We start from the raw sequence: 57,671 nt of genomic DNA, 5'->3' as shown, positions 1-57,671 counted from the left end.
TACGGAGTGCTTAGAGATTTTGAAAATGAGATAGTTCGCATCACAGGTGGGCATAAAGTAGTGATGCCAAAGCGAAAATTTCCAAGATTTATTGATAAACGTATTGGACATGGCACTCGATATGGTAAGTTGCGAGAGTTTATTCCCAGAGTGGAACATAACCTAGAAGCTGACGTACTTTGGGTTATACTCATGGGGCCAGAGAACTTTCTGCTTGATCTCTTCAAAAATTGGGATCAAAATGTAGGAGTTAAAATTCTTTATATATTCGATACTTTTGAAAGACAACTTCCTTCTATTCGTCGGGTTTTAGCATCTACAAATTGGGATCTTGCTATTACTTCATTTCATGGAGCAGTACCATTTTTAGAGGAGAAAACGCAGAGAAAGTGGCACGCTGTAGCTCAAGGTGTAAAGCTTGATAGATTTCAACCAGTTACTAAGGAAGAAAAATTAATTAGTTTTTCTGCTTATGGTCGTCGTTTAGAGAAAGTTCATCACAGTGTTAAAGAGTATTGTTTGCAAACAGGCAATTATTACGAATATACAACAGCTACAAGTATGCAGCCGCAGTTAGATTCTCAGGATGTCTACAGACAATACGCATGGCATCTTGCCCACAGTTTTTTTACCTTCTCCTGGCCTGTAGAATTAACTAATCCCAAAAGGGTTCTAACATTTAGTCCCATGACTTGTAGATGGTTTGAAGCTGCTGCTAGTGGCACAGTTATTCTTGGTCAACCTCCTAAAGACCCTATCTTTGAAAAGATATTTGGTTCTGATTTTGTTATTCCTATTGACCATACAATTAGTCAAGATGATTTGAAAACAATTTGGGATAATCTTTGGGAAAACCGATACTCATATTTTCAATCTGCTTTAATAGCTAGAGAAAAATTAATCCCTCAATTGAGTTGGGAAAGTCGAGTCAAGGAAATTTTAAAGTTAATCAACTTGAGTTGAACCAGAAACAATAAAACTGGCAGTATAAAACTTTAAAAATACTTTCTAATATTCTTTTTTAAAATTCCAAATTAGCCTGTTCAATCATCTTAAAATCATATCTTCACAGATGCTAAGTTTAGCCTACTTTGTCTCTCACCCAATTCAGTATCAGGCTCCTTTATTGCGACTCATTGCTGCCGATCCAGAAATTGACCTAAAAGTTTTTTTCTACAGTGATTTTTCTCTGAAGGCTTATAAGGATGCAGGATTTGGACGATTAATTGAATGGGATGTACCACTAACGGAAGGTTACAATTACCATTTTTTAGACTGTTGGGGTAGTAAGCAGCGACAAAGTTGGTTACGACAACCAATTGCAAAAGATATTGTTAACCAATTACAAAAAGAGAAGTTTGATGCTGTTTGGGTGCACGGATGGTCTTGGTTTTGTAGTATTCAAGCTATCTTAGCAGCAAATCAGTTGGGCATTCCAGTTTTGCTGAGGGGAGAGTCTAACGGCATCAGTGAAGCAACTGATTTTGTGAAGAAAAGGGCAAAAAATGTTTTTATTGATTGGCTTTTTGAAAAAATTACTGGTTTTTTGTACATAGGTACTTACAACCGTCAATTTTACAAAAGCTATGGAGTTGAAGAAAAACGCCTATTTTGTGTCCCCTATGCCGTTGACAATGATTACTTCCAAAAGCAAGCATTAATAGCTCACGCTAATCGTGAGGAACTACGGCGATCGCTCGGTTTAGATCCGACTAGGCCGATAATTCTCTATGCTGCCAAGCTAATTGAGGTCAAACGTCCTCAGGATTTGCTCTCAGCTTACAGGTTACTTTCAGGTGATGGTGTCCAAGAACCAGAGCCTTACCTACTATTTGTGGGAGATGGAGTGTTGCGCCCAACTCTAGAAGCTCAAGCCCAGGAAACAGGCTGGCAGTCGATTCGCTTTTTAGGTTTTCGGAATCAGTCCGAAATGCCTGCTATGTATGATTTGTGTGATGTATTTGTCTTACCCTCTAGTTTTGAACCTTGGGGGTTGGCTATTAATGAAGTAATGAATGCTGGTAAAGCAGTAGTTGTTACTGATCGGGTGGGTTGCGCCCCTGACTTGGTGATCAAGGGGCAAAATGGGCAGATTTATCCTGTAGGAGATGTTGCAGCTTTAGCAGCAGCAATTCGTTGGGCGATCGCCAATAGTGCTTCAGCAGGAGATATAAGCCTTAAACAGATTCAAAAGTGGAGCTATCAGGAAGATTTACAAGGACTCAAACAAGCTTTAAATTATTGCAGGTGAGAGTAGCTTAAATGAACAAAGTTTTGATTGTTGGACAAGCCTTAGAATTAGGGCGTACCGAAGAAGTTTACGGACGAGGATTTTCGGCATTGGGCTGTAAGGTGCAACATTTTACCTGGAAAGAAGCTGCACCCAGTTTAGTTTCACGTTCATTGCCCGATAGAGTAGCTTGGCGGTTAGCGTGGAAACTGCTGGCAAAGTCAGCAAATCAGAAGTTAGTGGAGATAGCAAATCAGTTTAAGCCTGATTTGACTTTGGTGATTTCTCCTCTTTTGTTTCATCCTGACAGCATTTTGGCTCTGAAACAACATGGTCTAGTCTTTGTCTTTTTTACTGATAATCCTGTAGATGCTCATCATACCCATAGCAATTCCTGGGTTCAACGAGGATTTCCCTTGTGGGATGCAGCTTTTATTTGGAGCCAAGAATTAGTTGAACGTCTTGTGGAAAATGGTGTCAAAAGAGCTTTCTTTCATCCCTTTTGTAGTGATGTTGAATATCATTTTCCCAAACGACAAGCTAACCCAATATACGATGTAGCATTTATCGGCAACTGGGATGCTAGCCGCAAACGAGAGCAGTATTTGAAGGCGATCGCTGATTATCGATTAGGACTTTGGGGATCAAGTTACTGGAATACTCATTGCAAAGAGCCGACATTAAAAAATTTGTGTCAAGGAATGTGCAGTTATCAAGAAATTCCTGAAATTTTAGGCTCTGCCAAAATGGGACTCAATATTCTGCGTCCTCAAAACGAAGAAGGACATAACATTAGAACGTATGAAATTCCTGCAACAGGGACACTCATGCTCAGTGAGCGGAGTAGAGAGTTAATGAATTTATTTGCAGAAGACAAAGAAGCTGTGTATTTTTCTAGTCCCAATGAATTAAGACAAAAAGTAGAGTACCTATTACAAAATCATGCATTAATTGAATCTATTGCTCAGGCAGGTTACAAAAAAGCTTTAGAGGACACAATTATTAATAGAGTCAAAGAGATTTTGACTATTCATGAAACAATTAATCAGTCTCATTCCAACCAATATATTAATGTTGGTTAATATTGTTGTCTGCAAAATAACATAAATAACCTTTTGTATTGCAAGTCGAGATTCATAACTAAAATCATGATTTAGTCAGGAACAAATAAAATCGCGATTTACAAGCTTATATAGGTCAAGTAATTAGACTTGTACTACATAGCTTCTGACAGTATACTTAGTAGTTGATCTGCTTATTTGGGAAAATGCACTACCATATGACATCCAGCACATTTCCATGCAACTGTTTTTCTTAAAAACTTACAGCCATTTTCAGATGAATAGACCACACAATACTGTAAGGGCTGGTTTTGTTTCAATCTCTAGCTCCAACCGAAATGATGTCTGCTAAACCCGCCCCTACCCCTACAAAAAATTGTGGTTCAAATAAATGAAATTTACTGTAAGTAAGAGCATATTTGAAGGTGGCTTTGATCCTGAATATATGCAAATGCCAGAATTGCTAACTCATTATATCAAATTAGCTTTCGAGGGTTCATATGTTTGATACACCACTTGTCACCACAGCTCGCTCTATTAAAGCTTTTTTGCAAAGATTAGGCGCTGATAGTTTAATTAAGTTTGGTCGTAATTTTTACTACTCTGTATTTTTAAAGGATACAGGCCATAATTTTATCCGTAAGCGTATCAATGGAGGAATTTATAAATTAGTTCCAAGTTTAGCCTTATCTGCGGATGAATACGAGCCTCATCTCATGGCTTGGTTGAAAGAATACTTGAGTTCAGGGGATACTTTTTGGGATATTGGAGCTAATTGGGGTTTTATTTCACTACCAGCAGCTCGAATAGTTGGCACAACTGGGCGAGTAGTTGCAGTTGAACCAAGTCCAGCAAATCTTGCTTGGTTAAAACGACATATTGTTTTGAACCAGTGTGAAAATATTGTGACTGTAATTAAGGCAGCTGTCTGCGAAGTCAATGGCGGCTTAGTAAGTTTGAACCTACTTAATGATGGCAACTCTCCTAGCAACTCTCTAATGTTTTCTGGTTCTACGAATGAGCAATCTCCTTCAGTAAGTCAGCAAATTGAGGTACCAGCGATTAGTTTAGACAGTCTGTTAACTAAACAAGAGCGATCGCCTAAGTTAGTCAAAATAGATGTTGAAGGAGCTGAACTCAAGGTACTCAAAGGAGCAACTCGGCTCCTCAGCAGTGACAAACCTCCTATTATAATTTTGGCTGTCCATCCTTTTTGGCAGGCTACGCCGGAAGATAGTCAAGAAATTGTCCGCATTTTAAAGAATGCGGGTTATAAAATTCTTAACCGTCAAAGCTGTTGTGTAGAAACATTAGAGTATGACGAATATGTTTGCTTACCTCCTTGCTTATAAATGCAATTACTAGCCTAATTTTGAAAAGGTACAGAAATGAGTAAAAAAAGTATCGGGATGCTTATTTATGCAAACCCTGATTACTATCCTCCAACAGTCAATGCGATTCATTTATTATCAAAACATTTTGATATTATTTTAATTGGTCGCAATCAAGATCCTTGCACTCATGAATATCCTCCTAATGTCAAAGTATATAGACTAGGAAAATACACTACGCTAAGAGAACGAGCGCAACTATCTGCTAGAGCAAAGCTTTGGGAGTATATAAACTTTATTATTAAAGCATCTCAACTTTTAAAAGATGTGTCTCTCATTTATGCATATGATACCTTTGGCTACACAGTGGCTTATGTTTGCCGAGCATTTTTACCTCAAGCAGTCCCTATAATTTACCACAGTCATGAAATTAGCGAGCAGCTAGCTTCTCTATCTTCTTTATCAGGATGGGTTGACAGAGCAGAGCGAAAGTGGATAGATAAAGCTGTACTTAACGTATTTCCTGATAAAGATAGAGCCGAGTTTGTTCAGAAAAGAACAAATTTACAAAAAAAGCCATTAATAGTTCCTAATTTTCCTTTAAAATCTTTTTTTGAACCGCCAAAAGACTGGTCTTCATTAATAAAAAAACGTTGGGAAGACATTACATTTTTTTACAGAGGTTCAATTTCCGATACCAGCGCTATGCAAGAAATTGTAACTGCGGCTTCCCTTTTAAATAAGAGTATCAATATTAAATTTGTAGGATTTCTGACTACATCTAATGCTGAAAAGCTGAGAAAGTGGGTAGAACATCTTAAGATGTCAACCCATTTTTCCTATTTAGGAACCCTACCTTATAAAGATTTACAAGCTCCCACATTATTAGCAACTGTAGGCTTTGGTCTCTATAAAAACACCAGCTTTGATCGAGTAGCTTGTGCAAGTGCTTGTAATAAGATATATGAATATGCTGCTTGTGGTGTACCTACAATTGTTAGTGATTTTCCAACTTATCGGGAATATCTTGCTAACGAGACTTGGGTGCGTTTTGCCGATCCTGACAATCCTCAGTCGATTGTCTGTGCTGTGGATGATATTTTAAGTGATTTTGAAAAATACCAGGCTATGTGTTTAGCAGCTAGAAAAGCTTTTGAAGAAAAGTATAATTATGAGTCTGCCTTTTCACCTTTGCTTTCAACTATAAAAGAACTTGTTCAAGATCCAAGATAAATTATACAAGTGGCTAAGATAATAGTTAATAATAATGTATAAGTTGAACGGAACTCAAGATTACTGGAATCAAATACAAAAATATTTCAAAATTAAACAAGCAAAAGAACATTACATAAAAAGATTAGCCTGGTTTTTAATATTTGGGCTAGCAGTATATAGCATTTACTTATTACATACAAGAGCAGAAGCAGTCTCGCTGGACAAAGCATTTTTAGCTTTGGGTGTGATATGGCTAGGATTTCTGCCTACTATACAGTTTCTATTAGACCGTAATAGACCTCCCATGCCTTTTTTCCCTCTATTAGGGATTTTTTATGCTACAAGCTTTGGATTACCTATTTTTGCTGCTAAAGAAGAATTTTCAAGTTTAGCTAGTGTCAGTAATGAAGCGCTAATACTAACCTTCATCGGATTAGCTGGGATGAATATTGCTTTCTTCGCCTCTAAATCTACTTTGTTGAAGAAAGTTTTACCCTTTCGTTTAACTCAAAAATATCCAATCAATAGATTATTAATTGCAATATGGATATTACTTTTGTCTAACACCGTAATAAGATACGCTTTTCCAGATGCTCCATCTGTAAGTATGTTTACTAGTAAAAGTTTATATATTGCTTATGGAATGTTTTATATTCTCTGGAATCGTCGTAAACTGCCAAAAATTCAAACTTGGCTGCTAGTACTTATATTTATCCCACTTGAGATAGTCCCACGCCTAGCTAGTGGTCTTTTAGCTGAATTTATGCTTTTGTGTTTATTTATGTTTCATATGGTTTGGTATGAACGTAAAAAGATACCAATAGTTTTAATAGCTATATTAATAGTATTATATCTTGCTTTCAATCCAGTTAAGTCAGACTATAGGTCTTTAACTTGGGGTGACAATAGACCTCAAGGGCAACTCAATTTGATAGAAAGATTAGAATTATTTATTAATCTTGCAGTTGAATATCATCAGCAATATACCTTTAACGACTCACCTGTGCAGAGTGCTCCCAAAATCTCCGCTACGGATAAAGTAATTGAAAGATCTGCGCAAATTGTTTTGTTATCAGATGTGATGGAAAGTAGTCCAGAAATAGTACCTTACTGGAATGGTGAAACCTACTTTCCGTTACTTACAAGTTATATTCCGCGTGCAGTTTGGCCAGAGAAACCAGTCCTAAACACAGGTAATGAATTTGGTCGTCGTTATAAAATTATAGATGTAAATGATTTTGTTACCTCTGTTAACCTTCCTATGCTTGTGGAGATGTATGTGAATTTTGGGAGTTGGGGTGTAATTATAGGAATGCCATTATTAGGTTTTTTACTTGCTTTGATTGATCAGAAATTGAATCACCCAGCTATGAATGAATTAGAATTTGTAATCGGTGCTTCAACTATATTTCAATTATCTTACCAAGAAAGCAGCGCTTCCCTATTATTAGGAAATGTTATTCCTTTTGTTGTAGCCAACTATATATTTTTTAAACTTATTTTAGGTAGGCAAAGATTTGAGAGTATAAGAAAATAAGAACTAACCGTAACGCACCATAATCCTGCGGTGCGTTAAAGCAGCGCATAACACACTCTACAATTTAAGATGTACTTTAAAATTTCTAAATTTAGATAACTAATCTAATTTAGCTATGATTATTTATTATTTTATATATACAAAATAAAGCTTTTAATAAAAGTTATAGGCAAACTTAATTACCTAGCTAGAATATTGATTTTTGAGAGTAATAATTTAACTATAATGAATGATTACAAACCAAATATAATTAATGAATAAATATTTCATATGCTCATCCAAAAAATTGATGTAAGTAATTTTTTAAATATAAAAAATAAACAAAAACATAAAAATTTGAAGCGTTTCCACGTATGGTTCCCTAATATTTTTGAGTTTAAGGGTGGGATACAAGTTTACTCAGCTTTTTTATTGCAAGCATTACAAAGCTTGTATCCTAATTTTGAATATGATGTTTTTTTAAAACACGATACTCGCTGCTTGTCAAACGTTTTTTTTCTAAAGAAAACACGATTTCACTTTGCAGGGAAGTGGGATATAAAGTTAAGGACACTTGCCTTTGCTACTCAACTTTTCAAATTTGGTCTTTGGCAATCCCCAAATCTGATTATTAGTACCCATCTAAATTTTACGGTGATTGCATATTTGTTAAAGTACTTAAAAGGTATACCTTACTGGACTGTAGCTCACGGCATAGAAGCTTGGAACATCACAAACCCTGCCCTACAAAATGCCCTTCACCATGCCGATCGCATCTTTGCAGTGAGTAGTTACACACGCGATCGCCTCCTCGAAGAACAAAGTCTCAATCCCGACAAAATTTCACTGTTACCTGTCACCTTCGATGCGAATCGATTTGAAATTGCTCCTAAACCAAAAAACTTACTAGAACGGTACAAATTAGCTCCAGAGCAGCCAGTAATCTTGACTGTAGCTCGACTCGCTTGTAGCGATCGCTATAAAGGCTACGATCAAGTGATTCGGGCATTACCGCAAATTCGACAACAAATCCCCAATATTCATTATCTTTTAGTTGGTAAAGGTGAAGACCGTCCTCGGATTGAGCAACTGGTGCAAAGTCTTAATTTGCAAGAACACGTAACGCTTGCAGGATTTATTCCAGATGAAGAACTCGTTGCTCACTATAACTTGTGTGACGTGTTTGCTATGCCCAGTAAACGAGAAGGTTTTGGAATTGTCTATCTTGAAGCCTTAGCCTGCGGTAAACCCGCCCTTGGTGGAAATCAAGATGGGGCAATTGATGCGCTTTGCCAGGGTGAATTAGGAGCATTGGTAGATCCTGATGATGTAAATGCGATCGCCCAAACCTTGATTCATATACTACAGGGTACTTATCCAAATCCTTTAATCTATCAACCAGAGGTGCTGCGACAGAAAGTGATTGAGCAATTTGGATTTGAACACTTTCGACAAACTATAGGTAATTATTTAGAAGAGTACTTCAATTCTATTTAATTAAAATTAAATGTGTGGGATCGCAGGAATTTTAACAACAGCGCCTTACCAAGATCGCTTGGATTCCTCAATCAAATTAATGCAAACTGCTTTGCAGCATAGAGGCCCAGATGATAAAGGAGTTTATATTGCTCCCAATCGTCAAGCTTCTTTTGCTCATACTCGTTTGTCCATCTTAGACTTAACTCCTGCTGGACATCAACCTATGTCTACGCAGGATAATAGATACTGGATTACCTTCAATGGGGAAATTTACAACTTTCAGTACTTGCGATCGCAACTAGAGACTCAAGGTGAACAATTTAATTCTCGCAGTGATACTGAAGTTATTCTCAAGCTCTATCAGCGTATGGGAGCAGATTGTGTCAAAAAATTGCGAGGGATGTTTGCCTTTGCGATTTGGGACAATCAAAAAAATACCTGCTTTATTGCTCGCGATCCTTTGGGAATCAAACCACTATATTATTGGCGCTCTGGCTCAACTTTAGTATTTGCCTCAGAAATTAGAGCTGTTGTTGCTTTTGGACTACCTAGCATTTGCTTAAGTCCAGAAGGTTTATACGGCTATCTTACAACTGGAAGTGTGCCAGAGCCTTATACTTTGATAGAAGGAATTAACTGCTTAGAAGCTGGTCATTATATATATTGGCAAGCAGGCAAAATCTCCAAACACCAGTATTGGCAGATTAAATTTGCTGCGGAAACAATTTCTTTGCCAGAAGCAACAGAAAAAGTCGTTCAGGCTCTCACTGACTCAATCGAACATCACTTTGTCAGTGATGTACCTGTAGGTATATTTCTCAGTGGTGGTATTGATTCTGCTTCCATAGTTGCCTTATCACGTCAAACTCAAAAAGGTAAGTTACGAACTTATTCAATAGCTTTTGAAGAAAACGAATGGAGTGAAGGAGAAGTTGCCCAAAAAGTTGCTGATTTATTTAATACAGAACATACAGAATACAAAATTACAGCATCTTTGGGACGAAATTTATTACCTCAATTTTTATTAAGTATTGATCAACCCAGTATTGACGGTTTCAATACTTTTTGTGTCTCTCATCTAGCGCACCAAGATGAGACAAAAGTAGTCTTATCTGGATTAGGAGGAGATGAACTATTCGGTGGCTATAAAACATTCCAACAAGTACCAAAAATGGTTAGTTGGGGTCAGAAATTCCAGAAAATTAAATTTATTACTAGCATCTTAGGTAAGGAATTAGCATTTTGGGGAGGCTCGCCACAATTAAAACGTTTAGGAGACTTTTTACAACAAAAACCAACAACGGCAGCAGCTTATAGTAGTTATAGAGGAATTTTCTCTCATAGCGAAGCTATTAAAATTCTTCAATATTACTTAAAAGATTCTTTAGCTTACTCCTCAATTCCTCCTGTAGATCATAAAAGCAATGTTTTCCAGAATATAGGCCTACCGACAAATCTTCCTTCTTTAGAAGATGAAGTAAGCTGGTTAGAACTCAGCTGTTATATGCGTAACCAGTTATTGCGAGATAGTGATGTTATGAGTATGGCGTGGGGATTAGAATTAAGAGTTCCTTTTGTTGATCAAGTTTTGTTAGAAACAATCGCTGCTATTCCTAGCAATATACGCCTAGCACCAAAGAAACAGTTGTTAATTCAATCAATTCCTGAGTTACCAAATTGGTTAGTAAATCTTCCCAAGCGAGGATTCCTTTTTCCTTTTCAAAAATGGATAGACAAAGAATGGAAAGCTTATTTTCCGATTCATAAATTAGATAAAAAAATTAATCTTCAACTCTGGTACCGTCATTGGAGTTTGGCAATTCTAGATCACTGGTGGGAGCAAATTAATCAATAAAAATTTAAGATTTAATAACTTACAGCCATTTCCATAATTTTTCCTTTTCTTACCCAATCCCCAATACCTAATCACCAGTCCTCAGTTCTTTTTCCGAGTATGAATGGATACAAATAACAACATGAAAATTCTTCATGTGATACCATCAGTTGCCTCTGTACGGGGTGGGCCTAGTCAAGCAATACTGCAAACTGTTAAAGCACTGCGAAGTTTAGGTGTTGATGCCGAAATTATCACAACAAATGATAATGGTGATGATGTATTAGATGTGCCTCTATCCAAGCTTGTAGAGTACAAACAAGTCCCGATTCAGTTTTTTCCTCGCTTTTCCCCTAAAATTAACTCTATCCGAGAATTCGCCTTTTCTAGCCAACTCACTGCATGGCTGTGGCAAAACGCTCACAGATATGACTTGTTGCACGTCCACGCTATTTTTTCCTATGCTTCTACAGCAGCAATGGCGATCGCTCGTCTGCACAACATTCCCTATATTGTTCGTCCCTTAGGTCAACTCTGTGAATGGTCACTCCAGCAAAGCGCCCGTAAAAAACAAATTTACCTCAACTTGATTGAAAGGGCTAACCTTAACCACAGTCGGGTGCTTCACCTCACCTCTAGACAAGAACAGCAAGAAGTTTCTCGCTTAGGTCTTCGGGTTCCTAGCTTTGTCCTACCTCATGGACTCTCCATTCCTCCTATTATCCCTGATGCTCGTTATCGTCTCCGGCAACAACTCAAAGTTCCTCCAGATGAACCTGTAATCCTATTTTTATCCCGCTTGCATCCCAAAAAAGGGTTAGAGTATCTAATTCCAGCGTTGGGCAAACTTAAGCACCATCGTTTTACCTTCGTTTTAGCAGGTAATGGCTCTCCAGAGTATACAAATGAACTTCAGTCTTTAGTGGCTTCAATTGGTATTTGCGATCGCACCCATTTTGCTGGATTTGTTGAAGGCGAGAGCAAAAATTTGTTGATGCAAGGCTCAGATTTATTTGCTCTGACATCTCACTCTGAAAACTTTGGCCTGGCAGTTTTAGAAGCCTTAGCAGCAGGTCTTCCTGTGATCATTACTCCTGGTGTTGCACTAGCTTCTGTGGTTGAACAACACAAACTTGGCTACGTCATCCCACAAAATATATCAGCGATCGCGAATGCCCTTGATGATTGCCTGAACTCTCCTCAATTAACTAAACAAATGGGCGATCGTGCTCGTCAAATAATTCATGATAAATACACTTGGAACCATATTGCCTCAAATCTTATAGAAATATATACAGCAATTATCGAAAAAAAAAATCTTCCTCACCTTGATTAATTTTATTTCAAAAATTAAAAAAATCATAATTAATATCTTGGTTAAATATTAGTTTATCTATATAAATCCGATTTGATTCTTGAAAGAATCTAAAGTATTTGTAGGGTGTGTTAGGACGAAGTCCGTAACGCACTATCTCCAGGTCTTAGTGCGTTATGCTACGCTAACATACCCTACGTATGTATTCAAAAATCAAATACTAGTCCTATATAAAAGTTTAGTTGGCAATAATAAATTATTTATCCAACTACTCAAAAAGGTTTACAAATCTCACCTTTAAATTTCCTAAAAAAACTCCTAATCTTTATAAATCACTGTTTTTTACGGATTTTCTGAATTGATTATGAAAATAGATTTACTATCGGTAATCATCTTAACTAAGAATGAAGAACTCAATCTCCCAACGTGTTTAGGTAGTTTGCAAAAGCTAAATGCAAAAATTTTTATTGTCGATTCTGGTAGTACGGATCGAACAGTAGAAATAGCTCAAAAAGCAGGTTGTCAAGTGTTTAATCATCCTTTTGAGAACCAAGCAAAACAACTTAACTGGGCTATTGAGAACTTACCAATCACTACAAACTGGATTATGCGCCTTGATGCTGATGAACGGCTTACTCCTGAATTGGTTGAAGAGTTAGAATCAATCTTACCTAAGACATCAAACGATATTACAGGATATCAAGTTAAACGCCGCGTGTTTTTTATGGGACGTTGGATGCGTCATGGTGGCTACTATCCTACCTGGCTATTACGAATTTGGCGTAATGGAACGGGTACTTGCGAACAGAGGTGGATGGATGAGCATATGATTCTTTCTAAAGGCAAAATTGCTAATCTTCAGCACGATATTATAGATGAAAATCAAAAAGGTTTAAGTTTCTGGACTGATAAACATAATCGCTATGCGGAACGAGAGGTGAAAGACATACTTAATATTGGTGTCGAACAAGATGATTTTCTTTTAAAAAAAGGTCAGTTTTCTCAAGCTAGTCAGCGAAGATGGGTGAAAAAAAATCTTTATGCACGCTCACCTCTTTTTCTACGTGCTTTCCTCTACTTTCTTTTACGATATATTGTCGGTTTAGGTTTTTTAGATGGTAAGGAAGGGTTAATTTTTCATGTTTTACAAGGTTTTTGGTATAGATTCCTAATAGATGCTAAAATATATGAATTACGAAAAAATTAAATTACTTATTTGTTTAAATTATACTGATTTTATACTTTTTGTACATCGTTATATTAAATTTAAACTTTCAAGAGTAATCAAAAGATTAAGAGGAAAATCTGTGTTTTACAAAAACTTATTTTCATAAATTCAGATATTTTGTTTTTTATATGAATAAATTAATTTTAATAGAAACAAGAATATTTGCGGGAGTAGGTAATACCCTGTATTGGAAACAGATTTATAAATTTTTCTATGTGATTCTAAGATATAGAATTGTTTTTAATCTGTAAAATAGGGCTGAAAATGCTATTGTTTATTCAAAGCATATTAATTAAGTTAAATAAATTTATCATATACGTACATAAGCTATTGAATTCTTCATACATATACGAGATTTTATATGAGAATATTAGAGGTTTACTCAAAAATCCTAGATGGTTGTTGATGCGTAAACTAGCTAGGTTTAATTTGGTAAGAAATATCAATAATTATTTTTCAAAACGCAAATTTAAAAATTCTAAAGAGCCAGCAAGTGATAAAAGTGATTCTTTATTTAAAGAGCTTGATATAGATGAAATAGTTAAACAGCTAAAAGAAAATGGTTTTTACTTGGGTATAAACTTGCCTCAAGATATAGTCACAGAAATAATTGAATTTGCCTATTCTCATCCTTGTTATGGTAATAGAAAGCCGTGGCTTGGATTCTATTATCATCAAAGGGAACAAATAAAAAGTAAGCTAGGAAAAAGATTTGTACTAGCTAGTTATTTTAATACAGCATTGTATTGCCCTGCAATTCAAAAATTAAGAAATGATCCTAGTTTGTTAGCAATATCTACAAAATATTTGGATACACAGCCAGTGATTCAAGGAAATGAGCTTTGGTGGAGCTTTGCTGGTGAGACAAGCAGTAGCGAAAAAAAGAGAGCATTTCAAATGTTTCACTACGATATAGATGATTATAAATTTTTAAAATTTTTCTTTTATCTGACTGATGTAGATGAAACTAGTGGGGCTCATGTCTGTATTCGTGGAAGTCACAATAAAAAGAAATTTACACATCTGTTATTTCATAAAAAAGAAACAGATCAAGATATTATAGACTACTATGGCAGAGAAACATTAGTGACAATTTGCGGTCAAGCCGGACTGGGTTTTGTTGAAGATACATTCTGTTTTCATAAAGGTACTACTCCCACTGCTCAAGACCGTTTAATACTGCAAATAGAATTTGCTACAACTGACTACAATATGCAAAACGATTTAAAATCGCCTTCTATTTGCAAACTTCTCAGATTTTAAATAATAAAAATTTTTAATTTTTTTAGTACGGGAACAAATTCAAAAATTATTCTGCTTGCCATACTATGCATTTAGACAATTATACTCTTGGTACATATACACCTGGTGCGCCCTACTGGAAACAACTTCTTTGGTACTTTATAGGATCATCTTTACTACAAAGCCATATACTTGTATTTTCCGCCTTCAAGGTTTGGCTACTTCGTATCTTCGGAGCGCAAATTGGTAAAAATGTCCGTATTAAACCAGGAGTACGGGTAAAGTTTCCCTGGCGGTTGACAGTTGGCGATCACGTATGGATTGGAGAAGATGTTTGGATTGATAACCTTGCTTCTGTGATTATCGAAAGTCACGTTTGCCTATCTCAGGGCGTTTATCTGTGTACTGGCAATCACGACTGGAGCCATGCCGATTTTAAACTGATTACTGCCCCAATCCACATTCAACAGAGTAGTTGGATTGCTAGCAAAGGTGTAATTGGGCCTGGAGTCACCGTTGGACACGGAGCCGTGCTAACTCTAGGTGGAGTAACTGGGCGTTCCTTAGAACCAATGACAATTTATGCAGGTAATCCAGCTCAACCTATTAAGCAAAGAAAACTGTAAATTTTTAGGAAAGTGTCGAGGTTAATAATATATTTTGTCAATATTTTGTTAAGTTTGCGATCGCGTTGACATTAATTAAACATCAAGCTCTTAACAATCTAATATGCATCTAAGCTTTAGGAATAGGCTACATAATCTATTCAAAAAATTAAAAACTCTATTTTTTATGATTATAATAATTAAACTTTGTCTCTAGGTTATCTGTCAGATTATAAGTACCAGAATCCTACTACTATCAGTCTTCAATAAACTATAGGATTAGTTAATATTACACGCGTTTAGTGTACTAAGTAAAAAAATAAAGCTTAATAAAACTAACTTTTAATCATTGCTTGTCTTTACTTTCAAAAAAATTAAAGATAGTGTAAACTCTTAAACAAGGAGATGTAAAGTTAGCTTTTTACTCAATATTTATAGTAAATCTATTAAACAAGTCTGCTTTAACATACTGAACACAATGATAAATAGCTTTAGTAACTGGATAGTGGCAAATAAAAATCAAGTTTCTTCTGAAGTTTTAGGAGAGACAGTCATTCTCAATATGACTTCAGGAATTTACTACGGTTTAAATGAAACAGGTACTTTTATCTGGAATCTAATTCAAGAACCAAAAACTGTGGAGGAAATCTTAAGTGCGCTGTTGGATGAATATGAAGCAGATATAGAAGAGTGCAAAAGTGATATTTTGGCATTAATAGAAGACTTAGCAGAGAAAGGAATGATAGAAATTAAAGATGAAGCAAGTATGGAAATTATTACACCTTAAAGATAGAGAACGCAATCTTTTAATCAATACATTTATTTTGTTAGGATTAGTCAGATTAGGATTATGGTTGCTGCCATTTCAAAAATTACAGCAACGACTAGCAACCATCAGTCAGCAAAATCCTCAACGAGATCAATTCTCTGTTAACGAAATTATTTGGGCTATTAATGCCAGTACTCGCTATATGCCTGGTGGTGCGAAGTGTCTAGCTCGTGCTTTGACTTGCCAGACAATGATGAATCGATACGGTTACTCACCGCAACTGCGTATAGGAGTCACCAAAAGTGAAAAAGGGAAATTAGAAGCTCATGCGTGGATTGAGAGTCAAGGACAAATTGTCATTGGCAACCTTACAGACCTTTCAAGATTTACCCCACTACCATCTTTATACAATTAGACAACTATGAGCGGCATTGTCGGCGTTTACTATCTTGATGGTCAATCTGTTGACCATCAAAAACTTGGGCAGATGGTAGATATTATTGCCCATAGGGGGCCAGATAATGCAGGCATCTGGATTGATGGGTGTGTTGGCTTGGGACATCGAATGCTGTGGACAACGCCCGAATCTCTTCTAGAGAAGTTGCCCTACCACACTGGTGATTTGACAATTACGGCAGATGCTCGAATTGATAATCGAGACGAACTCATCTGTGCATTAGAATTAAATGACTATCCGGCAGAGAAAGTCACCGATAGTCAACTGATATTAGCTGCTTATGAAAAATGGGGTAAGCAATGTCCAGAGCATTTATTGGGTGATTTTGCCTTTGCTATTTGGGATCGGCGAAAGCAGATATTATTTTGTGCCAGAGATCACTTTGGTGTTAAACCTTTTTATTACTATTCATCTGCACAAGCCTTTGTTTTTGGCAGCGAGATTAAAGCTATCTTTTGCTTGCCAGATGTGCCACGCCAGATAAATGAAGTGAGGATTGGTGATTATCTGGTATCGATGTTTGAGGATACTACCATTACTTTTTACCAAGATATCCTCCGACTTCCTCCTGCTCATCGGATGATAGTAAGCTGTGAAGGAATAAAGTTAGAGTCATATTGGTCTTTAAATCCTAACCATGAATTGCGTTTAGGTTCTGATGAGGAATATGCCGCCAAGTTTCGTGAACTTTTTAGCGAAGCTGTGCGATGCCGTATGCGTAGTGCCTACCCTCTCGGTACAATGCTCAGTGGTGGGCTAGACTCTTCCTCAATCACTTGCACAGCAAGGAAAATACTAGAAGAGGAAGGAGGATCTGTTTTACCGACATTTTCAGCAATTTTTGACAAAGTGAGTGAGTGTGACGAACGTGCTTACATCAACCCTGTTCTTGCTCAAGGTGGCATGAAGCCGCACTACGTTTGTGCGGATCAAATCAGTCCTCTCATAGATAGTCTGTTCAAGCATCTGGATGAACCTCTGTTCGCCTTCAATTTGTATTTAAACAGGAGTATTTACAAGGTTGCTCAACAGCAGGGGGTGCGCATAATTCTTGATGGATTTGATGGAGATAGTACTGTTTCACATGGCGTAAGCTATTTAAATGAATTGGCAATTAACAAACGATGGTTCAGCTTAATTCAACAGTTGAAAGGATTTGCTAAAAACTTCAATTATTCTTTCTGGCAGCTACTGTGGCAATATTTGTGGAAATATGAATTTGAGCCAATAATACGCAAATATAAGCCTTTGAGAATAGGACAACGAGTTTGGCAAGCATTGCAAAGGCGAGTAATGCGAACAAGTGGCTCTGCTAATCAACCTACATGGAGTACAATCCTTAACCCTGATTTTGTTGAACGCGTTGGCTTAAAAGAACGGCGTAAATCTTTAAATAAACTTTTCTTATACTCACAAGAGAACCAAAGAGCACAACACTACTACAGTTTGGCGAGGGGTGTTATGCCTTATACTTTAGAGGTATTAGACAAAGCTGCTGCCGAGTTTGGCATTGAACTACGTTTTCCATTCTGGGATAAGCGGTTAGTGGAATTTTGCCTATCTGTTCCTGGTGAGCAAAAGATACACCAAGGCTGGACGCGGATGGTGATGCGTCGGGGAATGGCTGGGATTCTGCCTCAGGAAGTGCAATGGCGTGGTGGCAAATCTAATCTGGCTCCTAGCTTTAACCACGGACTTTTAACTTTTGAGCAAGAGCGCTTGGAAGAGCTTCTGGTCAAGAACTCTGAACTCATTAAGGAGTACACAAACACAATTAGTTTGCATGAGGCATATCACAGATTTATTTCTCAACAAGACAAAGAAGATGATTCTTTCAATCTCTGGAAAGCTTTGAACTTAGCTCTATGGCTGAAGCATAGTGACTTTTCACCATCTGAAGCCCCACAAGTACGCGACTGAAAGCGATCTAAGTGTTGCATATCAAATGGTTGTCTTGTTGGCTGATATTAATACATCCAACAACACAGCTATTTTGGTGGTCAACTCTATTTACAGAGAAACCTCTAGAAAGCTGTATTTTCGAGCCTTTATTAGGTTCACTTTAATAAACTAACAACAAAGGACAAATCCATGAACTTGCAAAAGAAAACCTACACCAAACCCGAAGTAACCGTTTATGGTGACATCGAAACTCTAACCCAACAAGGTGGAGCTAGCAGTACTGACGTTCCTCAGGGTTCTACTGTAGGTCCAAACGGAATTGGTGATGTTGCTAGCTAATCGTTAGCAGCCACCGAAATAATTCAAAATAACTTTGTGTTTTTTTGCTTGAGATCAGCAAGAAAACCGAAGTTATTTATGAACAAATTTTGATAATAATGATTGTCTGCTCAATTTCTCTTGAGCGTTTGACATCACTAGTCGAGGCTGAATTCTAAGTAATCAGCCTTTACTTACTAAAGTGTTCAGTAAAGAATAAAAAATATGTATTCCTACAGAGCTTATGGTTTAATTGTCTACTCCCCATTCCCACTGCCAGAGTTAATCACCTCTTGTGAAGTAGATGCAGATGTGATTATACAATTGCAAAAACTAGAGCATTCTCCCTTAAAAACTAATTCTGCTGCACATTGTTTCCAGTTAACTTCTGAGGGTATGTACTTATATTGGCAAGGAGTGGGAACTTTTCTGATCCAAGATGGAAAAAGAATTATTATCGATCCAGTTCCAGAGGCTGATGAGGACAGACTACGCTTATTTATATTGGGGGCAGCTATAGGTGTGCTGCTACATCAACGAGGATTTTTAGTACTGCATGCAAGTGCTGTGACCATACATGATAATGGTGTTGCCTTCATCGGAGATAAAGGATGGGGTAAATCCACTATGGTTGCTGCTCTCCACGCACGGGGACATAGCCTAATTGGTGATGACGTTATTGCTGTAGACTTGAACAATAGCAACCAAGTATTGCTGATACCAGCTTTTCCACAACTGAAACTTTGGCCAGATGCAGTTGCTGGTTTGGGAGGTAATCCTGAAGAATTGCCACGACTAGTTTCTCACTTAGAAAAACGCGATCGCAGGATTACTCACGGTTTTACAGAAAAAACTATTCCACTCCAGCAAATTTATGTTCTAGGTATAGATGCGAATGTAGAAATTCAACCTCTTCAGCCCCAGAAAATTTTAACATATCTATTCCGCAACTCTTACATAACGCGATTTGGGAATGAACTGCTGCAACCTAACGGAGCGTCTCACTTCCTTAAGCTTACCAAACTTGCTAACTTAGTTTCGATATCTCGGCTTTTACGACCTAGCTCTCTACAACTTTTACCTAACGTTTGCCAGTTAGTAGAACAGCATCTTGAACGTCAAATCAGTACAGCTAATTTTGTTTAAAATTAATTATCTAATTTTTTAATTAGAGATAATTTATCAATTCATGAATACTGAACCTAACTTTTCTCAACTTGTTTATCCATATAAAATTACAGATTTTTTTCAGTCCTTTTGGGAGAAAAATTATCTTTATATTAATCGTAACAATTACTCCTTTTATAACAATATTTTAGATAATAACGATATTGATAATTTTTTGCAAAATCAAAAATTACAAGCAGAATGTGATAATTTTTTCTTAGTCAAGGATGGTAATAGTTTAGATTTCAAGAATTGGTCTAAACAAGAATCCAAATCTCATCAATATATTGTTAACAATAAGAAGCTATTTGAATTTTTACATCAGGGCTTTACACTAGTTATCAACGGTGTACATAAATCAATTCCTAAACTTATAAAATTTTGTAATTTACTAGAAAGCGAACTCAAGTTTAGAATTAGAGCAAATATTTATATAACACCTCCTACAGCACAAGGATTATTGCCACATTATGACGAGCATGATGTTTGTATTTTACAAATACATGGTACTAAAATTTGGCATTTATATCACTCACCAATACAACTACCTTCTCAACAAAAAGACCAGCGTATAGGACTACACTCATTAGAAAAACCGGAGTTTGAAGTTGAATTAAAGCCGGGAGATTTACTATATATTCCCAGGGGTCTCATTCATCAAGCTTTCACAACAGATACAAATTCTATACATATTGCATTGGGGTTATATCCCACCTATTGGTTTGAACTACTACAAGACTTAGTTGAACTCGCTAAGGAGAACCCGGCTTTTAGAAGAGCCATTCCTAACGAATTCATGAATGATGATCAGAAAAGCTTTTTTAAAGAAAAGTTTCGCCAAATCTGCCAAGATTTAGTTACTAATTTAGATGTAGATACTTTACTTGAAACAAAATCTCACCAGTTTATTGTCAACAAGCGTTCCCAAGATGAAAGCAGATTTAAGGACTGGTTACTCATTAATCAAATTAATTTAAACTCTATTCTATCACGAAGAAAAGGTATTCTTTTTTCAATAGATAAGGATAAAAGCAATATACATATAAATTTTTACAACAAAAGCTTAACTTTTCCTATTTTTTTTGCTCCTTCCTTAAGTACTATATTATATAGCGATCGCTTTGCCGTGAAAGATATTGGTGGTTTAATAAATAATAAAGGCAAAATTAAGTTAGTTACTAAATTTATCCAAGAAGGATTTTTGAAAATTGAAAGTATTAACGCTGACGATTAGTTAGATTTTAACTAAATTTATATAGGTCATTTATAAAATATTTTAAACTTACTAAAAATTCTTTAAAAATTATAAATATGCAAGCAGGCAAAATCATTAAACAAAAACTCCAGCAAACTTTACGCCTTGTGCCTGCATTACGCTTAGTCTGGCAAAGTAGTCCTGGTTGGACGAGCGCTCGTGTAGTGCTGCTAGTTATCCAAGGAATACTGCCTGTAGTATCAATTTATCTTACTAAATTGATCATAGATACAGTAGCTGTTAACCTCTCTACTACTGATAAAACTGCTGCCTTTCATCGTGCAATACTTTTAATTGCTATAGCTGGTGCAGTAACTCTTGTAACTGCTCTTTGCAGTTCCTTAACAGAATTAGTCACTACTGCTCATTCTCAGCGAGTGACTGACTATATGCAGGGCATTATTAATGCTAAATCAATTGCAGCCGATCTAGAGTATTACGAGAACGCCAAATACTACGATGCCCTACAACGTGCTCAACAAGAAGCTCCTCACCGACCTCCCCAAATTTTAAATCGTTTGGCACAAGTTGCTCAAAACAGTGTTTCCTTGCTGGCAATGATTGGCTTGTTGCTGTCACTGCATTGGGGAATTATCGGTATCCTATTTATTGCTGCTCTTCCCGCTATGCTAGTGCGGTTAAAATTCAGTCGAGTCATGTATCATTGGCAGCGAAAATGGACTCCACCGCATCGAAAAGCGATGTATTTAAGTTGGATTTTGACATCAGATCAGTTTGCCAAAGAAATTCGCTTATTTGATTTAGGTAACTTTTTTAGTCAATGGTACCTCCGTATCCGACGGCAGATATATAAAGAAAGCTTAAAAATTTTTACTAAACGCTCTCTGGCTAATTTTGCAGCAGAAGCTGTCGCTGGGGTTTTAATATTTGTTATCTATGCTTTCATTGTTTATCAAGCTATCTACGGCATTTTGCGTTTGGGTGATCTGGTTCTCTATCATCAAGCATTACAGCGCGGACAGAATGATATTAAAGGTTTATTGAGTAGTTTATCTGCTCTGTATGAAGACAACTTATTTCTTGCTAATCTCTACGAGTTCCTGGACTTGAAACCCAAGCTAGTCGATCCTTTAGATCCGATACCAGTTCCACGACCAATGCAGAGTGGGATTGTATTTAATAATGTTAGTTTTCAATACACTACCACTATCCGTCAGGCACTTCGAGATATCAACCTTACGATCCGACCAGGGGAAGTAGTAGCATTAGTTGGAGAAAACGGCTCCGGGAAAACAACTTTAATTAAACTTTTATGTCGATTGTACGATCCAACAGCAGGCAACATTACTATCGATGGGATTGATCTACGGGAATTTAAAATTGCTGAATTACGGCACCAAATCAGCGTAATTTTTCAGGACTATGCCAAATACCACCTGACAGCACAGGAAAATATCTGGCTAGGCAATATCGAACTGCCACCTCATCAGGAAAGTATAATTGCTGCTGCTCGCCGTTCTGGTGCTGATGATGTCATCACAAAATTACCTCAAGGTTATGACACCATCTTGGGTAAGTTATTTGAACAGGGAGAAGAACTAAGTATTGGGCAATGGCAGAAAATTGCACTAGCGCGGGCATTTTTGCGGGATTCCCAGGTAATTGTCCTTGATGAGCCTACCAGCGCCATGGATCCCAAAGCTGAATATGAAGTGTTTGAAAAGTTCCGCCAACTGATCAAAAATCAAGCTGCCATTCTCATCAGCCATCGCTTATCCACTGTTAAGATGGCCGATCGCATTTATGTGATGGCAAATGGTTCCATTTTAGAAAGCGGTACCCATGAGGAATTAATGCAGCTAGAGGGTACCTATGCCCATTTATTTGAAACCCAAGCTCAAAATTATAGGTAGCAGTTTGATGATTGTACTACCCAAAATGTCTACTCAACAGCTGCCACAATCTACTATTAAAGAAGTAGAGTTGCTACTATACTGTGCCAGAACTCACATTACTCCCACAATAGCAGCACGCATTCAAAAGCTGTTGCTAGAGGATATTGACTGGGAGTATTTGATACGAATAGCACAAAGGCACAGAGTTATGCCGCTTTTGTATCACAGCCTCCAAAGTATTTCTCCAGAACTTGTTCCCCCTGCCAAGTTAAATCAGCTCCGTCAAGATTTTCAAGCAAATCTTTTTCGTAGCATTTTTATTACTCAAAGTTTATTGAAGTTTTTAAGCTTATTTGAAAGCAATCAAATTCCTGCGCTCTCATTCAAAGGATCTATTCTAGGGGCTTCAGCCTACGGTAACTTTTCCCTCCGCCAAACACGAGATCTGGATATCCTTGTTCACAAACATCACTATCAAAAAGCTGTAGATTTACTGATTGCCGCAGGGGGTGAAATCTGTCTTGACTTGCCCTCAGAGTGCCATTTTCTATTCTATGATCGCACGCTTTGTATTGACCTTCATTGTGAAATCATACCAAAGGATTACTCACGTTCTATTAGTGACAATTACTGGTGGCAAAATTTGGAGCATTTTGAGCTATCCGGAGAAAAGGTGCTTAATTTATCACCAGAAGCCTGCTTTTTCATGCTCTGTCTCCAGGGAACTAAAGACTGTTGGTATATGTTGCATCGGATTTGCGATGTTGCGGAAGTGATTCGCACATATCCAGAAATGAACTGGATGCAGATTATGGATCAAGCAAACAGATTCGGATGTAAACGGATAGTTTCTGTCGCACTTGTGTTAACCAAAAATCTACTAGAAGCATCTCTTCCAGAAGAAGTTTTAAAAGAGGTAGAGTCGGATCCAGCAGTTAAGTCAGTAGTCGAGCAGGTGAGCAAACAACTTTTTTGTGAGACTACTGAAGAGAAAATTGAAGGGGTGCCAAAAGATTTATTTCACATGAGTACAAGAGAACATTTCAAGGACAGATTACAAATCTTGGTTAGTTTATTGAATACTCATGGCTGGTTTACACCCACAGAACACGATTTAGAATTTCTTCGTTTACCTAAATTTCTCTATTTTCTGTATTATCTAACTCGCCCAATTCGTTTAATAGCAAGATACAGATTATCTTTGTTACAGTACTTAAGAATAAAAAAATAGTATTTATTTACTAAATTTTTCTTGCAAACAACGATTACAAGAACGTGCTGAATGCCTAGCAGCAAAACTGTGAGAATTGGGTATCAAGCCTGATGAGTGATGAAAAGGCGATCGCCTCGCTTCTATCTGTGGGTTCCAGGGATTTGTTAGACTGATCACACCAGGATATTTCAGTCAAAGTTTCCGGAAACGCCAGCACCAAGAGGCTACTCATGCTCACAAATACCCTACTTCTCTCTAAACAACTCCCCACCCTGCAATACTCTTCCACTCCAGAAAGATTTGATGAAACCTGGGAAGCTCCTTTGGCAACCCTTCTAGGATTAGGGCGTGCCGCCGGCGCTGACTTCATCGAATTTTTTTTAGAGCGTGTCAACTATATTAGCTGCCTTGCAGAAGAAGACACCATCACCAGTATTACACCGCGTCTTTCTACTGGTGCAGGAGTAAGAGTATTTAAAGGACACGGCGACTGCTATGTTAGTACAAATGACCTTTCGTTTGCAGGTTTGAAAGCCGCTTTAGAAAAAGGTCTTTCGATTCTGGGATTACAGCTACCTGCACCAAACGCTTTTATTCCAGAAATCAACCTGGAATTACTTAGAGATTACGCCACTAAAAGAGGCAAAGATAGCTGGTTACCTCTGTGTAGCTCTATCCGCGAAATGGGAGAAATTCTCCTTGAAAGTACTGCCCAATTACAGCAAAAAGCCAACCACATCCAATCACGTCGTGGCACCTATTTCCGTGACTGGCAAGAAGTTTTAGTCGCCGCTAGTGATGGTACTTTTGCCCGTGACATTCGCCTTACCCAGTCAGTAGGATTAAGCTTGCTGTGCGCTGACGGTAGCGATCGCGCTTCCATGGGTGAACGGGGTGGTAACACCAGCGATCCCAATTTCCTAAAAACCTGGGATTACCAAGAAGCAGCGGAACAACTTGCCGAATCAACAGGTAAAATGCTCTACGCAGATTATGTGGAATCAGGCACTTATCCCATCATTATGGCAAATCACTTTGGCGGGGTAATTTTCCACGAAGCCTGCGGACACTTGCTAGAAACCACACAAATTGAACGCAAAACCACTCCTTTTGCTGACAAAAAAGGCGAAAAAATTGCCCACGAAAGCCTAACTGCTTGGGACGAAGGACGGACAGAAAATGCCTTCGGTACAATCGATATGGACGACGAAGGTATGCCTGCCCAGAGAACTTTATTGATTGAAAAAGGTGTTCTCAAGAACTTCTTGGCAGATAGAGCTGGTTCGTGGCGCACCGGACATCCCAGAACCGGTAGTGGGCGGCGTCAAAGTTTCACATTTGCGGCTGCTAGCCGGATGCGTAATACTTACATTGCTCCTGGAGAATACACAACAGAAGATTTATTTGCCTCTGTTGATAAAGGTATTTACTGCAAAAAAATGGGTGGCGGTAGTGTTGGCGCTACTGGACAATTTAATTTTGGTGTAGACGAAGCTTATTTGATAGAAAACGGCAAAATTACTAAACCACTCAAAGGAGCAATTCTCATCGGTGAAGCCAAGGAAATAATGAATAAAATTTCCATGTGCTCTCAAGACTTATCTTTAGCACCCGGCTTCTGTGGCTCTATTAGTGGCAGTATCTACACCACGGTAGGACAACCACATATCAAAGTTGATTCAATTACTGTTGGTGGACGCTAAATAATTTTGAATTTCAGACTTTTATGCCTAATATTAACGAAATAGCAAATCATGCTAAGGATAGTGCTAATAAACTTGGCGTTAGAAAATTCGATATCTATGGATCAATAGTAGATTCAACGAGTGTCCAAGTAGATCAAGGTGAACCTAAGCAAGTCAAAGCCTCAAATCTTTCTGGTGTCACTGTGCGTGTTTGGAATGAAGATCACACAATGGGTGTCACCAGTACGACAGATGTAGACCCCAGAGGTCTAGAATTAGCTTTAGAAACTGCCTACGAAGCTAGTTTCTTTGGCGTGAAAGAAAATGTACCGGATTTTAGCCCACAAGCAACTGCCCCTATTAATCATCAATCCGATCAAAAATACCCACAAGCTCCTGTTGCTCAACTCATAGAGAATTTACTGGCAGCCGAGAAAGAAGTACTATCAATTCATCCGGCTATCAAAGGAGTACCCTACAACAGCCTGGCGCAAAGAGATATTGATAGGTTCTATCTCAACAGCGAGGGTGCGATGAGAATTGAGTCTCACTCTTTGGCATCAATTTATCTTTATAGCAAAACGGAAGAAGAAGGGAAAAAACCTCGTAGTGCAGGGGCTTTTAGAATTAATCACAGTTTAGAGGCTTTAGATATCAATGGTTGCATTCAAGAAACGGCTGAGAAAACTATTAGCCACTTAAATTATGAGAAAATTAAGTCTGGTAAATATACAGTTGTTTTCTCACCAGATGCTTTCTTGAGTCTTTTGGGTGCTTTTTCAAACTTGTTCAACGCTCAAAATATTTTGGATAAACAAAGCCTATCTACTCCTGATGATTTAGGAAAGCAAATTGCTTCTCCCCTGCTTTCAGTGTGCGATGATGCATTGCATCCAGCTAATGTGGGTGCAGAAACTTTTGATGGTGAGGGAACTCCCACTCGTCGAGTGTCACTCATTGAAAATGGAATTTTAACAGGCTTTCTCCATAGCGCAGGTACTGCGAAAAGACTGAATACTCAACCAACTGGTAATGCTAATATAGGCGCAAAAGTCACCGTCAGCCCGAATTTTTATCATGTTTTTGCAAGTACATCTACTGAACAAGAACTAAGTCTGGAAACAGCTGAAAATATAGTTTTTATCGATGATTTACAGGCTCTCCATGCTGGAGTTAAATCTTTACAAGGTTCTTTTTCTCTACCCTTTGATGGTTGGATTATCAACAAAGGTGTCAAGACGAGTATTGAGTCGGCAACAGTTGCTGGCGATTTTCTACAACTTCTAAAGTCAATTATTTTTGTAGAGAAAGAAGCTGAGTTAACTCCTGCCGGAGTATGTCCAAAAATCTGGGTTAATGAACTGTCAATTACTGGAGAGTAAAATTTAGTAATTAGGAGCTAGGAGTTAGGAGTTGTCACATTTAATCTATACTTTCTAACTCTTAGTTTGTTACTTTAATTCTCCTCCTTAACATCAAGAGTAAATATTAAAACTATTGTCATAATTTAAATTAGTACCAATTATAACAGCGTCATTTACTGTCTCTCATTAGACATTTTATCTGATACCAATTTAAAAATGATTAAGGGTAATAGATTCACCCAACCCAGATACAAAAGGCGATTCCCAATCTAAAATCCAAAAACCAAAATCCAAAATGGTATGACTGGCTGGGTAATAAGTTACCGCTTTATTGTAATCCCGTTAGTAACATTTTCAACTCCAACCCGCAGCAATATCAAATCAGTGACGTCTGATGGTATCGATTGTGTAGGATCAGCAAGTTTGTCTTGACGCAATTGGGAAAACATAGATCGCAACCATTGGGCATTAACAGTACCTATATTTGACATATGTTGAACGCTTCCAGTACCAGAGTTTGGGCCAACATTATTATTTAACGTTACTATCCGACCAGCGTTTGAGCTATTCGAGAAATTAGCAACAATATTGTCTTGCGCGCGTAATGCAGATCCAAATAGTAAGAAGTTAGTGTTGGCATTATTGCCCTGTACTGATACGGCACCACCCATAAAGTGAATGTTCCCTAGCGTTACTTTCCCTGAAAATCCATCTACTATAATAGTTGGGGAACTTCCAGCAGCACTCCCGTAAAACTGTTGCTTCATATTATCCAAAGTTATCGTTCCTGACCCGGTGAGGTGTAGCATAGGAGATCTATTGGAACCGTTCTCATACCAAGAGTCCTGCACCATCAGACGCCCACCATTGTCTACATGAAAGCTTGGCCCTTCTTTAAATGCACCACTAGAACCCCCAAACAAATTTACTCGTGCAGTAGTCGATTCACCATCCGCAGTTAGAGAACCGCCGATAACTGTTACTCCTTTTGAGATACCAAAGAAACGGTGATTGATACTATTAATTACTGTATGATCAAGTCCATCAACTATCATGCCTGCACCAGCATTGGTAAGCATATTCGTTATGGTCTGGTCAAGAAGAATATGTCCCTGTTGTTGATCAACTCCTTCAACTACAATGCCATCAGCACTATGGTTACCGAGAATGTCAATATCTTGGATAAGGGCTTTGCTTGGCCCTTTTACACGCAACACCGGGCCAGAACTAGATGAATTCCATACTATACGGGAGCAGCCCTTAAAGCATAAATATCCCATATCTCCTACAATTCGCACATCGCTGTCTGCTGGAATTGTAATAGTGGTATTGGTAGAGTAGTCACCAGCGGGTAGATGTACTACAGAGCGTTGACCAGCATAGGTAGAAGAGGCTTTTTTTATTGCAGTCTGAATTGCTGCTCCAGTCTTTTGAGTGACTTTAATTACTGGCGCTGTTGATCGCTCCGGAGTGTCTGGTAGCTTTGGTACCTCAACATTAATCGTGCTTCGATTTACTACCTTGTTATCTTGCGAGTAAAAACGATTATAGTCTTGGTCAATATCAATCGGATTAGAAACTGTAAAAGTATTGCCTACAGCGATTAGGTTTCCCGGCGATCCTGCTCCCATGGCTACTGCTGGAGTCGTCACACCTGCTGGATTACGAATAATATTGTCCAACAGAGTAACTGGACCAGCACTTTTAAGACTGACTGCAACGTCAGTGGTATCTAAGATAGTATTGTCTTGTAGTATGGCGTTTAGTCCGTCTCCCGTCGGGCCATGCGTTGAATAAAAACGTTTAGATGCTGTTGAATAATTATTCCGAAGTCCGATAAAAGAATTATTTTGCGCGTACACATCAGCCTCGGTGGAGCGACGAAAAACCGAATTTGTGACGTGAAAAACTCCAATTAAACCGGCAACACCGTAATTATTATCTTCAAACAGAGAACTGCGAATCCACCAGTCAACCGTGTTCCAATCTTGCAATACTATGCCTGCATAGGAGTGACGTAAGAATTTGCATCGCATAATTGCCACTTCTGCTGCCGTGTCTTGGTGTCCTGCTATATTGGGATCTTCACCACCTTGGATACCTACCTCTAAATCTTTAAAGACATTATCAGAGATATCAAAAGTTGTCGGGAAATGATCGCCTGTAGCATAGCCACCCCAACGAATCCAAAGCCCTTTACCCGCTTTACCTGCTCCATCAAAAGTGAGGCGACTAAGCCGACTGTAGGCAACATTCTTAAACAGGAGCATTACTCCTTGATTTGTTCCCCCCCAACGCAGCGTCACACTTTCTGGAGATTCTCCGATAATTGCAACATTGCGTACCTTGTAGAGTCTCAGTTGTTTAGTAATACGATAAGTACCTGCCGGAAGATACAATACACTTCCCTTTCCTTTATCTGTCTGCCCTAAATCGTCAAGTGCTTGCTGTAATGCGGCAGTGTCATCGGTAGTACCATCACCTTTGGCTCCATATGCAGTCTTCACATTAGTCCAACTTGAAAATGGACCATAAAACAAGGGCGTAGAGTAAGTAGCTTCAGACGCGGTAGCACTCGGTGGAAACAGATGCGGAATAATCATTGGAGTACATATAGTCGCTATGAATAAGCAAAAGCTTAAGAGACAATAGCGATTGGTAGTAATAAATTTTGCTCTACTTTTTTTAAAATTACTCACAACGTTTGTCCTCTAGATACCTAATAATTCTTGTTCACGGTATTTTTTACGCTCTCATTCAAAACTTAATCACACCTATTTTTCATGCTTAAGATCGTAATTACAGAAATCAAAGCACCGAAATTTTTATGAAATGAGCTATGTAGCCAAAATTTAATAGGTTGCTTCTTTGTAGTGTTTGCACTCATCAAATCATTAGCCTGATTTCTAGTTATTTTTTCTTGTGACTTCAGTCATCAAACAATGATTGCTGAAATTTTTATTTCTTGTACACTTATTTGAGCTTTGATAATAGAATTTAATCTTGCTTTCAAGCGTAATACAGTTTTTATTAGTTACGCCTATCTCTAAAAAACATATTTTATAATATGCATCAAATAATGTACAAAAAATTAGCTCACCGACAAAGAATTTTTCTAATGCGCTAAATGAGCATACATATGCCAACTACGAGTTAAGTCAAAGTTGACAGTATTGTCAATAGGATATGACTAAGACATAACACTATTTTTGAATTCATGAACTTGGCATACATATGCCACTACAAGTTAAGTCAGGCTGATAGTGATGTCAACAGTAAATTACACTGTATTTTTGAATTAGCTTAAATACAACAAGGAGATATTGTGATCGCCTTAGTAGAGATTAGTTGCTGATGGTAATGGCTGATTATACAAATTAGGTTATGTCAACTGCCCGCTAAAAAGCTATCACCGTAAGTTATATATAGATATGAAATTCTATGCGATCGCACTGCTATTAAAGATTATTTATTAACAGATGACGTATGAATACTTTCCTCGTTTGATAAATATTAAGTTTTTTTAAGTATATTAGATTGAAGCATATTTTTGATTTTTCCCTCTTCAATAGTTCATGCTTACTATATTATTACCTACGTATTATCCTAATCGCATTATTACTTACGTATTATCCTAATTGTATTAATTTGAATCTAAAATTTTTCAATGAAAATACCTAAAAATCTAGTAATAGAATACTAAGTTATATCATGTCCAGTTAATCAAACTGAATAAAAATATTTGCTCATAGTGAAGACTAAAGTCCTCACTATAAAGTGTTTGTTATGGGTGATTTGGCGGTTATCATATTACTATTGCTAGTATTTTTTGAATCTGTCAAGACATACTATGACACATCTCTAAGAAAATATAAATATAATCAAATAATATTTATTATCCCAATTTAGTAAAATAGCAAAAATATTAAATCTTATCTTATAGATAGCAAAATTTGCTCTTCATTTTCTCTAAAGTCCTCAAGCCAGTTATTCTCATAGAAATATAGATTGAGTAAATATCTACAATAATCTATCTAAATTTCTAGTTTAATAAATTAAGGAAAATTAGAAGTTAGAAATTAGAATATTTAAAATTGCTTCTTATAACTTCTAACTATTATCCTATAGATTTTATTCCTCGCCTCCGACACCAAGAATAAAATTAAAACCATTTGCTCCACTGATATTTGTGTCAATCATAATAGCTCCATCTACTTGAGCGTTATATAAATGAGCATTACTTAAATCAGCATTACTGAGATTAGCGTTATTAAATGTAGTGCCACTAGCAAAAGTTTGTGATAAATTAGCAGATTCCAAATTTGCACCAGTTAAATCTGCGCCTTCTAGGTTTGCACCTTCCAAATTTGCACCCTTTAAATTAGCATTTCGCAAGTCTGCGCCAATTAAGTGAGCACCGCTAAGATTCGCACCTTTTAAATTACATCTGTAACATGCTCTAGTTTCTAGTAAGCGCCGAACATTATTAACGGAATTTTCTGCTTTTACAGGAGTGGAGACAAAGAAAGATATTGTACTTAATAAAGCCGTTGCAGTCAAAATTCTAATCTTCATAGTTTTTCCTCCCATATCTGTAAGCTCTTGAATCAGGTTATGATAATTAGACTTAGCCTTTACTCATTAATTTTGATTAATGGTTCTAAAGTCTGCAATTAAACCCAATAACTTCAAGTAAATCTTAATTATTCAATTTATTAATATTATTCCTCTAATTTTGAAATGAGACATCTAACAATTGAAGGAATTAAATGGTAAGAATGAGAAGCTTAAATTAAGTTATTTATTCTTACTTTAGTTAGATGAGGTAGATAATATTCATCAGTTCGTCAATGAAACTCTCAAAGCAAAAATAATATTTGAATTAAAACGCCAAAATAAATATCTGTCTGAGGTAATTATTAAAAATCTTTCTTTGGAATCGTTTTTGATAGATCATCAAACATAGCAGTCCAAAATCATTCGCGAACAACTAGATCCCCGACTTGTTAAAGAAGTCGGGGATTTGAGCCTCTTGATTTTCATAACTCAAGTAGAAGTATTATATGTGACAATAATGGTGGGTTATGACTATGCATCAGCTACCTTTTTAGTTAAGTTAATGCTCTTCGCAGGCGTTGTTCAAAAGCAACCAAATCTACACCTAGGTTTTGCAAAATCCTAATTGCTGCTCCCCCTGCTGTACCTTTAGCTCCTTCTTTAAGAATGCCTAACAGCAGATGTTCTGTACCAATATAATTGACGCCTAGTTGTTGTGACTCTTCTACTGCTAGCTCTAACACCCGCTTGGCTCTGGGTGTGAAGGGCATATCCACAGGCGTTAATCCTCTCCCTCTGCCAACAATTTTTTCTTCCTCCATCTTGACTGTTTCCAAGTTCAATCCTACAGAGGAGAGAAACTGTGATGCAAATCCACTGCCTTCACCAACTAGTCCTACCAAAATTTGTTCAGTGCCAATATACGTATGTCCCAAGCGCCGAGATTCATCTTGGGCAATATTGATGACAGTAACAGCTTTTTGAGTGAATCTTTCAAAACCGTTAAGGTGGAATCTGTCCGAGACAAATCCAAAAATTCTTTCAAAAATAGACTCAAAAAATCTTTCAAACATAAACCCTTCCTGCATCGATGCATTGTTGACTGCTGTTAGGGCGTGATCGCTTCGAGATTTCCCAGTATAAAGAAAAGACAGTAAGTCTTCCATAATCTCAGCGTTGGCTGAATACCACAGAAATTGCTTATCTTTTCGACTATTAACTAAACCCTCAATTCGCAACTTCTCCAAATGATGCGATAAGGTTGAGTTCGGAATTTTTAGCTTTTGGTGAATCTCGCCTACAGTCATCCCCTCTGGATAAGCTGCAAACAGCAGCCGCATAATTTCTAGTCTTGGCTCCGATCCTAATGCAGCAAAGATGTCTGCATAACGAGCCGTTTCTATATATTCCATATTTCTAGAATAATGGAAATAATAGAAATGTCAATACTCACATTTTTGACATTCCAACTCAGGTGAGGAAAGGCAGGAGGTTCCTTTTTGTCTTTATTTGTTTTAAGTTACCTTGCCACTACCAATTAAATACAGCAGTGCCATACGTACGGCAACACCGCTAGTAACTTGTGTTTGAATAAGACTAAATTCGGGGTCATCCATTAAATCTGAGCTAATTTCGACACCACGGTTGACTGGGCCTGGATGCAAAACTTTGACGTTAGGCTTACACAGTTGTAGTTTTGAACGTGTAATTCCAAACATTTGATGGTATTCTCGCAAAGAAGGTAATAAATTTGCACTCATGCGTTCTTTTTGCAGGCGCAGAGTCATCACAAAGTCAGCATCTTGTAAAGCAGGCTCCAATTGCCAATGGAGAAATAGCTTACCTAGTCTATTTTTTCCGTAATCTGCGAATAATTTGGGTAATAATGTAGGTGGTGCTGCTAGATGCAATTCGGCACCAGTTGCAGTTAAACTCCAAATATTTGACCTAGCTACTCGCGAATGTAGAATATCACCAACTATAGCAATTTTTTTATTTTTGAGAAGTTCAAGGCGCGGATGATTTGGATCAAGGAGAGTACAGATTGTAAATAAGTCTAACAGCGCTTGGGAAGGATGCTCATGTTGACCGTCTCCGGCATTGAGGACGCTAACTTTTACGCCAAGACGATCCATTTCTTGAGCGATCGCATTAGGTACTCCTGCCTCTTTATGGCGAACGACCATGATATCAGTTCCCATAGCTAAATAGGTCTTGGCTGTATCGAGAATAGTTTCTCCTTTAGTCATTGAAGAAGTGGCGCTGGCAAAGTTGAGGGTATCTGCTGAGAGGCGTTTGGCAGCAAGTTCAAAGCTGCTGCGAGTACGGGTTGATGGCTCAAAAAACAAGTTCGCCACTACCTGTCCCTGTAAAGTTGGCACTTTTTTAGTCCGCCGTGATAGTACCTCCTGAAAACTAGCGGCAGTTTGCAACACGGTATCATACTCCGCTAGAGTGAAATCAGCTAAAGAAAGAATGTGGTGACGAGTCCAATTAGTACTAGGCATAAATAGCTATTCATTTTTGTGTAGAGGTGCGAACTTATCTCTACAGTTTTTTGACCAGGTTGAGAAAATTTATTACTACTACATTCTCCTTCAATTCGAGAGAATAAGACGGTTGAAATCACAAATTGTCTAATACTTGTATTAATAATTGCTTGGTCTGAGCAAACAACTCGCTATTAATCCCGATCAATATTGAGGATTTTGAGATCACACCCTGCCAAATGCAATAAATTATGCTTCAAGCGTCCTGGTACCTTTCTAGTGATGAGTGCGATCGCAAACAAATTTATACTTAATACCTAGTCAAACAATGAACTGGTTGGGCTGACTTTCACCTCACTGAAATTTTTGCTAGTCATAGCTTATAGAAATTACTTGACTATTTCATTGGTTAGAGCTTTTTCATTCCCACTAAGCAAAACAGTTATTCTCATTAATTTTTTCTTGGTATGGGATACTAATAAACGCAATAGTTTAATTAATCTGTCATACCGATGTGCGCCAAGTAACTTCAGTAAGTTGATAGTAAGGTTTAACCGCATAGACGACCAACAATAAGCTAGTCGAGGATAGTAACTAACTGCCTTCTTATATAAACGGCTTGCCTCACAATAGTCCCTTTCTAAGCTTCTGACTCGCTGTTGAGCATGGTAGAAATAGAGTCGGCCATAGCTGTGATTTTTCAAGTATTGCAATTCTGGCGAGACATAGGAAAAAATTTTTTCGATCGCGACACCACAATCTCGCATTGCCGCCTGCCAGTTTGAAGTCATACTTCTAGAATGCTTGCGGTAGTAAGTTAGTGGTTCTTTAATTACCTTGAAGGGGTAGTGTAAACCAATCCGAACCCACATATCCCAGTCTGCGGCGATCGTGAAACTTGGATCGAATACTCCTACTTCTTCAAAACATACACGGCGAACCATTGCCGAACTGCCGCATCCAATAATATCTTGCTCTAGCAGTTGTTTACGCACATCGCCTTCCGCTTTAAACTTGACGATACTGTGCCTGTGGATTAATCCTCCTATATCCTTAGAGTGTTCATCAATCAAAGTCACCCAGTTATAAACCAGACCTACCTCTGGATTTTCATCCAAAATCTTTACTTGTTTTTCCAATTTGGTAGGATCCCACAAATCATCAGCATCCAGAAAGGTGATATACTCGCCTTGAGCATGAGCAATGCCTCTATTCAATCCCCCAGGAATACCTCGATTTTCTTGAGAAATCAGTTTTATTCGTGGTTCACTTAATTGGGTCACCCACTCTACAATATTATCTGTACTACCATTGTTAACTAATACTAATTCAAAATCAGTAAAACTTTGCCATAGCAAGGTTTCCATTGTTTGTGGCAGATAGGCCATTGCATTGTAGGCTGTCATTACCACAGAAACTTTAGGCATAGGATACACTTCTCCTGATTACTTGTGCGCTAGATGAAATGGGAACATAAAAAGTCGTCACCTGTAGTAAGCTGCGCTTAAGCATCTTTTACCAGGTGATTTGTCTACAGCTAGCACTTCTGAATTGGCTTTTAGACTTGTATACCTAAAGTAAAACTAAGACTAAAGTCAGTAACTTTGTCATTTACAAATCTGCGTAAGCAGGCTTGGGTATATAATTAGCAACCAATTCATCTGGACTAGGGTAGGTATTGTCACTGTATTGTGTACACTCTGCTGGTCGCTTGGGGGATGCGGCTGTGTATACGAAGAACAAAGCTGAACGTTCTTCTGAGCGCAGCGTACCGTGATGGAGAACATTGGCTGCATCTACAAATATGACTGTGCCTGCTGCTCCTAAACACTTTCGCCAAGCTGGTTTTGGAATTATTGATGTCAATTCCTCATCCGCAATCCCAAATATGCTGGATCTTTTGGCAGTACGGTTAATTCTCCATCTCTGCCCAAACCAACGAGAAGTTAAAGACTTGGAAATGTACTCAAATGGACCTGTTTTTTCGTCTACATCATTTAAGTAGACAATAATCTTTACTACACGGCGATCTTCTATATCCCAATGCCATCTTTGGATGCCACAGTGTTCTGTACTAGGAAAGTCCCTACGCAGATGAACACCTTGAAATTTTATCGGCAACCCAATATAGTTTTCTGCAATCTGAAGCAGTCTCTTTTCGACAGCCCATCTAGAAAATTCTACCAGATTTGTGACTGTGCAGATCTGTGGTTCAGTTTTTTCTGACGATTCAACGATCGCTGCTGACATCATTTCTAGATACTTCTTGGATGCATTCAGCATATCGGGTGTGGAGGGCAGACCCAATTCCTGCAATGATGTGATGTGCGCACCTTCTTTTTTCAGTTCATTGATAATGAGGCGATCGCTTGAACAAACTGGAGGCAGTTTTCTACTATGTGTCAGCAGAGAAAATCTGTAAAAACATTCAGAAAGCAAGCCCGCTACTTTAGTACGGATTTTGTAAAACATAAAGTGAAAAATAAAATCAAATAATAAAGTTTAACTAATTTAAGGTATATCCACATTAGACATATAAGAGTAAATCCTGTCATAACTGGCTCTTTTATGAAAAGTACTTTAATTAATCTTTAATCTCATTGAGAGCATTTAACTAATTTTCAATCTATTAGAGTCCATATTTGGACAACTTAGATTTTGGCATGAAAGCGGCTTAGGGGTCTTTTCAAACAAATTGCCACTGCGGTTTAAACTTTTTCTTAACAAATATTTTATAAAGATAAGGTAAAGTCTGTCCTTTAATTATAAGAATAAGCACTTAATGTAGTTTCTCTAACACTGCACTAAACCAAATTAAATAAATTCATAAATTTGACAAATGAGATAATTTGTGCATAAAGTTCCAATCACTTTGGAGTTAGGGATTGAGTTTTCAATCTCCGATTGTTTTGCAATTATGGTATATTTTATTACTATATTGATATCCAATTAGATCTTAGACATTAAATAACTTATTCTAGTTTATGTAGGCTTGGCACTATATTTAGACTTATATACTTCGCTCTAGTTAATGTATAAAATAATCTTTAATATTCTAAGTAGTAAAAATTGGAGATAAAATATATCCATATGGATAGCCTAGAGGATAGTTTTACCTCTTCAAAGGATGATGTCTGCACTAGCGTGATCGTAACCATCAGATAGTATTTTCTGTTGTAGTTAGAGCTTAATAATTTCATGAAGACTTGCTGAGTCAAAGTCTTAAAACTACCAAAGCGTAAGTTTGGAAGTATAGTATATAGAGGCAATAGCACAACAGCACTTAGGCTCTAGAACTCCGCTGGTTCCCGAATTTAGAAGGATTTTGAATGACTAAGTATATAGAGGTCTCTGCATACCCTGGCAAATCAACAGCGAACCAAGGGCGTTGGCAAAACTACTTACTTCTAGGCATAGCAGCAAATTTAGCCCTTTGGGTACTAGCTTTACTGTATATAAAGCTCACGCCTCCAACTTACAGTAGTTCTTCGACTATTAACCTCCCTGGAGGAGGCTCTAATGCCAGTGTTAACCTACCAGGCATTGGCCAAGCTTCTTATGAAAATTCGTCTCCGTACACCTTTAGTGCTACTCAAGATCCAAGAGAAAACTATAAGTTCATTGCTTTGAGTGAGCCTGTGCTGAAGTCTGCGGCTGCTCAACTCAATATGTCTACACAAGAGTTTGGAGAGCCACGTGTCAAAGTAGTAGATAATACTACTGTTATGACTATTGAGTTTAAAGGTGCAACTCCTCAGGAAGCTCAACAGAAATCCATAGCTTTTTACAAAGCCTTTGAAGATAAGCTGAATGAATTTAGACAGCAAGAAGTTTTGAAAAAAGAGGTAGGTTTTCAAAGAGCTCTAAATTCAGCACAGCAGAAGCTGCAAGTGTCACAACAGCGTCTTTCTAACTACAAGGCACGCTCAGGATTAAATTCTGAGGCTCAAATTAGCGACTTAACAAGCAACATAGAGCAGCTAAGGAGACAAAGAGCTGAAATAGTGGCTCAACAGCAGCAAACTACTGCTCGCTTCAGACAGTTATCGACTAATTTGAAAGTTTCTTCTGAACAAGCATCTGATGCTTTTAGTCTTCAAACAGATCAGATATTTCAGCAGAATCTAAAAAATTATAGTGATGCTAGTGCTGCTTTAGTTGTTTTAGAGTCAAAATTTTTGTCCGATCATCCTACGGTTGTTGCAGAGCGAGCCAAACGAGATGCAGCTCAACAAGCATTACTAGCCAGAGGCCAAACCCTTGTAGGGCGTCCTGTCAGCTTGGAAAGTTTAATCAAGCAATTAAATGTAAGTAGTAACAGTTCCAATGGTACGCCTCGCGAAGCTCTCTATCAAGAGTTGGTTACAGTTCAGTCAGAGCAAAAAGGACTCACAGCACAAGCTCAGACAATAGATCAGCAAATTGCTGAACTTGAGAATAGGCTGAAAAATCTGGCACAGCAGCAAACTACTTTGGATGCTCTCAAGCGAGATCTGCAAGTTGCCGAAGCAGTTTTTTCTTCTACTTTAACTAGACTGGATATTGGTAAGTCGAATGCTTTTGGTTCTTATCCACTTATTCAAATGCTGCAAGAACCAAGCTTACCTGGTAGTCCTAGTCAGCCCAATAAAACATACGCATTTTTGGGTGCGGCTGTTGGCTCTCTTTTTCTAACTACAGGTATAGTATTGCTCTGGTTACGCGATCGCAAACGTAGAGCTTTCCATAATGAGTTATATTACACCCGTGTTGAAAAATGACATGAATGACCTGGCAGTGATTGCAACCCAAGAAAAATTAGCTTAATTAAAGCAAGGCTTAGAAAACATTAATAGTTTTAGCAAAACTGAAAACTTCTAAATCCTGATTCGGATGAAACCTCAAAACTTAGAAGAAAAAGTAGTTTGGTACTCCCTCGTAGGAATTTACGTCTTTTATTTCCTGGGAGCACAGTATGTTTTCATGCCTTTAATTGCCTGGTTCCTCGTATTCTACCTTGGCAAAAAGCTTTGGAGTCAAACAGAAAATACACCACCTGACGAAAAAGTCACAATTCCTTTTACAGTATGGGTATGGATCGTTTCCATGCTTGTTATGGAGGTGGCCCTAATTATTGGTCATATAGACTTTAATTTAGGATTAGCAAAGATAATCACCTCATCTATTAATTGGGCCAGATCGTGGGCTTTAATGGCTCTATATCCTTTAATAGGTTGCCTTAATATCAGACCAAAACTAATTTATCGTGCTGTCTGTATTATTTGCCTACAAAGTTTAATATTTATTCCTATTTGCTATTTGGCATATACCTTACGTCTGCCTGACCTTTTATATGATTCTCCTTTACGCTTAATAGGAGGTAACGGCGAATTATTCTACCAAGTGAGGCTTTACGGTTTTGAGCAAGAAACCAATCAAGTTCGTTTATCATTATTTGCACCTTGGGCTCCTGGCTTGGGGATGGTAGCCAATATTTACTTTTTACTTGCTTGTCAAGAGTCTAATAAAAAATGGCGGTTGATTGGCATGATTGCTTCGATTGCTATGATTTTAGGCTCTTTTTCACGATTATCTTTACTATGTATTGTTATCGTTCCATTAATTACTTTGTTACTCGTAAACCTTGCCAGACCTGGAGTACAATTTGCAGCAGGAATACTAAGTGTATTTGCAGGTATATTTGCTCCTTTAATCATAGGTGTTCTTGAAACTTTTCAAGAACAATTTTCTAAAGCTAGGGCAAGTTCTTCAAGAGTTAGGGAAACATTGGCTCGCATAGCCCTTGATCGCTGGAGTGAGGCACCTATTTGGGGTCATGGAATTATAGAGCCGAGAGGACCAAGAGTTGTAGCATTCATGCCTATAGGAACTCACCATACCTGGTTCGGTATTCTCTTTGAGAAAGGTATAGTAGGTTTGATTGCTCTGGCATTTCCATTGTTATGGAGCTTTTTTGATTTACTCAGTAAAACCTATAAAAATGAAACTGCTAAAACAGGATTAAGTATATTGTTAGTCATATTTCTATTTACTTTTGGTGAAAAAATAGAAGGTTTATCATATATTTATTGGCCTGGTTTAGTTTTAATGGGTATTGCCCTAAAAGAAAGAGTTTAATTTATTATTCATTTAAATAAATTTCATATTATTACGCAGTAAAATTAATTTTTTTTAAAAATAAGTTAATAATTATAGTTAGTTTGTAACTTTTTACAAAAAACAAATACATGATTTATTTTCTAAAATTATAAAAATACCTCTATGAGTACTTTATCGCGCTCTAAGTTTCTACGATTGGGACTTCTCTCCCTCTGCTGTGGACTTACAGCTCCCAAATGCACTCTTGTAAAAGCAACTAATCATCCTAAATCTATAGTTAAACCTAACCGCTTAAGGACGCTATCTAAAGGTTTCAATCTTGGACGCCGACGGGTAGTTGAATTTGCACAGGGACAAGACAATCTATATACAACTTTATTGCAATATAAACGTTTAGGTTTGACTTACACGAGGCTACCTATTGTTTTATCTAATTTTTTTGATGATAAAAATCCTAATGTATTAAAGAAAGAATACCTTACTGCTTTGGACACAATTGTTCAAATGCACATGAAAGTAGGACTAGGAATTACTGTGTGTCCTTTTGATGCTCCAGAAGAATTGTATTCAAATCCTGCTGCCGTTACAAAGTATTTAGCTTTCTTCAAAGCTTTCGCTACTCACTTTAACAACACCAATCCAGAAAAAGTATTTTTGGAAGTCTTAAACGAACCTTCAGCAGAAACACCTCATGTTTGGAATCAAATTCAACCTCGACTAATTTCAACAATCCGTTCATACGCACCAAAGCATACAATTATTGCAAGTTCTAACTTAAGAGTGACTAAAAGACATTGGAATAACCTTCGAGCTCTTCTCAAAACTGAAATTGTCAAAGATAAAAATGTAGTATATAACTTTCACTTTTATGAACCATTTGTTTTTACACATCAAGGAGCTACCTGGGGATGGGAAGCTTTGAAATATATGAAAGGAATCCCTTACCCTTCTAATCCAAAAGCAGTTGCACCTTTATTAAATAAAATTGGAGATCCCCAAGCTAGATGGGGAGTAGAAAATTATGGTAAGGAACAATGGAATAAAGTTAAGTTAGTAAATGAGTTGTCGTTAGTGGCAAAATGGGCAAAATCTAATGGTGTTCCTGTTATATGTAATGAATTTGGAGTCATACAAACGGCAAGTGTTCCCAGAGATTCGATGCTTCGCTATTTAAGAGATGTTAGACAAATCTTAGAATCTTATAATATTGGTTGGAATCAATGGTTCCGCTTAAATTTACGCGATCAAGAAATTATGCAAGCTCTTGGTCTTAAACCTTTAATACGTCCCTAAATTTCTAATAAACCTATAGGTAATTGTTTTTCAGCTCTGTTTTACAAATCTTTTTCACTATCAGAGTAGTTGGGAAAGGGCTATATTAATTCATTTGAAATCTTTTGATTAAATTTAAAATGTCTTTAACGCATCTTTGTAGTTTCCAGAAAATATTGTTGTTAAATCAAGCAACTTTGATGATAGACTGTACAAGATACGTTAATCGTTATAAAAAGTAATCTTATCAATACCAAAATTAATTATATTGATATTGACTATTTTAGTTTAATATGTCGAATTCAAGAATTATTTCCAATTCATAAAGTTTCCTTGATAAAGGCCTAATGATTCAATGAATTTTACAGATATTTTTCGTTTCTTCTAATTTCCTCATCTTGAGTAGTTGAAGTAATTTTAAATTTATCCTTTATCAGGTAATCGAATGCTGATCAATAAGTTAAGACAAAAATTAAGCAATCAATTTATTCGTAATGTTGGTTGGCTAGGCGGAGCAGAGCTAGCCAATCGTATCTTTCGCTTGGGGACAACTTTTACTTTAGCTCGTACATTTAGTCCCCATGATTATGGATTGGTAGCGATCGTAATGACTTCCAATGAATTCGCAAAAGTTTTTGCTCTTCGTTCTGGAATTGGGCCTAAGATAATTCAAGCTAATCAAAAAGATTTACCAACAATTTGTGATACATCATATTGGTTGAATTGGATTTTGTGTGGTTCTCTTTTTGTTATCCAATGTATTGCTGCCTTTCCAATTGCTTGGTTTTATAAGGATCAACAAATTATTTTACCTATTTGTTTTAGCGCTTTATTTTACTTGATGTTACCAGTTTTTCTGGTTCAAAGCGCATTAATTGAGCGAGAGAATCGACTCAAGATAGCAGCATTATGCAATGTCATTCAGTCGTTGATTGGCAACATTTTGACAATTGCTCTAGCTGTAATGGGATTAGGAATGTGGGCTGTAGTTATACCAATTGTTTTAAGCACTCCAGTATGGATAGTAGTTATGCTTAAAAATAATTCTTGGCGGCCTCCAAAGTCTTTTAAGCTTGAGAAGTGGCGTGAAATTATTGATTTTGGTAAAGATATACTTGGCGTTGAATTACTAGGTAGACTCAGATCTAATATAGACTACTTAATCATTGGTCGTTTTCTAGGACTTGATGCACTAGGAATTTATTATTTCGCTTTCAATGCTGGATTAGGAATTAGTCAAAATGTGGTAAATGCATGCACTGCTGCTTTGTTCCCTCATCTTTGCGAAGTCCGTGGGAACTTTGAGCAGCTCAAACAGAGATATTTTAGTAGTCTTAAATCAACTTCTACTGTTGTAGTTCCGCTGATTCTTTTGCAGTCAAGTTTAGCTCCCTTTTATGTACCGATTGTTTTTGGTCAAAAATGGGTATCGGCTGTGCCAATTTTGATACTTATTTGTCTTTCAGCTCTGGCACTTCCCCTTTACAATACTGCCAGTCAGTTACTAAATGCCGTAGGTAAAACTCAAATCAATCTTTACTACAGCTTTATTTATACTGAATTATTTACTATAGCTTTGTTAATAGCGGTTAAATTTGGAATAATATGGGTAGCCGCAGCTGTACTAATTTGTCAGTTACTAGTTAATTCTATTTTTAGTGTCTGGGCTATTAGAAATATTTTCAGAAAAAACTCTAGCCTTACATTAACAAGATTAAAGTCATAGGTAACTGTGACAAACAAAATTTTGTATAAAGTCAATCATTACCTAGAAAATAATTTTCTAGGTAATAATAATCGCAAATCTACCTCTTGTATTTAAGATTAAATTAACATATCTATCATAGTACTCAACCTTTTGATATCAACTTGGATATTTCCATCGTTTTTACTCAAATTACTATTATTAGGATTTGTTAAACAACCGTACTGGAATCCTAAAGTTCTAGCTATTCCTGCAAAGTTAAGGGTTGGTGGGGTTTCACCGCAGATTTCAATTACTTTAGAATTTGTACTAAATATAATATTACTTAATCCTGCTCCATGTGGCGCAATGACAAATTTTGCTTGAGAAAACAAGTTTATTTGTTCAGCTAAATTTAACTCTTCTAGTACATAACTCCTAAAATTATAAGACTGTAGACACTCGGCTACTTCAGATTCATTTAATATCCGCCTGCCTACTGCTTTTCTTCGAGAAACATAAACATAGGGATGTACATCTGTAATTGAAGTGTAATTTTTACGAACATATCGTTTTAGTTCTTCTGCCAACCATGTTAAACCTTGAGGAGAAGTATATCCACTGTATATATTCTCATCTAGATATAGGTTTCGGAAGCTAGGTACGATGAGATTTCTTACTAATGTCTTTTGATTTCTCCAAAAGATAAAATCTTCTTCTTGATATCCTAAATATTTGAGTGATTCTATCTGCCATTTATTTGGTTGATTATGAATAATTAGAGGAACTTTTAAACCTGTCTTATTTTCATAATATTTTATTCCTTCCAATTTAGTTAATGTATTTATCATCCACTGATAGTAGTTATTATGATTCCAACTGTTGATTAAAGAACAGGCAACAGGCAACTCTTTAGATGATTTTGAAAAATAATATGATGTTAATGCTCTTAAAGAAAGACTATCTGCTGTATGCCAATATACATTGTTACTATAATAAGGAACACTAGTTTCTCTTATAAATTCTCCCTGCTCAGTTAAACCAACAGTATATTTTCCTATCAAATAGATGTTATTAATTTCAAAAACATAAGAGCTTGATATCTTATCTTTTTGAGGTTTTAACTCTTCTTTTACATTAGAAGGTGTGTCTTCTAAGTAATATGCCTTCACTAAGTTTAAAGTTTCTGGAGAATGATACTCATAGCAATTATCTGCTCTTATTATTAAATCTCTACGATTCAATTCTTTTAGTCTTTTTGATTTTAATAAAATATCTATTAAAGGTTTACGAAGTTTAGCTTTAATGCCCATTCTGTAAAGTACACGATTTAACTCTCTGAGCACTTTAATTTTTTTTAGTTGTTTTTTGAGCATAGCGATCATCCCACTGAACTTAGTAAGGTATATTGCAAAACAGTTTTCGCTCCAAAATCTGCTGGTAAGACAGTTTTGATATAGTGGCTTTAGATAATAGATTGAGCAGTCAGTCTTCGGTTATTTCAAGATTGGCGATTTCATTGCTGCTAAGTATGTACTCTAAAACTCTTTGTCCTGTACTTAAGGCTAGTAGAGACTGTTTTTGAAATATATTCGTATTTTTGGCGCTCTATGTACACCACTACTTAGTGGATAGCCAAGTGGATAATTTTTAACTCTCTAGGATGCTATCAGTAAAAGTTGCGATCATAGCCTACAGGTAGTATCTCCATAAATATATTAATAATTACCCTACTCATAGTACAGCTAAAGTTGTGACTAAAAATTAAAGTCATCCTCAATTAAAGCTTAGTCGTTAAAATAATGAAAAAAGTTTCTGTAATTGTTCCAGTTTATGGAGTCGAGAAGTACATAGCTGCTACAGTCCAATCTGTTCTCGATCAGACCTATAAAAATTTCGAGCTTCTCATTATTGATGACGCCTCGCCTGACAGAAGTGTAGAGATTTGTGAGCAATTTACAGATCCGAGAATTAAAATTATTCGTCAGGGAAATCGAGGACTAGCTGGAGCTAGAAATACTGGAATTAGACACGCTCAAGGGGAATATTTAGCCTTTTTGGACGGAGATGATTTGTGGGTGCCAGAAAAGCTAGAAAAACACGTTGCTCATTTAGAAAAGCTACCAAATGTCGGTATTAGCTTTAGCCGTTCTGCCTTTGTCAATGAGGCTGGAGAACCTCTGGGGACATATCAAATGCCTAAGCTAAAAGGTATTACCGTACCCCACTTACTTTGCCGCAATCCTATTGGTAATGGCTCTGCTCCGGTGATTAGAAAGGAAGTTTTTGAAGATATAAAATACCAAGATAACATCTATGGTTGTTTAGAAGATTTTTACTTTGATGAAAGTTTCCGCCAATGTGAAGACATTGAATGTTGGATTCGGATCGGAATTCAAACAAATTGGCAGATGGAGGGCATTCCTGAAGCTTTAACTTTATATCGGGTAAATTCGGGCGGACTGTCATCGAATATGCTTAAGCAGTTCGATTTTTGGGAAAAAGTTATGCAAAAGACACGCTCTTATGCCCCAGAAATAGTTGATAAATGGGAACCATTAGCTAGAGCCTATATAATGCGTTATTTGGCTCGCAGGGCAGTGCGTTTGCAAGATGGTTCTATGGCTGTAAAAATGATGAACCAAGCTTTGGCAACTAATTGGCGTATTTTAATTGAGGAGCCACGCCGCACTCTTTTAACTTTAGCTGCGGCATATCTTCTTGTACTATTACCTGAGTCTTTTTATAACTCCATCGAGTCTATTGCTTTAAAAAGTACAGGGGCAAATCAAAAGCGTCGGATTTTACAAGATCAGTCTAGTTAATGACTGTGAATTGCTCATTCTCAAACTATTACCCCTTTTCTAGAACGGCAGTTTATAGCTAAGAGGCTTCAATCGCTACACTTTTTGCATTCAAAGCGGCTGCCGTGTCTATTTTTCATCTATGTAATCACTTCAGTAACTGCCACAGCTTTTGTGCATCAATAAAAAATTAGTAAGCAGTACTAATGTACGATTCGTCATTGCTAATTTGCTAAATCCTCTCTCTAAATCTTTGTGCGATCGCGGTGATTTGAAATTTAGCACTTCCCAGCTTGATTTACTAAATAGCAATTTTTATTTAGTTATTTAATTGTGAAGCTAATCGGGTTGTAGCCACAACATCAAATCTTTACAGAAGCACTATAGTTTTTAAGTAGCAAAATCAAATCTTTACAAAAGTGATTACGTAGGATCGCATAGAGCCAAGGAAGGATTAATAATTTACCTATTTTGACTATGTATTAATAATACATAAGTAGATTAAATTGATTTTAATCATTATAATTTTATTTACCTCTATTACTGTTATAAATACTGAAATAATTACTCTAATCAAGCTGAAGTAATTCTAATATAGGCATTAACTCACAAAATAACTTACAGAAATCAAGTTAATAATTTAAGTGTTATATTTTACTTCAATTCATTTACTAGAAATGTATAAATAAAGCCTAAAGTTTATTACTTTAGATATATAGCCAAAAAATATCTAGTCATGTAAACGTTTACTTAAATACGTAGCTTTGTAATAATGTTCCCAATTGTCTACATGATTAGCGCTATGAATTTTTTCATAAATTTTGCTTGTAGATTCTTATCTCAAGCAGCCTTCTTATAAATAAGGCTATGATTGGAGCAGAAATATGGCTGCGTGTAGTATTATGTACCAATGCGCAACCCTGGTTAATCAATTAACAAGTATGATGACTGCTGTGAAAAACCTGATATTTGCTGATAGATTTGTAACAATAAATACGTCACTCATCTATCTGTTATTCATTTAATTAAGCTCAGAAACCTGTCAGATAGTGTTCACTATTAAGTTACTGCGTTGCCTGGCTTCATCGACTCCAAAAAAACATTTATTTGCGCCATTATGTACCAGCTTTTTGATACTGGTATCTTTAATAGTGGGACAACAATGTTTAAATTTGTGGATAGCATTGCTCAGTCAAGATGCAGCCGACCGAGTAACTCGTACTCTATTAGTTGAGCGTGAAGCAGAACGTCTGCTGAATGCCGTAATAGATGAGCAAAGAGCCTCACAAGGTGCCTACCAAAAAGAAGAAATAGCCGTCTGTAGCAGTCTCAATCGTCTATATTGGCTCCTGCAAAATAACTCAACCCAAATTAAACAACTCGACAGAATTAAAAATATTTATAGTCGCTGGCAAAGCCAGCTAGCTCAAGGAACGCTTTCTGACTCTGCCAGCACCAATAGTTTGACAGAAAAGAACTTATTTGATTCTCTGCGCGCTCAGATTAGGATCTTGCTTATGCACGAAGAGCTACTGATGGGCGAACGCAAACATCGTTTGCAGCAACTTTATTACATCAATATAGCTGTGAATGTTTTTTGCACAGTAGTTATTGTGGCAGGAATTACCTTAAATATTCGGCTTTTACACCAACGAGTTGAAGTTCCTTTACGAAAGTTGATAAAAGTTGGAGAAGTTTGGCGCAAAGGTCAAATGGACATTCGATTTGACTATTCCTCTCCGGATGAAATTGGTCAACTAACAGAAGTTCTCAACGAAATGGTGGCTCAGGCTAGAGAGCGACAACAACGTATTGAGGTTCGGAATCAACAGCTTGAGGACATGATCTCTGCCCTTTCCCACGATCTGCGTACCCCCTTGCTTGCAACCCGCGCTACTTTAGACGGTATGCTCAAAGGAGCTTTTGGTTCTGTAAGCTGTGTGTGGAAAGAAGTATTTCAAGAATTCCGCCAGGCTAATGAGGATCTTCTCAAGCTTGTAGAAGCCCTTTTAGATGTTTCTCGATATGAAGCTGGTTACGGCGCTCGCTTGAACTATGAACCTTTAAATTGGGAAAGGATTTTTGTCAAAGCAATTGCCCAGATACAAGCTACTTCTAAATGCGAGCCAACCCTTGTTTATAATATTTCTCAGTCATTACCGATTGTCTATGGTGATGAATTAGAAATTAGGCGGGTTGTACAAAACCTACTTGATAATGCTGTCAGAGTGAGTGAACCGGATAAGGAAATTTTTCTGCAAGTAGCATCTTTTGGAAACACCCAAGTCAGGATTTCTGTGCGAGATTATGGTTCAGGAATTGCACCACAAGATAAAGAACGCCTATTTCACCGCTTCATTCAGGGACGAGGGCGACGTGGCAAATCTGGACTTGGTTTGTACTTATGTCGTCAAATCGTCGAAGCTCACGGAGGTAGGATTGGTGTCGAAAGTACCCTTAAAGAAGGTAGTACCTTCTGGTTTACCCTACCAATAGCTAAAATTCAGGCTGCATCTAAGTATGAAAAGCAGATACGGGAGGAGTAGTAGTAATGCTTGAGAAGCAAGAACAGAAAACAGTACGGATTCTACTTGTTGATGATCATACTTTGATACGTCGAGGTATGAAGGGGCAATTTGCCTTAGAGCCTGGCTTTAGTGTAGTTGGTGAGGCTGGTGATGGGCCACAAGCTATTGAATTAGCTGCCGAGCTTCAGCCGGATGTAGTTTTGATGGATATTGATTTACCAGCCATGAATGGAATTACAGCTACACAGAGGATTAAGAGCGATCGCACTGCCACCCGTATTCTTGCCTTGAGTGCTTTTGATGACGACACGCAGGTGATTGGAATGCTTGCTGCTGGGGCAGATGGTTACTGCCTGAAGACGATTGAATGGGAACAGCTTGTTGCTGTGATTCAATTAATCCTCCAGGGTGGTGCGTATCTAGATCCTCATATCGCTCAGAAAGTTGCCCGGATGCTCAAGCCTACTGTTAGTTCTAACCATCAAGCTCCTACTTCTGAAACACTCCAACAATCTATTCTCAGCAACCGCGAGCGTGAGATTCTCAAGTTAATTGCTAAAGGATACTCGAATCAGGAAATAGCTGAAGAACTCTACCTTTCACTAGGGACAATCAAATCCTATGTGCGTATGGTTCTTAACAAACTTAGTGTTGATGATCGTGTACAAGCAGCAGCATTGGCTGTGCGTGAAGGTTTAATTTAAACTTAATTTAAACTAGTAAGAAAGGAATTCCTGTAGACGGGTATACAGTTCTGTAGGTGTGGTAACCGATGATAAACCCTCATCCATGGGCTGCTCTGACCACAAAATGTAGGGCTGAAATATCTGGAAATCTCCGAGTATTGGTAGACATAAAACAAAAACGTGAGGGGCGAACAGAGTAACCTCTTCATTGTTTGGAATACCGTAATAAGGGAACACTTCTAAACTTTTTTTCAAACAGTAGCTGCTGACGCGCTGCACGGTGCTAACGTTGCTACCAATCACCATAATTCGATGCCTCTCCATGGCAGCTTTTCCATCGCAACTACAAATTAATTGGACATAACGTGCGTGTAAGATTTTCGTAAGATACACAAAAGGATTTCAAGAATAATATAGCTCTACCGCTTGACAAGCTTTTCAATCTTAAACACTTGCTCAGGTAAAAGATTTTGAAATACAAGTTCTTAAATTTCAAAAGACAAGAATATCTTGATAACAAAAAGAAGTAATGAGCGCTAACAAATTGTGCAATTTCTCTCGGAATTGTCTAACATAAGTAGCCTCGTTATACTCAAGAGCTATGTTAACAACCCTAGGTAGCAAATGCTGTACTACCATAGTGTTGCGCAAAACTGAATCATAACCAAGCATTAATTTTTGAATTGAATACAGTCTAGTATGAAGCTTGGATTTTCTCCACACTAGAGCCAAGCGGATAGTTAGATGGATAATTTTGTCTCTCCATGAGGATGCTGTACACTTCAGGCTCTAAGTAACCATCAGATAGTATTTTTCATGACCCCTTGAGGTAGAGACTGTAAGAGGATTTTGTAAATCAAAGTCCAAGTTTTCTATAGGTGGTTAGATGTGAGGATGTAATGCGAGTATGTCAAAAGTCCCCATATATAAGAATTTCATTCCGGTTGCAGACTAATGATTGTTGTACAAGCAATTGAGCTGACTTGATATCTCTAGTCAAGCGCAAGACTGTATGTATAATTCGGCGGTAGCACGGCTCTACCTGTGTTCTGAATTCTGCTACCGCCGAATTTTGGATGATGAGGTTCAAATTATATGGCAGACCGAGTTAGGTTTCTCAACACCCTTTTTGATCGTGCGTCCTCGGACGAGGTAAGCAAAACATTACGAACACAGTTACTTAATCGCCAGACTGGTTCCGTCTATCAGGATTTAAATGACAAAGAAAAAGTGAAGCTCTTAAATATAGAGATAGACAACTTATCTAAGGCGGAAGTTTTAGAGAACCTTAAAAGCGGCGTTGTATTCACGCCTAATGTCGATCATGTGATGAAATTGCAGAACGATGTAGATTTTCTCCACGTTTACAATCGTGCTGAATACAAACTGTGTGATAGTCAAATTCTGCTTTATGCATCTCGATTCTTAGGTAAGCCCATCAAAGAGAAAATTTCCGGTTCAGATTTTTTCCCAGCTTTTTATAACTTCCATAAAAAGAATGAACAAATCAAAATTTTCTTACTAGGGGCAGGTAAAGGCGTTGCCCAAAAAGCTCAACAGAGAATAAATGCTAAAGTTGGCAGAAATATCGTTGTAGGCTCGCACTCACCTTCATTTGGTTTTGAGAAAAGCGAAAAAGAGTGTCAGGAAATCATTGATATCATTAGGAAATCGGGAGCGACAGTACTGGCAGTTGGCTTAGGCGCACCCAAGCAAGAAAAATGGATCTATAAGTACAAAGATTTACTGCCTAATATTAAAATCTTTCTAGCGATAGGTGCTACTATTGATTTTGAAGCGGGTAACATTAAGAGGTCTCCCAAGTTTATTAGCAATTTGGGTTTAGAATGGTTGTACAGAATGGTATCTGAACCAAAGAGATTATGGAAGAGATACTTGATAGAAGACCTGCCTTTTTTCTGGCTCATATTACAACAAAAACTGAATTTCTATAATAATGGCGATTAGTGAAGAGCATGGTCATCATTATAGAAATTCATTAAGGCACAACATTTCACAAAATTCTTATGCGATCGCGCAGTGCCTACACCCTATTTTGGAAAGAGTTTAGTTCCCACACTTGGTTTTTGGATAATTTTTGAAGTGATGTAAATATTGTTGTTACTTTCACCAATTTTCAACGATTTGACACTACATCGATTAAAAGCTTTTAAGTCTGACTGCCAGATTATCTTGCTTAAACAATAATTCTTCAGAGCAAAACAAAAGTAGTTTGAAAAAACAAAAACCCTTACGCTCAGTAGTAAGGGTTTTATTTTATAAAAAACCTAAGTATCTTTTTTACCTTCGCGGCTAGCTGTCTGGATGTAAAGGATGATTAAAAAAACAGCGGGAACCAGCACGAATAAGATGCTGGCTACAAACCCCAGGTCATTAACCTGCATAGCAGAAAAGCCTCTCTTAAATACCTGTCAACAATCTTAGGATAGCATCATTGCGCTCTGACTGAATCATCAGTAATGAGTATAAAGTTGAAAGTTGTAGGTAGATGAATTGAAAATATTAAACCCATCGACTTTAAGGCTTTGTAACTACGCTTATAGGGCCATTGACCAAGGTTTGGCAAGCAAGGCGATAATTAGCGGGCTTTTTTTTCAATAAACGGTTCTCTACCTCTGTGGGGGGCGAAAGATTTTCCCTACCTTCAATTATTTCGACAATGCAGGTACCACATTGACCATAGCCACCACAGTTCATCATCTTTCCCCAGATCTTATAAATATCAATCCCATTTTCTAAAGCTTTGAGTCTTAGATTAGCACCATCAGCAGCTACGACTTCCTTATTCTCTTTAACGAATTTAATGTTACCCATAGTTATATCTCGTTTACTATTAGCTTGACTGTGACTGAAATTTGACCTGGTTTTATGGAATTTGTTATCCATTATATATAGGAAATTATTACATTTTTTTAAGAATTATCAACTTTTTTAAAGATTCTTTTTCAATATTTCAACATTAAAGTCATTAAATGCAGTAGAGAAATCGCATTCTTCAGTAGATCTGAAAGCACAAGGCAGTAGGTAGCAGGAAAGAATTTGAATTCTTTTTTCTATTCATTGTGAGTGGCAAGTCGTGAGTGAAATTGCCATTAAGTATAAGAACCGTTGTTTTACCACTTATCAATACAAATTAAGTCAGTAGGCGATCGCCTATGCTACATAGTCTGTGAGTACAGTAACCACAGTTATCCGTAAAGTGCGATCGTACAATGTCAGGAAACTAATGAATTGGTAAACTGTGGCAAACTAATTTTTTAGTACTTTATTATACAAATTACTTAGAATCCATCCGACACGAAATTTACTTTTTCTAATTCTTACGTATTTGTACGGAAGACAAGCAATAAAAATAGTTTTAAAAGTTTATTACCTACTTTCTATCCACAAAGCAGGAATTGTGGCAAATTTGGCTTGTATATAGCTTATTTTCAGTAGAACTCGTTAATTATCTTTATCTTGCTTGCTGATATTGTAACAGCAAGATTCTTACTCTAAAAGCTTTTGAGTCATTAGTCTTAGGATGAGGAAATATTTCAGCTTTTAAGTAATTAGAGATACAGATGGGCTATATGTACGGTGAGAGTAAGATTTTGCACACGCCGTTAAATATACATCTATGAACGAGTTTGTAATTTAATTGGTCAGTGTTGAACGTTTTGATACTTTTTATATTTCTAATGAACAAAGAAAAAAAACTTAATGTTATTGCTAGTTCCCGTAATTCTAGAGTAAATTATGGGCGCAGTCTATGCTTGGGTTTATTAACCACCCTGGCAGCAACCTTTTTCTTAACCACAACTATCTCAATAAATCGTGCTTCTGCTGCCAATGTTACAAAAGAAAGCTCTGCATTAAAAAAGTGGATAGCAAAAGCGAAGCAACGTCAAAATACTCGCATCAAAAAAGATATTAAACTAATTGCTCAGATAAATTCCCCTGGAGTTGGCGATAGCTTGAGAGAGCTAAATCAGTTACGTCAAGAGCTTTTAATTGATCCTGTTGTGGTAGAAAGCAGACGTGTCATAGCTCCTGGCTCTACTGCTGGCACTCCTTCAGCTTATGGTGCAAGTTGGGGACAAGCATACATAGGAGGTGGTTTGTACTTTCCTTTTGACAACGATCGCATTGATGGTTCGGCAGCTATTGGATTGGGTTTAGGAGATGCAGTTAAATCTGTGGGTGTTGAAATAAATGCGAATATTACCAGTGTGGGAGGCGGCGATAATTTCGATTTTGGCGACAGTGGAGGTCTTGGTTTTAAATTACACAAATATTTTTCTGATCGTACAGCAGTAGCTGTTGGTTGGTCAAATCCGATCAAATGGGGAGATAACAATGGCACAAAAGATACTATTTATGGAGTAATTACTAAAACGTTTGATTTAGAGCCAAATAATCCTAAAAACAAACTGCCCATAACTCTTTCAGTTGGTATTGGCAGTGGCATTTATCGTTCTATAGGAGCGATCGCAGCCAATGAAAATACCCCAAATTTTTTCGGTAGTGTGGGTTTACGAGTAGTGCCAGAAGTTTCTCTTGTTACAAGTTGGACTGGAAATAGTCTTAATATAGGTGCTTCCTTTGCTCCTTTCAAGAAAACACCCATAGTAATTAACACGATCTTGACAGATCTGACCGACAATTTTGATAACGGCACAGGTTTATCTGTAAGTGGAGGCTATGTTTTCCAGTTTTAAAGTCTAACTTCTGTATTAATTAATAAAGTAAAATGCAAAAGCAATGAGTAAGCAAAAATTGCCTTTGACTATTGGCCTAATATTATTGGTTTTGGGCTGTATTGATGGCGTCGCGCCGATGAAAGCTAATGCTGGTAAAGCTGTAATTCGAGGAACGAGTGAAGATTCTTCCACTTTCTTTGGTAGTAACTTCCAATTTCCTGGCACTAATGTATTAGTCGAGGTAAATAATCAAATTCTTGTTCCAGCCATCATTCAACAGCTTATTAATCAACAGGCGGGCGCGATTATAAAAAACGCAAATATAGGCGATTCCAACGGTTCTCAAAAAGGTGTGATTGGATTGATTCTGGCGTGTTCATCTGATGCCAATGACGCCATTAATCAACTACAAGTTTCCCTATCTAATTCAGGAGCTTCTCAAACTCCCACTCAAACTCTTGTAAAAGCTTTAACGGGATTATTTAAATACTCTGCACCTTCATCAAAACAAAAGCCTAATCTATTTGGTGCTGAATCACAACCGAGTCAAGAAATTAATTCTTGTCATGCTACTGACAATGATGCTCAAATGAATGTGGATGTCACTCAGCTAATCGCTGCTATCAAGGCTTACAATGACATTGTTCTCAAAAGTGATTTAGCAACTTTGAAAAAACTCTCTAAAAATTTAGAGTTCGTTGAAATTGGTAAAGTTCTTAAAGAATTGAGAACTGTTTTAATTTAGAGCCACAAGCTAGAGTTAAAAACTGTTGCAATTTCTATTTTTAAAATAGGGACTAGATATTGATAATAAAAGGATAGGTAAGAAATATTACATACCTTCCTTTATGACTTTTTAGCATGGATATCTAGTTAACGAATAATAATACTGTTGGTATATTTAAAGTGACTTAAACCCTTTAACTTCTCTTATTTTCCTGAGAAAATTCTAGGAGATGAATTTAGGGATTTGAGCTTCGTACTACCAACAGTATTTTTTTGTCTCTAGGTGCTTTCTAATGAGAGACGCACCCGACTGTAATATTAAATTTCAATGGGTTGTAGTCAAACCACTTAGATAGAGACGAAATTTTTCGTGTCTATTTCTACCTGAAACCTACGGCTGCTTGCCAAACAAAAGCTAGCAACAAGAAGAAAACAGGTATGAGAGGCAAAACATCTACCAAAGGGTCAAAAATTTGAAATGCTTCAGGTAATTTTGCTAAAAAAAGTGCTGCTTCCATTTTTATTTAAATCCACCTTTCCAACACAGCTTTCAGAATTGAGAAATATCTTAACACGGCTTGGACATCAATATATTAGTCATTGGTCATTGGGTAGTAGTTATTCTCCTTGTTCCCACGTCCCCGTGTCCCCTTATCCTCTACAGTGGCGTAAGCCAGTGTGCAAATTCGGTGGCAAAGGTGTCGCGCAATATTGCCTCTCTGATCTTTTGAGTAAAGCGAATGAGTTCGGTGATGTTGTGAATACTCAGTAGAGTGTAGGCTAAAATTTCTTGCGATCGCACTAAATGAGATATGTAAGCGCGAGTGAAATTTTGACAGGTGTAGCAGGGACAAGTTTCATCTAAAGGCGTAAAATCTTCACGAAACTTAGCATTCTTTAAGTTCCAGCGATCGCCTTGTACCATTGCAGTACCATGTCTTGCCCACCGCGTGGGAATTACACAATCAAATAAATCTACACCAGAGGTGATCGCCATTACCATTTCTCGATAAGTTCCTACGCCCATCAAATAACGGGGCTTGTGATGTGGTAGTAAAGGCGCTGTTACCTGCACAATCTGGTGAATCAATTCTGGTGGTTCTCCCACGCTTACACCACCAATGGCATATCCGGGTAGATCCAACTCAGCCAAAGCTGTAGCCGCACGAGAACGTAAATCTAAATGTACACCACCTTGAACAATCCCAAACAACGCCTGATCGCTGCGTTGATGAGCCACAATGCAACGTTCTAGCCAACGATAAGTTCGCTCCGTTGCTGCTTCTACCTCTTGACGGCTTGCTGGGTAAGGCGGACACTCATCAAAAGCCATAATTACATCCGCCCCTAGTGTATTCTGAATCTCGATAGACTTTTCTGGTGTCAACTTAATAATTTGTCCATCATGGGGTGAGCGAAATGTTACACCCTCTTCAGAAATTTTCCGCATTTCGCTAAGGCTGAAGACTTGGAAGCCACCTGAGTCAGTGAGCATCGGCCCATCCCAGCCCATAAATTTGTGCAGTCCTCCACCTCCAGCCACAATTGCTTCTCCTGGTTGTAAGTGAAGATGATAAGTATTAGATAATACCATTTGCGCTCCAGTATTCCGCAATTGATCTGGAGTCAGGGTTTTGACATTTGCCAGCGTCCCCACAGGCATAAAACGAGGGGTTTCAACCAAGCCGTGAGGAGTAAAGAAAACCCCAGCCCGTGCTTTTGTCTGGCTACAGCAAGCAAGACATTGAAAAGAAAAATTTGCACTCAAAGCAGAAGTAACCGTTAAGATTAAAGCTAAGTTTAGTTGAGTTTAATTAAACATAACTTATCATTAGATCAACACAGATGCACACGAGAGTAGGGACTAGGGATTAGGGACTAGGGATTAGGGACTAGGGACTAGGGACGAGAAATAAAGAGATCCGAATACTCAGTACCCAATCACCAGTAGCCAGTATATCTGTGGTCGATTTCTAAAGTATGATTTTGCTTGCCATTTTAATTCCTATCAAACTTAACTTGGAATTAATTTCCGGTAGATAGGAACTGATTCAACCCTGAAAGTGTCGGATTACCTCAGCAACCGACTTGGCTTGAGCGATCGCACCTCTGGGTATGTGTGGGTAATCGCCATCAAAAATTTCTGAAATAGAACCAAGACAAGCATCATCGCATAGGTGTTCTAAGAGTGGTTGCCAACTAAAGGGCAATGGTTCACTTGGATAAAAACGCTGCCAAGCCCGGATATAAGGGCCAATTAACCAGCCCCAAATAGTACCTTGATGGTAGGAGCGATCGCGTTTTTCTGAATTACCTGCATATTTACCAATGTACTCTGAATCAGTTGGATCGAGAGTACGAAGACCGTAGGGCGTAAGTAAGCGATCTGTTGCCTTATCTAGTATCTGACGCCCTTGCTGCTCAGAAAACGCACAATGAACGAGTGAAAGTGCAATCACCGCATTCGGGCGCACTTGAGAATTACGGCGATCGTCTGGCTCAATGGTGTCGTACAAATAGCCAAGCTGGGAATTCCAGAACTTTTGCAGTGACTCTTTCACCTGTTGGGCATGCTGGCTATAACGTCGTGCTTGTTTAGCCAGACGGCTTGGTTCAGGAATCGCTTCTTGCTCGCTCAATATTTCTGCCCATCGAGAAGCCCAACACAAAGCTGAATACCACAGTGCATTAATTTCTACAGGTTTACCACGACGAGGAGTCACAGGCTGTCCGTCAACTATCGCATCCATCCAAGTTAGGGCAACACCACGTGCATCCCAACCAACTAGCCCATCTAATGAATCAACTTGGATGTTGTAGCGTGTACCACCGATAAAAGCTTTGTAGATTTGCTGTACCACGGGGTATAGCTCTGTCAAAAACTGCCAGTCTTGCGTAGCCTCCAAGTAAAGTCCTAAAGTTTCAATCCACCACAGTGCTGCATCAATACTGTTATAAAAAGGTTCGCTATCTGCATCAGGCAGTGTATTAGGAATCAAGCCGTGACGACAGTGCAGCCCTAAAGATCTTAAAATATCTCTTGCTAAATTAAAGCGCTGTGGAACTAAGACTAACCCTGGC

General features: G+C 37.5%; 45 protein-coding genes and 2 pseudogenes (2 of these 47 running past the window's edge). 32 read left to right on the top strand and 15 right to left on the bottom strand.

The genetic code is table 11. The features are described from left to right. The 20 genes from QUB80_RS02750 to QUB80_RS02655 all read left to right on the top strand — a co-directional run. Positions 1-963: the 3' portion of a glycosyltransferase family 1 protein gene (locus tag QUB80_RS02750; protein WP_289787952.1), read on the top strand. It extends 138 nt beyond the left edge of the window; 963 of the gene's 1,101 nt are visible here — the last part of the coding sequence; its start codon lies off the left edge, out of view; its stop codon occupies positions 961-963. A gap of 109 nt (positions 964-1,072) precedes the next feature. After that, on the top strand, positions 1,073-2,251 hold the full coding sequence (locus QUB80_RS02745) for a glycosyltransferase family 4 protein (RefSeq protein ID WP_289787951.1): 1,179 nt from the start codon (positions 1,073-1,075) through the stop codon (positions 2,249-2,251). Between the two features lie 11 nt (positions 2,252-2,262). Then, positions 2,263-3,312 carry a CgeB family protein gene (locus QUB80_RS02740; protein ID WP_289787950.1) on the top strand — a complete coding sequence of 350 codons (1,050 nt, stop codon included), beginning with the start codon at positions 2,263-2,265 and terminating at the stop codon, positions 3,310-3,312. 479 nt (positions 3,313-3,791) lie between these two features. Further along, positions 3,792-4,643 carry an FkbM family methyltransferase gene (locus QUB80_RS02735; RefSeq protein ID WP_289787949.1) on the top strand — a complete coding sequence of 284 codons (852 nt, stop codon included), beginning with the start codon at positions 3,792-3,794 and terminating at the stop codon, positions 4,641-4,643. A gap of 36 nt (positions 4,644-4,679) precedes the next feature. After that, entirely contained in the window at positions 4,680-5,855 is a 1,176-nt protein-coding gene (locus tag QUB80_RS02730) for a glycosyltransferase (RefSeq protein WP_289787948.1), read from the top strand. Positions 5,856-5,889: 34 nt separating this feature from the next. Then, complete coding sequence (locus QUB80_RS02725) at positions 5,890-7,374, top strand: DUF8712 domain-containing protein (protein WP_289787947.1); 1,485 nt, start codon at positions 5,890-5,892, stop codon at positions 7,372-7,374. Between the two features lie 270 nt (positions 7,375-7,644). Continuing rightward, positions 7,645-8,850, top strand: a complete 1,206-nt coding sequence (locus QUB80_RS02720) for a glycosyltransferase (RefSeq protein ID WP_502875270.1) — start codon at positions 7,645-7,647, stop codon at positions 8,848-8,850. 10 nt (positions 8,851-8,860) lie between these two features. Further along, complete coding sequence (gene asnB / locus QUB80_RS02715; RefSeq protein WP_289787945.1) at positions 8,861-10,687, top strand: asparagine synthase (glutamine-hydrolyzing); 1,827 nt, start codon at positions 8,861-8,863, stop codon at positions 10,685-10,687. Positions 10,688-10,808: 121 nt separating this feature from the next. After that, positions 10,809-12,002, top strand: a complete 1,194-nt coding sequence (locus QUB80_RS02710; RefSeq protein WP_289787944.1) for a glycosyltransferase — start codon at positions 10,809-10,811, stop codon at positions 12,000-12,002. Positions 12,003-12,345: 343 nt separating this feature from the next. Beyond that, on the top strand, positions 12,346-13,188 hold the full coding sequence (locus QUB80_RS02705) for a glycosyltransferase family 2 protein (protein WP_289787943.1): 843 nt from the start codon (positions 12,346-12,348) through the stop codon (positions 13,186-13,188). 426 nt (positions 13,189-13,614) lie between these two features. Then, positions 13,615-14,472 carry a phytanoyl-CoA dioxygenase family protein gene (locus tag QUB80_RS02700; RefSeq protein ID WP_289787942.1) on the top strand — a complete coding sequence of 286 codons (858 nt, stop codon included), beginning with the start codon at positions 13,615-13,617 and terminating at the stop codon, positions 14,470-14,472. 65 nt (positions 14,473-14,537) lie between these two features. Next, positions 14,538-15,077 carry a WcaF family extracellular polysaccharide biosynthesis acetyltransferase gene (locus tag QUB80_RS02695; protein ID WP_289787941.1) on the top strand — a complete coding sequence of 180 codons (540 nt, stop codon included), beginning with the start codon at positions 14,538-14,540 and terminating at the stop codon, positions 15,075-15,077. Positions 15,078-15,534: 457 nt separating this feature from the next. Further along, positions 15,535-15,843: a PqqD family protein gene (locus QUB80_RS02690; protein WP_289787940.1), complete on the top strand. Its 309-nt coding sequence runs from the start codon at positions 15,535-15,537 to the stop codon at positions 15,841-15,843. Continuing rightward, positions 15,812-16,240 carry a lasso peptide biosynthesis B2 protein gene (locus QUB80_RS02685; RefSeq protein ID WP_289787939.1) on the top strand — a complete coding sequence of 143 codons (429 nt, stop codon included), beginning with the start codon at positions 15,812-15,814 and terminating at the stop codon, positions 16,238-16,240. The genes QUB80_RS02690 and QUB80_RS02685 overlap by 32 nt, the downstream gene beginning before the upstream one ends. A 6-nt stretch (positions 16,241-16,246) precedes the next feature. After that, positions 16,247-18,202 (top strand): lasso peptide isopeptide bond-forming cyclase, encoded by a 1,956-nt coding sequence (locus tag QUB80_RS02680; RefSeq protein ID WP_289787938.1) that lies wholly within the window; start codon positions 16,247-16,249, stop codon positions 18,200-18,202. A gap of 171 nt (positions 18,203-18,373) precedes the next feature. Further along, positions 18,374-18,523 carry a hypothetical protein gene (locus QUB80_RS02675; protein ID WP_289787937.1) on the top strand — a complete coding sequence of 50 codons (150 nt, stop codon included), beginning with the start codon at positions 18,374-18,376 and terminating at the stop codon, positions 18,521-18,523. A 204-nt stretch (positions 18,524-18,727) separates the two neighbouring features. Continuing rightward, complete coding sequence (locus tag QUB80_RS02670; RefSeq protein ID WP_289787936.1) at positions 18,728-19,648, top strand: phosphoenolpyruvate carboxykinase (ATP); 921 nt, start codon at positions 18,728-18,730, stop codon at positions 19,646-19,648. Between the two features lie 43 nt (positions 19,649-19,691). Continuing rightward, the gene (locus tag QUB80_RS02665) at positions 19,692-20,903 is read left to right on the top strand and encodes a cupin domain-containing protein (RefSeq protein ID WP_289787935.1); all 1,212 of its coding nucleotides are present in this window, start codon (positions 19,692-19,694) and stop codon (positions 20,901-20,903) included. A gap of 77 nt (positions 20,904-20,980) precedes the next feature. Further along, complete coding sequence (locus tag QUB80_RS02660; protein WP_289787934.1) at positions 20,981-22,798, top strand: ABC transporter ATP-binding protein; 1,818 nt, start codon at positions 20,981-20,983, stop codon at positions 22,796-22,798. 25 nt (positions 22,799-22,823) lie between these two features. Next, on the top strand, positions 22,824-24,011 hold the full coding sequence (locus tag QUB80_RS02655) for a nucleotidyltransferase domain-containing protein (protein ID WP_289787933.1): 1,188 nt from the start codon (positions 22,824-22,826) through the stop codon (positions 24,009-24,011). A 3-nt stretch (positions 24,012-24,014) separates the two neighbouring features. On the opposite strand, the gene QUB80_RS02650 is transcribed toward QUB80_RS02655, so the two are convergent. After that, entirely contained in the window at positions 24,015-24,170 is a 156-nt protein-coding gene (locus QUB80_RS02650; protein WP_289787932.1) for a hypothetical protein, read from the bottom strand. A gap of 53 nt (positions 24,171-24,223) precedes the next feature. Between QUB80_RS02650 and QUB80_RS02645 the strand changes: the two genes are divergently transcribed. Together QUB80_RS02645 and QUB80_RS02640 are read left to right on the top strand one after the other, a co-directional pair. Further along, positions 24,224-25,696 (top strand): TldD/PmbA family protein, encoded by a 1,473-nt coding sequence (locus QUB80_RS02645; protein WP_289787931.1) that lies wholly within the window; start codon positions 24,224-24,226, stop codon positions 25,694-25,696. A 23-nt stretch (positions 25,697-25,719) separates the two neighbouring features. Continuing rightward, on the top strand, positions 25,720-27,060 hold the full coding sequence (locus tag QUB80_RS02640; RefSeq protein WP_289787930.1) for a TldD/PmbA family protein: 1,341 nt from the start codon (positions 25,720-25,722) through the stop codon (positions 27,058-27,060). A 302-nt stretch (positions 27,061-27,362) separates the two neighbouring features. Here the strand turns inward: QUB80_RS02640 and QUB80_RS02635 are convergent, their stop codons facing one another. From QUB80_RS02635 to QUB80_RS02605, 7 genes and pseudogenes are all read right to left on the bottom strand, one after another. Beyond that, positions 27,363-29,549 (bottom strand): glycosyl hydrolase family 28-related protein, encoded by a 2,187-nt coding sequence (locus QUB80_RS02635; RefSeq protein ID WP_289787929.1) that lies wholly within the window; start codon positions 29,547-29,549, stop codon positions 27,363-27,365. Between the two features lie 1,624 nt (positions 29,550-31,173). Beyond that, positions 31,174-31,617, bottom strand: coding sequence for a pentapeptide repeat-containing protein (locus tag QUB80_RS02630; protein WP_289787928.1), 444 nt, complete (start codon positions 31,615-31,617; stop codon positions 31,174-31,176). 542 nt (positions 31,618-32,159) lie between these two features. Further along, a pseudogene (locus QUB80_RS02625) lies at positions 32,160-32,636 on the bottom strand (Clp protease N-terminal domain-containing protein); the annotation flags it as partial. A 129-nt stretch (positions 32,637-32,765) separates the two neighbouring features. Further along, positions 32,766-33,011 (bottom strand): annotated as a pseudogene (locus QUB80_RS02620) (ArsR/SmtB family transcription factor); the annotation flags it as partial. Positions 33,012-33,113: 102 nt separating this feature from the next. Beyond that, positions 33,114-34,106 (bottom strand): aspartate carbamoyltransferase catalytic subunit, encoded by a 993-nt coding sequence (locus tag QUB80_RS02615; protein WP_289787927.1) that lies wholly within the window; start codon positions 34,104-34,106, stop codon positions 33,114-33,116. A 371-nt stretch (positions 34,107-34,477) separates the two neighbouring features. Continuing rightward, positions 34,478-35,515 (bottom strand): glycosyltransferase family 2 protein, encoded by a 1,038-nt coding sequence (locus QUB80_RS02610; protein WP_289787926.1) that lies wholly within the window; start codon positions 35,513-35,515, stop codon positions 34,478-34,480. Positions 35,516-35,699: 184 nt separating this feature from the next. Beyond that, a complete protein-coding gene (locus tag QUB80_RS02605; RefSeq protein WP_289787925.1) occupies positions 35,700-36,560 on the bottom strand; it encodes a phytanoyl-CoA dioxygenase family protein in 861 nt (286 codons plus the stop codon). Positions 36,561-37,417: 857 nt separating this feature from the next. On the opposite strand from QUB80_RS02605, the gene QUB80_RS02600 reads away from it, so the two are divergent. The 4 genes from QUB80_RS02600 (at position 37,418) to QUB80_RS02585 (ending at position 43,185) form a co-directional block, all read left to right on the top strand. Next, entirely contained in the window at positions 37,418-38,848 is a 1,431-nt protein-coding gene (locus QUB80_RS02600) for a GumC family protein (RefSeq protein WP_289787924.1), read from the top strand. Between the two features lie 112 nt (positions 38,849-38,960). Next, positions 38,961-40,205: an O-antigen ligase family protein gene (locus QUB80_RS02595; protein WP_289787923.1), complete on the top strand. Its 1,245-nt coding sequence runs from the start codon at positions 38,961-38,963 to the stop codon at positions 40,203-40,205. A gap of 144 nt (positions 40,206-40,349) precedes the next feature. Beyond that, positions 40,350-41,480: a glycoside hydrolase family 5 protein gene (locus QUB80_RS02590; RefSeq protein ID WP_289787922.1), complete on the top strand. Its 1,131-nt coding sequence runs from the start codon at positions 40,350-40,352 to the stop codon at positions 41,478-41,480. A gap of 424 nt (positions 41,481-41,904) precedes the next feature. Then, positions 41,905-43,185: a lipopolysaccharide biosynthesis protein gene (locus tag QUB80_RS02585; RefSeq protein WP_289787921.1), complete on the top strand. Its 1,281-nt coding sequence runs from the start codon at positions 41,905-41,907 to the stop codon at positions 43,183-43,185. Positions 43,186-43,283: 98 nt separating this feature from the next. Here QUB80_RS02585 and QUB80_RS02580 read toward each other — a convergent pair whose 3' ends face one another. Further along, positions 43,284-44,519 (bottom strand): glycosyltransferase family 61 protein, encoded by a 1,236-nt coding sequence (locus QUB80_RS02580; RefSeq protein WP_289787920.1) that lies wholly within the window; start codon positions 44,517-44,519, stop codon positions 43,284-43,286. A 426-nt stretch (positions 44,520-44,945) separates the two neighbouring features. Between QUB80_RS02580 and QUB80_RS02575 the strand changes: the two genes are divergently transcribed. From QUB80_RS02575 to QUB80_RS02565, 3 genes are all read left to right on the top strand, one after another. Then, on the top strand, positions 44,946-45,968 hold the full coding sequence (locus QUB80_RS02575) for a glycosyltransferase family 2 protein (RefSeq protein ID WP_289787919.1): 1,023 nt from the start codon (positions 44,946-44,948) through the stop codon (positions 45,966-45,968). Between the two features lie 1,130 nt (positions 45,969-47,098). Next, entirely contained in the window at positions 47,099-48,493 is a 1,395-nt protein-coding gene (locus tag QUB80_RS02570) for an ATP-binding protein (RefSeq protein WP_289787918.1), read from the top strand. A gap of 5 nt (positions 48,494-48,498) precedes the next feature. Continuing rightward, entirely contained in the window at positions 48,499-49,179 is a 681-nt protein-coding gene (locus tag QUB80_RS02565) for a response regulator (RefSeq protein ID WP_289787917.1), read from the top strand. 12 nt (positions 49,180-49,191) lie between these two features. On the opposite strand, the gene QUB80_RS02560 is transcribed toward QUB80_RS02565, so the two are convergent. Next, positions 49,192-49,485 carry a hypothetical protein gene (locus tag QUB80_RS02560; protein WP_289787916.1) on the bottom strand — a complete coding sequence of 98 codons (294 nt, stop codon included), beginning with the start codon at positions 49,483-49,485 and terminating at the stop codon, positions 49,192-49,194. Between the two features lie 771 nt (positions 49,486-50,256). Here QUB80_RS02560 and QUB80_RS02555 point away from each other — a divergent pair. Next, positions 50,257-51,129 (top strand): WecB/TagA/CpsF family glycosyltransferase, encoded by an 873-nt coding sequence (locus QUB80_RS02555; protein WP_289787915.1) that lies wholly within the window; start codon positions 50,257-50,259, stop codon positions 51,127-51,129. A gap of 320 nt (positions 51,130-51,449) precedes the next feature. Here the strand turns inward: QUB80_RS02555 and psbM are convergent, their stop codons facing one another. Then, a complete protein-coding gene (gene psbM / locus QUB80_RS02550; protein ID WP_015136746.1) occupies positions 51,450-51,566 on the bottom strand; it encodes a photosystem II reaction center protein PsbM in 117 nt (38 codons plus the stop codon). A gap of 133 nt (positions 51,567-51,699) precedes the next feature. Further along, entirely contained in the window at positions 51,700-51,996 is a 297-nt protein-coding gene (locus QUB80_RS02545; protein WP_289787914.1) for a 2Fe-2S iron-sulfur cluster-binding protein, read from the bottom strand. 866 nt (positions 51,997-52,862) lie between these two features. Here QUB80_RS02545 and QUB80_RS02540 point away from each other — a divergent pair. Together QUB80_RS02540 and QUB80_RS02535 are read left to right on the top strand one after the other, a co-directional pair. Beyond that, entirely contained in the window at positions 52,863-53,882 is a 1,020-nt protein-coding gene (locus QUB80_RS02540; RefSeq protein ID WP_289787913.1) for a hypothetical protein, read from the top strand. Between the two features lie 43 nt (positions 53,883-53,925). Further along, positions 53,926-54,609 (top strand): hypothetical protein, encoded by a 684-nt coding sequence (locus QUB80_RS02535; protein ID WP_289787912.1) that lies wholly within the window; start codon positions 53,926-53,928, stop codon positions 54,607-54,609. 361 nt (positions 54,610-54,970) lie between these two features. Here the strand turns inward: QUB80_RS02535 and QUB80_RS02530 are convergent, their stop codons facing one another. The 3 genes from QUB80_RS02530 to QUB80_RS02520 all read right to left on the bottom strand — a co-directional run. Beyond that, on the bottom strand, positions 54,971-55,108 hold the full coding sequence (locus tag QUB80_RS02530) for a photosystem II reaction center protein K (RefSeq protein WP_289787911.1): 138 nt from the start codon (positions 55,106-55,108) through the stop codon (positions 54,971-54,973). A gap of 140 nt (positions 55,109-55,248) precedes the next feature. Beyond that, a complete protein-coding gene (gene tgt / locus QUB80_RS02525) occupies positions 55,249-56,358 on the bottom strand; it encodes a tRNA guanosine(34) transglycosylase Tgt (RefSeq protein ID WP_289787910.1) in 1,110 nt (369 codons plus the stop codon). A gap of 283 nt (positions 56,359-56,641) precedes the next feature. Continuing rightward, positions 56,642-57,671, bottom strand: partial view of an amylo-alpha-1,6-glucosidase gene (locus tag QUB80_RS02520; RefSeq protein ID WP_289787909.1) — the final stretch only. It continues 1,136 nt past the right edge of the window; 1,030 of the gene's 2,166 nt are visible here — the last part of the coding sequence; its start codon lies beyond the right edge, outside the window; the stop codon is at positions 56,642-56,644.

This window comes from Chlorogloeopsis sp. ULAP01, from assembly GCF_030381805.1.
Classification (GTDB): domain Bacteria; phylum Cyanobacteriota; class Cyanobacteriia; order Cyanobacteriales; family Nostocaceae; genus Chlorogloeopsis.
This window is presented reverse-complemented; position numbering and strand designations above follow the sequence as displayed.

Bases quoted from the DNA above. Each gene is read 5' to 3' on its own strand.
- QUB80_RS02745 (WP_289787951.1), top strand. From the start codon at position 1,073: ATGCTAAGTTTAGCCTACTTTGTCTCTCACCCAATTCAGTATCAGGCT.
- QUB80_RS02740 (WP_289787950.1), top strand. From the start codon at position 2,263: ATGAACAAAGTTTTGATTGTTGGACAAGCCTTAGAATTAGGGCGTACC.
- QUB80_RS02735 (WP_289787949.1), top strand. From the start codon at position 3,792: ATGTTTGATACACCACTTGTCACCACAGCTCGCTCTATTAAAGCTTTT.
- QUB80_RS02730 (WP_289787948.1), top strand. From the start codon at position 4,680: ATGAGTAAAAAAAGTATCGGGATGCTTATTTATGCAAACCCTGATTAC.
- QUB80_RS02725 (WP_289787947.1), top strand. From the start codon at position 5,890: ATGTATAAGTTGAACGGAACTCAAGATTACTGGAATCAAATACAAAAA.
- QUB80_RS02720 (WP_502875270.1), top strand. From the start codon at position 7,645: ATGCTCATCCAAAAAATTGATGTAAGTAATTTTTTAAATATAAAAAAT.
- asnB (WP_289787945.1), top strand. From the start codon at position 8,861: ATGTGTGGGATCGCAGGAATTTTAACAACAGCGCCTTACCAAGATCGC.
- QUB80_RS02710 (WP_289787944.1), top strand. From the start codon at position 10,809: ATGAAAATTCTTCATGTGATACCATCAGTTGCCTCTGTACGGGGTGGG.
- QUB80_RS02705 (WP_289787943.1), top strand. From the start codon at position 12,346: ATGAAAATAGATTTACTATCGGTAATCATCTTAACTAAGAATGAAGAA.
- QUB80_RS02700 (WP_289787942.1), top strand. From the start codon at position 13,615: ATGCGTAAACTAGCTAGGTTTAATTTGGTAAGAAATATCAATAATTAT.
- QUB80_RS02695 (WP_289787941.1), top strand. From the start codon at position 14,538: ATGCATTTAGACAATTATACTCTTGGTACATATACACCTGGTGCGCCC.
- QUB80_RS02690 (WP_289787940.1), top strand. From the start codon at position 15,535: ATGATAAATAGCTTTAGTAACTGGATAGTGGCAAATAAAAATCAAGTT.
- QUB80_RS02685 (WP_289787939.1), top strand. From the start codon at position 15,812: ATGAAGCAAGTATGGAAATTATTACACCTTAAAGATAGAGAACGCAAT.
- QUB80_RS02680 (WP_289787938.1), top strand. From the start codon at position 16,247: ATGAGCGGCATTGTCGGCGTTTACTATCTTGATGGTCAATCTGTTGAC.
- QUB80_RS02675 (WP_289787937.1), top strand. From the start codon at position 18,374: ATGAACTTGCAAAAGAAAACCTACACCAAACCCGAAGTAACCGTTTAT.
- QUB80_RS02670 (WP_289787936.1), top strand. From the start codon at position 18,728: ATGTATTCCTACAGAGCTTATGGTTTAATTGTCTACTCCCCATTCCCA.
- QUB80_RS02665 (WP_289787935.1), top strand. From the start codon at position 19,692: ATGAATACTGAACCTAACTTTTCTCAACTTGTTTATCCATATAAAATT.
- QUB80_RS02660 (WP_289787934.1), top strand. From the start codon at position 20,981: ATGCAAGCAGGCAAAATCATTAAACAAAAACTCCAGCAAACTTTACGC.
- QUB80_RS02655 (WP_289787933.1), top strand. From the start codon at position 22,824: ATGTCTACTCAACAGCTGCCACAATCTACTATTAAAGAAGTAGAGTTG.
- QUB80_RS02645 (WP_289787931.1), top strand. From the start codon at position 24,224: ATGCTCACAAATACCCTACTTCTCTCTAAACAACTCCCCACCCTGCAA.
- QUB80_RS02640 (WP_289787930.1), top strand. From the start codon at position 25,720: ATGCCTAATATTAACGAAATAGCAAATCATGCTAAGGATAGTGCTAAT.
- QUB80_RS02630 (WP_289787928.1), bottom strand. From the start codon at position 31,617: ATGAAGATTAGAATTTTGACTGCAACGGCTTTATTAAGTACAATATCT.
- QUB80_RS02615 (WP_289787927.1), bottom strand. From the start codon at position 34,106: ATGCCTAGTACTAATTGGACTCGTCACCACATTCTTTCTTTAGCTGAT.
- QUB80_RS02610 (WP_289787926.1), bottom strand. From the start codon at position 35,515: ATGCCTAAAGTTTCTGTGGTAATGACAGCCTACAATGCAATGGCCTAT.
- QUB80_RS02605 (WP_289787925.1), bottom strand. From the start codon at position 36,560: ATGTTTTACAAAATCCGTACTAAAGTAGCGGGCTTGCTTTCTGAATGT.
- QUB80_RS02600 (WP_289787924.1), top strand. From the start codon at position 37,418: ATGACTAAGTATATAGAGGTCTCTGCATACCCTGGCAAATCAACAGCG.
- QUB80_RS02595 (WP_289787923.1), top strand. From the start codon at position 38,961: ATGAAACCTCAAAACTTAGAAGAAAAAGTAGTTTGGTACTCCCTCGTA.
- QUB80_RS02590 (WP_289787922.1), top strand. From the start codon at position 40,350: ATGAGTACTTTATCGCGCTCTAAGTTTCTACGATTGGGACTTCTCTCC.
- QUB80_RS02585 (WP_289787921.1), top strand. From the start codon at position 41,905: ATGCTGATCAATAAGTTAAGACAAAAATTAAGCAATCAATTTATTCGT.
- QUB80_RS02580 (WP_289787920.1), bottom strand. From the start codon at position 44,519: ATGCTCAAAAAACAACTAAAAAAAATTAAAGTGCTCAGAGAGTTAAAT.
- QUB80_RS02575 (WP_289787919.1), top strand. From the start codon at position 44,946: ATGAAAAAAGTTTCTGTAATTGTTCCAGTTTATGGAGTCGAGAAGTAC.
- QUB80_RS02565 (WP_289787917.1), top strand. From the start codon at position 48,499: ATGCTTGAGAAGCAAGAACAGAAAACAGTACGGATTCTACTTGTTGAT.
- QUB80_RS02560 (WP_289787916.1), bottom strand. From the start codon at position 49,485: ATGGAGAGGCATCGAATTATGGTGATTGGTAGCAACGTTAGCACCGTG.
- QUB80_RS02555 (WP_289787915.1), top strand. From the start codon at position 50,257: ATGGCAGACCGAGTTAGGTTTCTCAACACCCTTTTTGATCGTGCGTCC.
- psbM (WP_015136746.1), bottom strand. From the start codon at position 51,566: ATGCAGGTTAATGACCTGGGGTTTGTAGCCAGCATCTTATTCGTGCTG.
- QUB80_RS02545 (WP_289787914.1), bottom strand. From the start codon at position 51,996: ATGGGTAACATTAAATTCGTTAAAGAGAATAAGGAAGTCGTAGCTGCT.
- QUB80_RS02540 (WP_289787913.1), top strand. From the start codon at position 52,863: ATGAACAAAGAAAAAAAACTTAATGTTATTGCTAGTTCCCGTAATTCT.
- QUB80_RS02535 (WP_289787912.1), top strand. From the start codon at position 53,926: ATGAGTAAGCAAAAATTGCCTTTGACTATTGGCCTAATATTATTGGTT.
- QUB80_RS02530 (WP_289787911.1), bottom strand. From the start codon at position 55,108: ATGGAAGCAGCACTTTTTTTAGCAAAATTACCTGAAGCATTTCAAATT.